The 57,313-nt window shown below is 57.8% G+C and carries 50 protein-coding genes and 6 pseudogenes (1 of these 56 cut by a window edge); 25 read left to right on the plus strand and 31 right to left on the minus strand.

Features of this window, described 5'->3' with window-relative positions:
- Positions 1-121: 121 nt before the first annotated feature.
- Positions 122-559, minus strand: a complete 438-nt coding sequence (locus GSF67_RS23345; RefSeq protein WP_006313506.1) for a type II 3-dehydroquinate dehydratase — start codon at positions 557-559, stop codon at positions 122-124.
- Between the two features lie 811 nt (positions 560-1,370).
- On the opposite strand from GSF67_RS23345, the gene GSF67_RS23350 reads away from it, so the two are divergent.
- Together GSF67_RS23350 and GSF67_RS23355 are read left to right on the plus strand one after the other, a co-directional pair.
- The gene (locus GSF67_RS23350) at positions 1,371-2,315 is read left to right on the plus strand and encodes an aminotransferase class IV (RefSeq protein ID WP_006313507.1); all 945 of its coding nucleotides are present in this window, start codon (positions 1,371-1,373) and stop codon (positions 2,313-2,315) included.
- Between the two features lie 253 nt (positions 2,316-2,568).
- Positions 2,569-3,591, plus strand: a complete 1,023-nt coding sequence (locus tag GSF67_RS23355) for an IS110 family transposase (protein WP_006313508.1) — start codon at positions 2,569-2,571, stop codon at positions 3,589-3,591.
- An 870-nt stretch (positions 3,592-4,461) separates the two neighbouring features.
- On the opposite strand, the gene GSF67_RS23360 is transcribed toward GSF67_RS23355, so the two are convergent.
- The 6 genes and pseudogenes from GSF67_RS23360 to GSF67_RS23375 all read right to left on the minus strand — a co-directional run bounded on the left by GSF67_RS23360 (position 4,462) and on the right by GSF67_RS23375 (position 10,410).
- Positions 4,462-5,559, minus strand: coding sequence for an RHE_PE00001 family protein (locus tag GSF67_RS23360; protein WP_006313509.1), 1,098 nt, complete (start codon positions 5,557-5,559; stop codon positions 4,462-4,464).
- Between the two features lie 479 nt (positions 5,560-6,038).
- The gene (locus GSF67_RS23365) at positions 6,039-7,025 is read right to left on the minus strand and encodes a transporter (protein WP_128822104.1); all 987 of its coding nucleotides are present in this window, start codon (positions 7,023-7,025) and stop codon (positions 6,039-6,041) included.
- Positions 7,026-7,213: 188 nt separating this feature from the next.
- Positions 7,214-7,705 (minus strand): DUF1214 domain-containing protein, encoded by a 492-nt coding sequence (locus GSF67_RS26250; RefSeq protein WP_348265893.1) that lies wholly within the window; start codon positions 7,703-7,705, stop codon positions 7,214-7,216.
- 51 nt (positions 7,706-7,756) lie between these two features.
- Positions 7,757-8,068, minus strand: a pseudogene (locus tag GSF67_RS26255) (DUF1254 domain-containing protein); the annotation flags it as partial.
- A gap of 132 nt (positions 8,069-8,200) precedes the next feature.
- Positions 8,201-9,616: pseudogene (locus tag GSF67_RS26115) on the minus strand (DUF1254 domain-containing protein); the annotation flags it as partial.
- A gap of 50 nt (positions 9,617-9,666) precedes the next feature.
- Complete coding sequence (locus GSF67_RS23375; protein WP_202797954.1) at positions 9,667-10,410, minus strand: phosphatase PAP2 family protein; 744 nt, start codon at positions 10,408-10,410, stop codon at positions 9,667-9,669.
- A gap of 441 nt (positions 10,411-10,851) precedes the next feature.
- Here GSF67_RS23375 and GSF67_RS23380 point away from each other — a divergent pair, with 441 nt between their 5' ends.
- The 4 genes from GSF67_RS23380 (at position 10,852) to GSF67_RS23395 (ending at position 15,524) form a co-directional block, all read left to right on the plus strand.
- Complete coding sequence (locus GSF67_RS23380; RefSeq protein WP_006313514.1) at positions 10,852-11,541, plus strand: Crp/Fnr family transcriptional regulator; 690 nt, start codon at positions 10,852-10,854, stop codon at positions 11,539-11,541.
- Between the two features lie 478 nt (positions 11,542-12,019).
- Positions 12,020-13,594 carry a Mu transposase C-terminal domain-containing protein gene (locus GSF67_RS23385; RefSeq protein WP_006313516.1) on the plus strand — a complete coding sequence of 525 codons (1,575 nt, stop codon included), beginning with the start codon at positions 12,020-12,022 and terminating at the stop codon, positions 13,592-13,594.
- 2 nt (positions 13,595-13,596) lie between these two features.
- Positions 13,597-14,475 carry a TniB family NTP-binding protein gene (locus tag GSF67_RS23390; RefSeq protein ID WP_006313517.1) on the plus strand — a complete coding sequence of 293 codons (879 nt, stop codon included), beginning with the start codon at positions 13,597-13,599 and terminating at the stop codon, positions 14,473-14,475.
- The gene (locus GSF67_RS23395; RefSeq protein ID WP_006313518.1) at positions 14,472-15,524 is read left to right on the plus strand and encodes a TniQ family protein; all 1,053 of its coding nucleotides are present in this window, start codon (positions 14,472-14,474) and stop codon (positions 15,522-15,524) included. The genes GSF67_RS23390 and GSF67_RS23395 overlap by 4 nt, the downstream gene beginning before the upstream one ends.
- A 10-nt stretch (positions 15,525-15,534) precedes the next feature.
- Here the strand turns inward: GSF67_RS23395 and GSF67_RS23400 are convergent, their stop codons facing one another.
- Positions 15,535-16,221, minus strand: coding sequence for an SMC-Scp complex subunit ScpB (locus tag GSF67_RS23400; protein ID WP_035215666.1), 687 nt, complete (start codon positions 16,219-16,221; stop codon positions 15,535-15,537).
- Between the two features lie 2 nt (positions 16,222-16,223).
- On the minus strand, positions 16,224-17,183 hold the full coding sequence (locus tag GSF67_RS23405) for a DUF1403 family protein (protein ID WP_035215669.1): 960 nt from the start codon (positions 17,181-17,183) through the stop codon (positions 16,224-16,226).
- Between the two features lie 127 nt (positions 17,184-17,310).
- Between GSF67_RS23405 and GSF67_RS23410 the strand changes: the two genes are divergently transcribed.
- The 3 genes from GSF67_RS23410 to GSF67_RS23420 all read left to right on the plus strand — a co-directional run bounded on the left by GSF67_RS23410 (position 17,311) and on the right by GSF67_RS23420 (position 20,206).
- On the plus strand, positions 17,311-18,447 hold the full coding sequence (locus GSF67_RS23410) for a site-specific integrase (protein ID WP_006313521.1): 1,137 nt from the start codon (positions 17,311-17,313) through the stop codon (positions 18,445-18,447).
- Positions 18,448-18,764: 317 nt separating this feature from the next.
- On the plus strand, positions 18,765-19,052 hold the full coding sequence (locus GSF67_RS23415) for a hypothetical protein (RefSeq protein ID WP_006313522.1): 288 nt from the start codon (positions 18,765-18,767) through the stop codon (positions 19,050-19,052).
- Positions 19,052-20,206, plus strand: a complete 1,155-nt coding sequence (locus tag GSF67_RS23420) for a site-specific integrase (RefSeq protein ID WP_035215634.1) — start codon at positions 19,052-19,054, stop codon at positions 20,204-20,206. The genes GSF67_RS23415 and GSF67_RS23420 overlap by 1 nt, the downstream gene beginning before the upstream one ends.
- 15 nt (positions 20,207-20,221) lie before the next feature.
- On the opposite strand, the gene GSF67_RS23425 is transcribed toward GSF67_RS23420, so the two are convergent.
- Both GSF67_RS23425 and GSF67_RS23430 read right to left on the minus strand, forming a co-directional pair.
- The gene (locus GSF67_RS23425; protein WP_006313524.1) at positions 20,222-20,635 is read right to left on the minus strand and encodes a type II toxin-antitoxin system VapC family toxin; all 414 of its coding nucleotides are present in this window, start codon (positions 20,633-20,635) and stop codon (positions 20,222-20,224) included.
- Positions 20,632-20,880 (minus strand): type II toxin-antitoxin system VapB family antitoxin, encoded by a 249-nt coding sequence (locus tag GSF67_RS23430; RefSeq protein WP_006313527.1) that lies wholly within the window; start codon positions 20,878-20,880, stop codon positions 20,632-20,634. The genes GSF67_RS23425 and GSF67_RS23430 overlap by 4 nt, the downstream gene beginning before the upstream one ends.
- Before the next feature lie 324 nt (positions 20,881-21,204).
- On the opposite strand from GSF67_RS23430, the pseudogene GSF67_RS23435 reads away from it, so the two are divergent.
- Positions 21,205-21,451, plus strand: a pseudogene (locus tag GSF67_RS23435) (recombinase family protein); the annotation flags it as partial.
- A 33-nt stretch (positions 21,452-21,484) separates the two neighbouring features.
- Here GSF67_RS23435 and GSF67_RS23440 read toward each other — a convergent pair.
- The 3 genes and pseudogenes from GSF67_RS23440 to GSF67_RS23450 all read right to left on the minus strand — a co-directional run.
- On the minus strand, positions 21,485-22,213 hold the full coding sequence (locus tag GSF67_RS23440) for a DsbA family oxidoreductase (RefSeq protein ID WP_006313529.1): 729 nt from the start codon (positions 22,211-22,213) through the stop codon (positions 21,485-21,487).
- A gap of 86 nt (positions 22,214-22,299) precedes the next feature.
- Complete coding sequence (locus tag GSF67_RS23445) at positions 22,300-22,482, minus strand: hypothetical protein (RefSeq protein WP_006313530.1); 183 nt, start codon at positions 22,480-22,482, stop codon at positions 22,300-22,302.
- 95 nt (positions 22,483-22,577) lie between these two features.
- Positions 22,578-22,758, minus strand: a pseudogene (locus GSF67_RS23450) (NAD(P)H-dependent oxidoreductase); the annotation flags it as partial.
- Between GSF67_RS23450 and GSF67_RS26120 the strand changes: the two are divergent.
- Together GSF67_RS26120 and GSF67_RS23455 are read left to right on the plus strand one after the other, a co-directional pair.
- Positions 22,757-23,059 (plus strand): annotated as a pseudogene (locus GSF67_RS26120) (hypothetical protein); the annotation flags it as partial. The pseudogenes GSF67_RS23450 and GSF67_RS26120 overlap by 2 nt on opposite strands.
- A gap of 1,152 nt (positions 23,060-24,211) precedes the next feature.
- The gene (locus GSF67_RS23455; RefSeq protein WP_083815906.1) at positions 24,212-24,997 is read left to right on the plus strand and encodes a DUF72 domain-containing protein; all 786 of its coding nucleotides are present in this window, start codon (positions 24,212-24,214) and stop codon (positions 24,995-24,997) included.
- A 55-nt stretch (positions 24,998-25,052) separates the two neighbouring features.
- On the opposite strand, the gene GSF67_RS23460 is transcribed toward GSF67_RS23455, so the two are convergent.
- The gene (locus tag GSF67_RS23460) at positions 25,053-25,358 is read right to left on the minus strand and encodes a hypothetical protein (protein ID WP_010974274.1); all 306 of its coding nucleotides are present in this window, start codon (positions 25,356-25,358) and stop codon (positions 25,053-25,055) included.
- 261 nt (positions 25,359-25,619) lie between these two features.
- Positions 25,620-26,684 carry a LacI family DNA-binding transcriptional regulator gene (locus GSF67_RS23465; protein WP_006313537.1) on the minus strand — a complete coding sequence of 355 codons (1,065 nt, stop codon included), beginning with the start codon at positions 26,682-26,684 and terminating at the stop codon, positions 25,620-25,622.
- A gap of 225 nt (positions 26,685-26,909) precedes the next feature.
- Here GSF67_RS23465 and GSF67_RS23470 point away from each other — a divergent pair, with 225 nt between their 5' ends.
- From GSF67_RS23470 to GSF67_RS23485, 4 genes are read left to right on the plus strand one after another with little or no spacing between them, the layout of a single operon-like run.
- Positions 26,910-27,743, plus strand: a complete 834-nt coding sequence (locus GSF67_RS23470) for an ABC transporter substrate-binding protein (RefSeq protein ID WP_006313538.1) — start codon at positions 26,910-26,912, stop codon at positions 27,741-27,743.
- A 60-nt stretch (positions 27,744-27,803) separates the two neighbouring features.
- Positions 27,804-29,312, plus strand: coding sequence for an amino acid ABC transporter permease/ATP-binding protein (locus tag GSF67_RS26275; RefSeq protein ID WP_006313540.1), 1,509 nt, complete (start codon positions 27,804-27,806; stop codon positions 29,310-29,312).
- Between the two features lie 19 nt (positions 29,313-29,331).
- Positions 29,332-30,339, plus strand: a complete 1,008-nt coding sequence (locus GSF67_RS23480; protein ID WP_006313542.1) for a Gfo/Idh/MocA family protein — start codon at positions 29,332-29,334, stop codon at positions 30,337-30,339.
- A 44-nt stretch (positions 30,340-30,383) separates the two neighbouring features.
- Positions 30,384-31,511: an FAD-binding oxidoreductase gene (locus tag GSF67_RS23485; RefSeq protein WP_006313544.1), complete on the plus strand. Its 1,128-nt coding sequence runs from the start codon at positions 30,384-30,386 to the stop codon at positions 31,509-31,511.
- A gap of 332 nt (positions 31,512-31,843) precedes the next feature.
- Here the strand turns inward: GSF67_RS23485 and repC are convergent, their stop codons facing one another.
- The 5 genes from repC to GSF67_RS23510 all read right to left on the minus strand — a co-directional run bounded on the left by repC (position 31,844) and on the right by GSF67_RS23510 (position 37,881).
- Positions 31,844-33,058, minus strand: a complete 1,215-nt coding sequence (gene repC, locus GSF67_RS23490; protein WP_006313545.1) for a plasmid replication protein RepC — start codon at positions 33,056-33,058, stop codon at positions 31,844-31,846.
- 200 nt (positions 33,059-33,258) lie between these two features.
- Positions 33,259-34,290, minus strand: a complete 1,032-nt coding sequence (gene repB / locus GSF67_RS23495; RefSeq protein WP_006313547.1) for a plasmid partitioning protein RepB — start codon at positions 34,288-34,290, stop codon at positions 33,259-33,261.
- Positions 34,287-35,570, minus strand: coding sequence for a plasmid partitioning protein RepA (gene repA, locus GSF67_RS23500; RefSeq protein WP_035215636.1), 1,284 nt, complete (start codon positions 35,568-35,570; stop codon positions 34,287-34,289). The genes repB and repA overlap by 4 nt, the downstream gene beginning before the upstream one ends.
- A 735-nt stretch (positions 35,571-36,305) precedes the next feature.
- Positions 36,306-36,875: a pyridoxamine 5'-phosphate oxidase family protein gene (locus tag GSF67_RS23505; RefSeq protein WP_006313549.1), complete on the minus strand. Its 570-nt coding sequence runs from the start codon at positions 36,873-36,875 to the stop codon at positions 36,306-36,308.
- Between the two features lie 34 nt (positions 36,876-36,909).
- Entirely contained in the window at positions 36,910-37,881 is a 972-nt protein-coding gene (locus GSF67_RS23510) for an MBL fold metallo-hydrolase (protein ID WP_006313550.1), read from the minus strand.
- A gap of 128 nt (positions 37,882-38,009) precedes the next feature.
- On the opposite strand from GSF67_RS23510, the gene GSF67_RS23515 reads away from it, so the two are divergent.
- The gene (locus GSF67_RS23515; protein ID WP_006313551.1) at positions 38,010-38,906 is read left to right on the plus strand and encodes a LysR family transcriptional regulator; all 897 of its coding nucleotides are present in this window, start codon (positions 38,010-38,012) and stop codon (positions 38,904-38,906) included.
- A 677-nt stretch (positions 38,907-39,583) separates the two neighbouring features.
- On the opposite strand, the gene GSF67_RS23520 is transcribed toward GSF67_RS23515, so the two are convergent.
- Together GSF67_RS23520 and GSF67_RS23525 are read right to left on the minus strand one after the other, a co-directional pair.
- Entirely contained in the window at positions 39,584-39,958 is a 375-nt protein-coding gene (locus GSF67_RS23520) for a VOC family protein (RefSeq protein WP_006313553.1), read from the minus strand.
- A 40-nt stretch (positions 39,959-39,998) separates the two neighbouring features.
- Positions 39,999-40,805, minus strand: a complete 807-nt coding sequence (locus tag GSF67_RS23525; RefSeq protein WP_006313556.1) for a helix-turn-helix domain-containing protein — start codon at positions 40,803-40,805, stop codon at positions 39,999-40,001.
- Between the two features lie 71 nt (positions 40,806-40,876).
- Here GSF67_RS23525 and GSF67_RS23530 point away from each other — a divergent pair, with 71 nt between their 5' ends.
- The 7 genes and pseudogenes from GSF67_RS23530 to GSF67_RS23560 all read left to right on the plus strand — a co-directional run.
- Positions 40,877-41,248 (plus strand): hypothetical protein, encoded by a 372-nt coding sequence (locus tag GSF67_RS23530; protein WP_006313557.1) that lies wholly within the window; start codon positions 40,877-40,879, stop codon positions 41,246-41,248.
- A complete protein-coding gene (locus GSF67_RS23535; protein ID WP_035215642.1) occupies positions 41,245-43,260 on the plus strand; it encodes an FUSC family protein in 2,016 nt (671 codons plus the stop codon). The genes GSF67_RS23530 and GSF67_RS23535 overlap by 4 nt, the downstream gene beginning before the upstream one ends.
- On the plus strand, positions 43,257-43,466 hold the full coding sequence (locus tag GSF67_RS23540; RefSeq protein WP_010974758.1) for a DUF1656 domain-containing protein: 210 nt from the start codon (positions 43,257-43,259) through the stop codon (positions 43,464-43,466). The genes GSF67_RS23535 and GSF67_RS23540 overlap by 4 nt, the downstream gene beginning before the upstream one ends.
- Positions 43,463-44,338 (plus strand): HlyD family secretion protein, encoded by an 876-nt coding sequence (locus GSF67_RS23545; protein WP_035215649.1) that lies wholly within the window; start codon positions 43,463-43,465, stop codon positions 44,336-44,338. The genes GSF67_RS23540 and GSF67_RS23545 overlap by 4 nt, the downstream gene beginning before the upstream one ends.
- A gap of 224 nt (positions 44,339-44,562) precedes the next feature.
- Positions 44,563-45,024 (plus strand): hypothetical protein, encoded by a 462-nt coding sequence (locus tag GSF67_RS23550; RefSeq protein WP_006313560.1) that lies wholly within the window; start codon positions 44,563-44,565, stop codon positions 45,022-45,024.
- On the plus strand, positions 45,021-46,382 hold the full coding sequence (locus GSF67_RS23555) for an FAD-containing oxidoreductase (protein WP_006313561.1): 1,362 nt from the start codon (positions 45,021-45,023) through the stop codon (positions 46,380-46,382). The genes GSF67_RS23550 and GSF67_RS23555 overlap by 4 nt, the downstream gene beginning before the upstream one ends.
- Positions 46,373-46,543, plus strand: a pseudogene (locus GSF67_RS23560) (3-oxoacyl-ACP reductase); the annotation flags it as partial. The gene GSF67_RS23555 and the pseudogene GSF67_RS23560, both read left to right, overlap by 10 nt.
- 339 nt (positions 46,544-46,882) lie before the next feature.
- Here the strand turns inward: GSF67_RS23560 and GSF67_RS23565 are convergent.
- From GSF67_RS23565 to GSF67_RS23600, 8 genes are all read right to left on the minus strand, one after another.
- Positions 46,883-48,634, minus strand: coding sequence for a nitrilase-related carbon-nitrogen hydrolase (locus GSF67_RS23565; RefSeq protein WP_006313564.1), 1,752 nt, complete (start codon positions 48,632-48,634; stop codon positions 46,883-46,885).
- A gap of 25 nt (positions 48,635-48,659) precedes the next feature.
- Positions 48,660-49,355, minus strand: a complete 696-nt coding sequence (gene urtE, locus GSF67_RS23570) for an urea ABC transporter ATP-binding subunit UrtE (protein ID WP_006313565.1) — start codon at positions 49,353-49,355, stop codon at positions 48,660-48,662.
- Positions 49,355-50,104 carry an urea ABC transporter ATP-binding protein UrtD gene (urtD, locus tag GSF67_RS23575; protein WP_006313566.1) on the minus strand — a complete coding sequence of 250 codons (750 nt, stop codon included), beginning with the start codon at positions 50,102-50,104 and terminating at the stop codon, positions 49,355-49,357. Before urtD ends, urtE begins: the two co-directional genes overlap by 1 nt.
- Before the next feature lies 1 nt (position 50,105).
- Positions 50,106-51,245 (minus strand): urea ABC transporter permease subunit UrtC, encoded by a 1,140-nt coding sequence (gene urtC, locus GSF67_RS23580; RefSeq protein ID WP_006313567.1) that lies wholly within the window; start codon positions 51,243-51,245, stop codon positions 50,106-50,108.
- 1 nt (position 51,246) lies between these two features.
- Positions 51,247-52,140, minus strand: coding sequence for an urea ABC transporter permease subunit UrtB (gene urtB, locus GSF67_RS23585; protein ID WP_035215689.1), 894 nt, complete (start codon positions 52,138-52,140; stop codon positions 51,247-51,249).
- 154 nt (positions 52,141-52,294) lie between these two features.
- Positions 52,295-53,545, minus strand: coding sequence for a transporter substrate-binding domain-containing protein (locus GSF67_RS23590; protein ID WP_006313569.1), 1,251 nt, complete (start codon positions 53,543-53,545; stop codon positions 52,295-52,297).
- A 247-nt stretch (positions 53,546-53,792) separates the two neighbouring features.
- Positions 53,793-54,401, minus strand: a complete 609-nt coding sequence (locus GSF67_RS23595; RefSeq protein WP_006313570.1) for an ANTAR domain-containing response regulator — start codon at positions 54,399-54,401, stop codon at positions 53,793-53,795.
- A gap of 12 nt (positions 54,402-54,413) precedes the next feature.
- Positions 54,414-55,565: a transporter substrate-binding domain-containing protein gene (locus GSF67_RS23600; protein WP_010974748.1), complete on the minus strand. Its 1,152-nt coding sequence runs from the start codon at positions 55,563-55,565 to the stop codon at positions 54,414-54,416.
- A 518-nt stretch (positions 55,566-56,083) separates the two neighbouring features.
- Between GSF67_RS23600 and GSF67_RS23605 the strand changes: the two genes are divergently transcribed.
- Positions 56,084-57,313: the 5' portion of a PAS domain-containing sensor histidine kinase gene (locus GSF67_RS23605; RefSeq protein WP_006313572.1), read on the plus strand. 612 nt of this gene lie beyond the right edge of the window; only the first 1,230 of its 1,842 coding nucleotides appear in the window; it begins with the start codon at positions 56,084-56,086; its stop codon lies beyond the right edge, outside the window.

Genomic DNA, 57,313 nt, shown 5'->3' on the forward strand with positions numbered 1-57,313 from the left:
CAGCACTAATGCTGGTTCGAATGCCAGAACATCGCCTGATTTGCCCGATCAGCAAAAACAGCTCACCGGACGCTTACGACGATCCTGGTGATGACGCAAAAATTCTATGCCATTTCCGAAGTTAGCTCTTTTCCGCCAGCAGTCTTACCATCTCTCCAACGGCAACTTCATATCCGCGAGCGCCCAATCCGCCGATCACAGCGGTGGCGACCTTGGAAACCAGCGAATGGTTATAAATCGGCTCGCGTTTATGGATGTTCGAAATATGAACCTCAATGATAGGATAAGGAAACATCTTCATTGCTTCGCAAAGAGATATCGCCTGGAAGCTAAGCCCAGCGGGGTTGATGACAATACCTCCACCTTCGTCAATTGCCTCATGCACCCAGTTTATTAACGGCTCTTCCCCGTTGGCTTGGAAGAAGCGTATCGGCCATTCTCCGGCTATGTCTCGGCAAGCTTGCTCAATTTGAGCTAGAGTAGTAGTGCCGTATATCTCGGGCTCACGCTTGCCTAGACGGTTGAGATTGGGGCCATTCAACACATAGATCGGCTTCATTCGATTTAATTTCTCCTGTCTTACGATGAATTAGTCTCGGGCGAAATTTTCCATCTTCCGAGAAAAAAGAGCTGCAAAGATTGGTAGCCAACCAACTACTTGCCCGAGTTGGACCTTACACCTTAGGAAATGGGGCCGTTCTCTTAAGAATGCCCGACCCCGTTGCCGAGGGACACACCACTCTCATGCGTCACCTCGTGGGTGTGCGTTTCATTCACGCGCCTCGACCAGGAAATGCCGTGGTTGTGTGCACGAGGAGCTCCTCGGAATGAGGGCAATCCGCGCGAAGTCGCCAAAGGGCTGTGCTAGCGGCGCTGGAACTAATCAGATCAATTATCTCGTCTCCTCACACGGTCGGTGCACAGAGAATATCGCGGCGAAGCAATCTGAATGAAGGTCCAAAGTGGGATAAAACGAAGAGACCAGTTTGGTCCTTGTTGAATTCGCATGCTTAGGTTGCGCTACCAAATGGCCTCCGGCTGGACCGTATCACGGCATGCTACTGGACCACTCATTTTGACGCCAATTGGACCTTTTACAAATCCACTGAGTAGATATTTTCAAAGAAGCCAATCGCTGTTCGACAAACAATCACATGCCGTTTGAGATGATGCAAAATATATTAGAACTTTCTAACGCGTAATTGCAGCAATCGTACGAATATTTTCTATTGTATACATAATATCATGGTGTTTTTCATGTTTTATATTCTAATTATATCTAATTATAGACTGAATTTCAATGATTTTTGACTGAAGCCATAGAAGAAACTCGGACTTTCTTAAAAGTCATGCCACTTGGAGCAGAAGCAATGAGTACGAAAGTGCAGAAAGAAATGTATCAACCAAGGAACGCACAGGAATGGTCCTCGGGGGCAGGATACGTCGATGGGCAGTTCATGCCGATCGCCGAAGCAAAGGTCCCACTAACTGATTGGGGATATCGCCGGTCAGACGCGGTCTACGACGTAGTTAGCGTTTGGGACGGACAATTCTTTCGCCTCGCCGAGCACATCGCTCGTTTCAGAAGATCGATGGAACGGTACAAATTCAACATCAAGGAGAGCGATGACCAGATCCGCTCGATCTTGCACAAACTCGTGGCGCTATCGGGACTGCGAAGCGCATATGTGGCGATGGACTGCCTACGCGGTAACGCAGCTCCCGGTGTGCGCAGCCCAGTGACGGCACGAAACTATCTCGCATGCTATGCGTCGCCATTCACGAGCCTTGTTCCGCAGGACAAGATCGATCGCGGCCTTCATATGGTCGTGTCTTCGATCCCGCGTATACCTCACGCATCGGTAGACGCGACAGCAAAGAACTTCCACTGGGGTGACATGAACCTCGCCATGTTCGAAGCGGATGAAAAAGGGGCGGATTTTCCGGTACTTCTGGATTTGAATGGTAATTTGACTGAGGGGCCTGGCTTTAACGTCTTCACCGTGACAAACGGCGTGGTCGCAACGCCCGATTTCAACATGCTTGAGGGGGTGAGCCGCGCTTCAGCAATGGAAATATGCGCTGAACTCGCTATTCCGTTCGAGGTACGAAAGATCCCGGCCGCCGAATTGGGCGATGTCGACGAAATGTTTGTTACTTCAACTGCGGGCGGCATCGTTGGCGTGAGCCGTATCGATGGTCGGATGCTCAACAACGATCGTCCCGGCCCGATCAGCGCAAAAATCCGCGAGACCTACTGGCAGAAGCGCATTGCCGGCTGGAATGGCGAGCCTGTGAATTACGACTTGAAGTAGTCGCTACGAATGGCCTTCGAACTTGGATCCGCAGGTGACCAAGGCTGACCGGACTTCAGCAAGTTGAGGCTCGGCTGCGAGAGGCTCGAACTGGGGAAGCGGCGGCATTTGCACGCCGCTTCCCCAGTTCCACTTCGCCCAGACTCAAATCGAGAATGAGAATCTGCACTGATGGGTTGGATGCCCCTCCCACCGGCATCGCAGTGTGCCAAGATGGTGATGCGTTAAGTCACCAACAGAGGAGGAGGCATCCATGGAGGAAGTTAGCATTGTAGGCGTCGATCTTGCAAAGCAGGTTTTCCAGGTTCACGGCGCAGCAGCGGATGGCCGGGTTTTGTTTCGTAAAAAGCTCTCGCGGCTTCAGTTTCCAAAATTCATGGCGGCACTGCCCCCTTGTGTAGTCGCGATGGAGGCTTGCGGGACAGCTCATTACTGGGGGCGCGAGTTGGCAGGGTTCGGCCATGACATTCGGCTGATCCCACCGGTCTATGTAAAGGCTTTCGTTAAGCGCCAGAAGAACGATGCTGCCGATGCCGAGGCTATTGCAGAAGCTGCGATGCGGCCGACCATGCGGACGGTCGCTGTGAAGACGTCCAACCAGCAAGCTCGCGCAATGGTATTCCGAACTGGCGATCTTCTTGTCGGCCAGCGAACGCAGATGGTGAACGCTCTGCGCGGACATCTTGCGGAACATGGTGTCATTGTGGGCAAAGGGCTGGGCAATGTGGAGCGCCTTTCAACCCTAGTCACATCGAACAATCTGCCCGAGCTGGTGGAGAGCATGAGCCGACTTTACCTAAGGCAGATCGCCCAATTGCACGAAGAAATTGATCAGATCGATCGTTGCATCGCCGCAGAAGCAAGGCAAAGCGATGTAGTTCAGCGGCTCCAGAAGGTGCCGGGCATCGGGCCAATCTGCGCTATGGCAATCACGGCCTTCGCGCCGTCGATGGAGGAATTCCGGAGCGGTCGCGATTTTGCTGCCTGGCTTGGCCTTGTTCCCCGACAGCACTCGACTGGAGGCAAACAGAAGCTTGGCCGCACCTCGAAGATGGGCCAACGAGATATCAGAAGGCTTCTGATCATCGGTGCAATGTCGGTCGTACATTGGAAGGGACGCGGCGGCGGAAAGCCGGGCTCTTGGCTCTCGAACATGCTCGCCCGAAAGCCGCGTATGCTGGTGGCGATCGCGATGGCAAACAAGATGGCACGGGTGATTTGGGCCATGCTAGCACGCAATGAAGACTACAGAGATCCGACTGAAGCGGTCTGCTGACGGCGACTGCTTCATTTGGAGCGCCGGCGATGTGAGGAGGACATGATCCGTATGGGCAAATGATCGAACAGATCGGGGTTGGATAAACCAGTAGCTCTCAGGGAGCCCTCAGCTCGTTGCACTGATATGGAATCTGATCCGCGTATCACCATACCGGCCCGCGGCATGTCATGGCCGCAATATGAGGTCTGAAACATGTACGCACCCGATCACTCGCTCAGCGGTAAAAAAGTCCTTGCATCGAAAGGGGCATCCAAACATGAGAGTTCGGATCCCATATTTTTGTAGCTTGACAGTCATGTCAACTCGACACCATGAACACCCAGCGTGATCGGCGGCGACACCATGGATCGCTGCGGCCGACGACCATGGGCGCACCGATCGCATTTAACAACAATGGAGAGGTCAGCGCGCCCGCGCCTTCAACAGATGAGCATATCGGAGAACCGAGCATAGCGGTGGCGACGCCACGGTTCGGGAATTCGCGCATGCGGCTTCGGTCCCCGGGGTAGCCGCAGGAGATTCAGCATAGCGACGCCGGCACGGCTCCACAAGCTCCTTGTTGAAAGTGTTGATTCCCCCTTTGGACCCGCCCCAATCGGAGCTTACCACGTAAATGCGATGGCCCATTCAAGTCTTACCTTCTCGCCTCTAAAGTCAAAATTCTTTGTGATGCACAGAAGTGCCTCATTACCGCTGCGTCTTTGAACCAAGCAATGATTTTTGGTCGCATCGTCACAAATATTAGCCACAGTATCCTTCGAAGACCAAGCCAACAGATATGAAAGAAGTGGTTTTTGGATTCGCCCTGCATTCGCTCGACTGTCCGCCCCAAGCGCACGTAAAATGGGGCATTTAAGCGTAATCTATTCATAGTATGCCCCACGCCCGAAACCTCCCCCTCCCGGTCATCTCTCTGAGGCCGAGCTCCAAAACGATCCGCCGCGCCGCCTGCGGCGTGACCTCGAGCGTTTTGGCCACCATCCCCGCCGACACCAATGGCTTTGCCATAACGAGCTCCACGAGTTCCGGCAGTTTTGAAGACGTCCGCCGCCCCTCCAGCTTCCGCTCGAACAGGGTTCGCGCGAGCGTCAGCCGGTCATTTTCTTTCATGCCGATCTCGGCGGCTGCCAAAAATCCGTGGGCTATGGCCAGCAGCCGGGTTTCGCGATCGCGATGACGGCGCCGATCGACAGGGATGGTTTTGAGGCCGAGATTGATGGCGGTGAGATGGGGACCGGTGGTGATACCGGCCTCGCGCAGGATCGAGGCGGCAAACAGCCGGCCGAGCCACGGGGCATGCTGCAGGACCGAAAGTTCGTTCCAGGCATCGACGGCGACGATGGCTCGCAGCACCGCCGGCAGTTCTTGTGCTTGTCGCAGCACGCCGCGCCATTCATCGAGCCGTGCGTCCTCGTCCCAGTCGAGATCATAGACGAGAGGATCTCGTTCGCGGGTATCAGCCGGAGCCCGACCGGGCCTCTTGGCGTCCTCAATCGCCGCCGACGAGCGCGCCAGAGTCGCATCGATGGCGGCGTAGTCGACGCCGGGTAAATTTTCCGCGTCATCACCATCGTCGCCCTCCCCCTCCGGATCGATGGCGACCACTGGCCGAATGACGCTGACCGACTCGACCGCCTCAGCGCCGACCGAATTGATGTCCGACGTCTGTCGCAAAGTTCGGATACCCTCTGCAGACAAGGCCCAAGCCGGGACCTGAGCTGCAATGCGCCGGCGGGTCCTCAAAACGTCGCGGGCGATGGTGAGCTCGTGGGTCGGGGTACGGATATCCCGCAACCCGTCGTGGAGGACGAGGTCTTCGAGATGGACGAGTTCGCCATCGATCCACAACGAGGCGCAGGCGTCGGCAAAATTCTGGCGCTCGAGAAAGCCGGGGCCGACGGGCGAACGGGCGATGCGCTCGTCGAGACGAGTCAGTACGAGACCGGCGTCGAAAGCCGGCCGCATCAGGTGTGGTTTTTACTTTGTCATTTCAAAATACAAAATGCCATAAACCCGATGGGCTTAGGCGCCGAATGTAGGTCGATTTTTCACTAACGATTTCAGTAAAGGAACGTAGACGCTGGCTGCATGGGAAGACGTGGGGCATATGTCAGCTCATGAGTTAGTGTTCGAACAGGCAAGCGCGCCTTAAAGCTCTCAGGTGACTCGTTACCTGCTGGACTCGCCTCGTGGTGGACGCAGGCGGCGTCTGGACCATCTGGCCAAAGTTGCAGGCTTCTAGCGTTTCCATATGGATCCTGGCGGTAGTTGCAAAAATCGGACTTCTGCGACGTCGCAGAAGTCAAACCGCAAAGCTGGAAATAAGCTTGGGACTTTTGCGAAAGACACAGGTGAAATGCGTGAGTAGAGAAATCGCAATTAGAGACGCAAACCCAGACGAGCAAGAAGCTATCTCGGCTCATGTTGCTTAAAGCCTCTCGCCTTTATTGCGCCGCGACCGATACCGGCGCTGCGACAGACAGTGGCATTGATATTGTCAGGAACACGGCATCGCCTCTGGCCCGGTTTTCGACACCAAACTCATGAAAATACTTAAGACGCGCGGCGATGGGTGTTTCGCCTGCCTTGAAATTCCATCCGATCGTGGCACCGATGGCCGCAGCCCGACCCTGGAAATCGCCTCTGGCCCCGTCGCCGCTGTCGCCGGTCACTTGGTTGTAATAGTAGCCGACAAGACCCGCGTCGAACTGCTCGTTGAAATGCTGAACGGCAGCCCATTCGAAGTGGAACTCATTACCGGTTCTGTAGTCGGTCGCAGGGTTTTCCGCGTTGAACGTCATGCCCACCACGCCGGACAAGTCGAACCCCGTGGACGGATCGAGCCAGGTTGCGGCAGCAAAGACGTCCGCGCCCCAATGATGAAACGCGATATTGGATATTTCGCCTTTCTGATAGTCGCCGATGGGTACGTTGATCATCGTGCCGATCTGCCAGTGGAGATTACCCTTTTCCCAACCGACGAAGGCGCTGACCAGCGGGTCGCCGGCTGTGAACACGACGTCGGTGGTGCCACCGGACAAAACCCCTCCCAGCGGCCCCGTGATGGTCGCGTCGGCCGAAGTTTCCTTCCATCCAATGGGTAGCGTCGCGCTCAGGCCCAGCTTGCCGCCCATTACGTCCTCCGGCAGAATCCAGATGACGGTCGGTATATTGAGAGCTGCCTTGCCTTCCACGCCAACGGCAAACTTGCCACCGCTCGGAAACTCTGCTCCTCCTCCGAGGTCCCCGGAGTAGAAATACATGTCGTTCTGGAAATAGACGCCTGCCGGGGGCATGACCGCTGCGGCCGGGCCTTTGGAGCCGAGGAGGTAGAACCCGGCGGCACCCTCTGCTGCGTAAGCGCCGCTGGCGGTTGCGATTGCTACTGCGCTCAGGAGCAGCGGGATGCAGCGCTTCATTGTGGATCGCATATGATATCTCCTGCCCATGTTCGACATCGAAATTTCTACTGTCCACGACGGTGTGTCGTGGGTGGTAATCAAGCTGTCATGCATCGACCACCATCTTGAGCCACGGCACTCCAATTGGGACCGCAGAGGGTTCCAATGGCGGACGACGTGTCGGTCTTTGCCAAAGACCCGACCGACACGTCGTCCCCTTAGTTTACAGGCTCTGCTTCGGGGAAGGTCCATTTCCCTGAAAGGATTTCCGCCTTGGGACGATAGAGCCTGACCATGTAGTTCCATCCGTCCATGGTCGGAAGGCAGTTTTCCACTTTCCCATCGCAGCCACCGAATTGAATGGTAGTAGAACCATCTTTGCCCTTCTTGGCGGTGATGTTGTTCAGAGTGTAAGCATTCTGCTCGTTCGCCTGATAATAGCCCTCTGCGTTGTAGACGCTCACCGACCAAAAGCTGTTTACCGGCACGTCTTTCGCCATCAATTTGTAGACGGTCTTCCCATCGTTCTGTTTGGGGAAGATGTTGAGGTAGATGGCGTCCTTGTCCGGGTTGCCTCCCCATCCTGACGCCGCTCCAAGAAGAAACCGAACGGGATCGACCTCACCCTTCTTACCGAACATCTGATTTTTGTCGGGAAGGGTATCGGCAAGGGTGTTGAGCGCATTTCTGATTTTGGCTTGCGAGACCATATCCCAATTCGGAACGTCAAAGGTGCCGACTGCCTTCTGTTTGATCTTTATCGCATCCTGCAGTTTGTGGACCTCGGCAATGTCCTTATCGCTGTTCGGATCGATCAAGGTGCGAACGGCAGCCACGAAATACCGTGTCCCCATGTCCTTGCGGGTGAAGGTGTAGGTGCCAGCCTTGTAGAAGACACCATAGGTGTAGTGGTCCTCATTGATGATTTGCAGTGACATGAATCTTTTGCCCGCATCGGGAAGCGTAATGCTGATAGGACCCGCATCAAGATCGAAAACCGCTGACGAGTATACCGTGTCGCGGTTCAGGCGGATAACCGTCTGCTTGTCCAGTGGAGCGACTTCCCGCGTATGGTCGAATTTTCCGAATCCACCGTTTTTGACGACACCCGCGAAATAGAGATCGCTCTCAGCACGCGCGAAGTTTTCGACGGTAACGGGAACCTTTGGTTCAGTGTCTTCGCCGGAGTTGGCGGAAACGTGCTGGAGCGGCGGTTGCTTCCAGGTGCCGTCAAGGGCCTCAGACTTTGGCCAGTACAGTCGCAGGGTCGTCCAGAATGGACCTTCGGGCGCAGGCAGCCAGTTCGCCTCCTTGTCCTTGGATGGACGCTCGTGCTGGAGGTACAGCGTAATGCCGCCATCAGGATCGCGCTTCAGGTCTGGCAACATAGACGAGTTGATGAGATATCGATTTATCGCGTTCGGAACCAGCAGGCTGGCCGGCAGCTCATACATGGTCAGTGACCAGAAAGAATTCACAGGGGGAAGCTCGTCCGGACCAAAACGGAGGGTGTACTTTCCGTTCTTGCCGTCAAGCGCCTTGCCATCAGAATCGACGAAATACGCCGGGTACATCGCCTCTTCCTTGGAGTTCCCATAGATTCCGTAGGCGGCCGATGCCATCCGCGCCATGTAGTCGTTTTTGAGAAACTCGCGCGTTCCGAAACCATCTGCCGAGGTGCGGATACCGGTATCTACGACCTTGGCCTTGAAGTCGGCGAGGTCCAGCCAAGCCTGAGATTGGCCTTCGGCAATGGCCGACTGCAAGTCAGGTGAGAGCTTGCCCGCATCGAACGCCCGTCCCGGGACAACGCCGATTTGTTCGAATTTCTTGCGCAGTTCGACTTCGCTGGCATGTGTCGGCGCGAACTGGAGAATGAAATTCAGTTCGTCGAAGAAGCGCATCGAAGCGCGTTGTTCCGCAGGGCCAAGTGGTTTGAAGAAATCGATCGCTGCTGCGGCCGGAGGTGCTGGTTTTCCGAGAAAGGCAGACAAAGGCTGGACCTTGAAGCCGGCCTGGACTTTCTTGACCTCTTCTATGTCGTCTGGCCCCTTCAGCTGGGTGCGGTATAAAACGAAGGCAAGCTCCGTTTCCGAATGTATGACCTGTTTGATGCCTGGCGGTGTTTCACCCTTCCAACCAGGGCCGGCCAGCAGGAAATTTCCAGCCTCGTTGCCCGTCGCACGGCTGCCGACATAGGCAAAATTGAAGGTGTACAGGTCGATAAACTGAAGCGAATAGTACCGATCTTTTTCCACCGCTGGAACTGTCAGAACGAGTGGTTCAGCTCTCAAATCCGCGCCGAGCTGCGAATATGGTGTGTCAGAGTTAGGCGTCTGTATGGTTTTGTCGTCTGGGGTGAAAACCCTGTCGACATTGTTGATCTGGTTCCAGGGCGCCTTGAATTCGGAGCCCTTCTGATCAACGAAATAGGAATAAAGCACCCGATAGTTGTCCACGAGTGGGAAGCCATAAACGACGGCCTCCGTAGCAATTTTCCTGGCATCCTCCGGCGTAACGGACTGAGCGTGTGCTACAGATCCAATGGGGCTCATGACGCCCGCTAACGCCAAACATGCGGCAAAAACGGATTTCCACCCTTTCAACTTCATAAAATTCATGGAGTCTCTCCCTCTATATTGATTTGCAGTGCTTTCCAAAGCGCATTTGCTCAGAGAGCCCCAGGTAACGTGAGGCTCAACGCGCGGTCCTCGGCGGCACAGTCCGGCGATGGCTTCGCGGCTCCTTCCTTGGCTTTGAGAACCTCCTGCCGGGCTATATTCACATCTTCCCGGAACTCCGATACTGAGTGCAGCTTCGCGACGGTGGCTGCGGCCATGAAGCGGCCTGCGAGAATGTCACTTTGCCAGTGGACATTGCAAATCATCCGGCTCTCCCCAAACGATCGGCCTCGAGAAATGATAATTTCGGCCCGCTCGGGTATTACTTCAGCCAGCACAAGAGCAGCGCCCCACCCGAGAGCGGTGTGGCCTGATGGGTAGGAACCATCCGCTCGCAGTTCCGCATCCTCGTCAGGGGTGCACATGGTTTCACCATTGACGACGAAGGGCCGCAATGCCTGATATCGACGCTTCGCGCCATCGGTCGATGTGCCCGTATCGACCATGACACGCTGGATCAGTTGGTAGAGCCGGGGCGTTTCGGTTCGTGAAATATCGATACCGGCGGCGCACTCGAACGCTCCGATCGCATCCTCAGAAGCAAGGCTTGCATCCCTGATGGCCAAATCCCATCGCGCCGTTCCACGGAGTGCAGCTGCACGATCATGCATTTGCTGGTCGAACTCCGCGGAAGCGGAGCCGGACCCCGGAGGAGCCGGAAGCAACGCGACACTGTCGAGTTTCTGATCGTCCGTGAGATATCCCGTAGGCACCCCGGGCATGAGTTCGGCCACGCCCTGTCTCATTTGGGCGTTCGCAGGCAAGGTGCCAATGAACATGGCCAGGCTGACAATCGCGGCCCAAGATATTGCATTTCGGCTCATGCCTGCACCTAGACACCGTAGAGTTTTATGACGCGAAAATAGTCCTCGATTTTCGAATACATTTGCCTCTCCCCAAGCTTTTTACCGTATTCTATTCGGACGTCAGCACAAACAGATCGCATGACTAATAGATGATGCAAAAGTTTCATCACCATGTAACATTCCCGAGCACGTTGCATATTCGCCGCCGCGAGATTGTCCGGATCAGGACAATGTGCGAAAGAATTTTGGCGAGTGGGACGGCTTCTTTTTATCTTACGTGTCGCTTCGACAGAATGCCCGCTTGCTGAACTGCGCTTGACGCAAACTGTATTCAATGAAGTGGGCACCTTTGGTGCGGATGGAGAAGCAATGTTGGATTTGACGCGAGAGCAGGCAGAACGTGTCATGACCGAGGGGGCGTGGCTTGCGAGCATGACGGAGCGATTCAGGAGGGATCTTCTGAACCAAGCGCATTTGCAGAAGTACGATCCCAACCAGATCATCTACCGGCATGGCGATCCGATCGGCGGGATGTATGGGCTCGTTGCCGGCTCCCTCACCATCAATTCCGCGCCATCTGACGCCGCTCCCCGTTTGATCCACCTTGGTATGCCAGGAACATGGACAGGCGAAGGCCCTTTCTTGACCGGTCAGCCACGAAGGGTTGAAATGAGGGCCTTGGGCGGGGCCCTGATGATGCATGTGCCGCTCGACGCGCTGGAGCAGATGGCGGCCCGTGATCCCGGAGTATCGCGCGCGATCGGAATGAACACCGTATTCACGGTGGATGTTCTTGTTCGGATCGTTCACGATTTGCAGAAGCGGGACGTCAAACGCAGAATTGCATCCGTGGTTCAACGCGCCGGATGGCTCGGCGATATACCTATCCCCCTGTCTCAAACCGACCTCGGCGTCATGGCGAATGCTTCGCGGCAACAGGTCAACATGGCAATGCAGCGTTTCGTTGCGGCTGGGTGGGTGGACTACACTTACCGATCCATCACTGTCATCAATCCGCAGGCACTGCGACAGTTTTCTGAGTGTGATGGATTGGAATAATCATGGGAAAACGGCGAGGAAGTCTTGGGCGGCGGAATTCAAACATTCAGGCGGCCTCGATCTTTGACCCCTTTGGCTACATCTGGGCACTGGCGGAACGCAGAGCCGAGGACATGTGACTGGCGGCGTGATTATTGTCGCAAATGTCTGTCGCCAAACGCTGACTTTTGCGAGCGAGTTTTGCAACAGAAATTGGTCCAATTTTTCAGCGCCTACAAATTTGTCGCAAAAGTTCGCATCTACACTAAACCGGCATCCTCACGAAGATCGATCTTCTGGACCAGCAACGCTGTCGCTGGGGCTTTAACTTTCTCATTTCAAACCGGGAAATGTCATGCGCCAGTTAGGTATAGGCGCTAAATTCGGGACGATTTTCCGCTAATGATTTCAGCGAGGCCCTTTGCCAAAGCGATTTCACGATCGAAGCTCGTCGGCGTCGCGCCCGGTCTTGGACGAGCACTGGTCGATGGCGCGTCGAATGGCCCGCGAGCTGGACGACATCCTGGATGGCGGCAATCCAAGGCAGGCTGCCATCAAACGCGCCGCGGCTGAACTGCAGATCACAACTCGGCAAATCTACAATCTTCTGGCCCGTTACCGGGTCGATCGCACTGTGACCAGCTTGCTTCCTCGCACCGCCGTCAATCGGCGTAAGCGGCTGCCGGAACAGGTGGAGGAGATCATCGCGGCCACACTTCGCGAGAAATGGCTGACGCTCGAGCCGACCGCACTTGCTCCCGTGGTCGATGAGATCCGCGCGCGGTGCGAGGAAGCCGGTCTTGTCGTGCCGTCCTATGTGACGGTCGCTCGGCGCATCCCGGTGTTGTTTTCGCCGGAAGAGATCGCGAAAAACCGTTCGGCCAATCCGAAGCACCTTTTGCGGCTGAAGCCGCGGCCTGGCTATATCCACGCGCCGCACCCGCTCGCCGTGTGCCAAATCGACCATACGCCGACCGATATCAATTTCGTGGAGGTTGTCGACGGGGCTGGTGTGTTCGTCGGCCGCCCTTACCTGACTGTCATCACCGACGTGGCGACACGGTCCATTCTCGGCGTCTGCCTCACCTTGGAGAAGCCGTCGGTGCTGTCCGTCGCGCTATGCCTCGCCCAGGCCATGTGTCCGAAAGACACGTGGCTTGCCGCGCGCAATCTCAATCACGCCTGGCCGATGTTCGGTCGACCGCGGCTGCTGGTCACGGACTCGGCGATGGAGTTCAAGGGGCACGCCTTCCGGCGCGGCTGTGACGACTACGGGATCCGGATCCGCTATCGCGATCGCGGCCGCGTCCATCAAGGCGGGGTCGTTGAACGACTGTTGGGCAAACTCAACGCGGTTCTCGTCGCCTATCCCGGCTCGTCGGGACGCTCGGTGGCCCACCGCGACGAATATCCATCCGAGCGCCGCGCCTGCCTGAGCTTCGCCGACCTGGAGCGCTGTATTGCGCTGGCCGTGATCGATCACAATCTGCAGGAAAATTCCAAGACCCTGAAGGTGCCGATGACCGAATGGCAGCGCAACGCCACGGGTCTGCCTCGTTTCGACGATGACCCGCAGCGCGTGCTGTTGTCGTTCTTACCGGGGACCGAAAGGCAATTGTCGCCGCAAGGGATCAGCATGTTCGCCTTGCACTATTATTCGACGTGGCTGGGCATCTTCGTTCCCGAACGTGACCGGCTCGGAAAGCTCGAGGTGCGTTATGACCCCCGTGACATCAGCCATGTTTACATCCGCGACCCGGAAACGAGACAGTTTCGGCCGGTCGAGCGACGTGACGGCCACCTGACCTCCCTGACGCTGTGGGAACACGAGGCAGAGCGTGCCCGCCGGCGCACGATGAATCAGCGGCCAAACGTCGAGAAGGTAGCGTTTCGCCGTGAGATCGGAGCCATCGTTGTAGCTGCCAAACCTTCCAAGCGCCAGTTGCGCGACGCTGTCCGCAGCGCACATGCGGCTGCGGCGGAAAAGCCCTATGCGGTCATGCAGCCGCCGGCGCCGCCTCCCGCAGAACATCCCCCGCGCCAGAAGAGCCGGCTGCCGGTGGAGGATTGGTAGCCATGACAGATCATTTGCTCGAGCATGTCCGGCCGTATCTCGACCGTGAGCAGGAGGAAAGGATCGCCTATATCCGCGCGTCCCGGTGGATCGGGCATCATGTTGCCCAGGATAGCCATCGGCGTCTGGCCGAACTCTTGGAGCGACCTCCGTCCTTGCGAACTCAGGGGCTGATGTTGGTCGGACCCTACGCCAATGGCAAGACGATGATCGCCGAGCGGTTCGCCGTCGAGCACCTGAGAACCTCGCCCGAGCAAAAGGTATGGATAGCCCAGACGCGCGAAGGCGCCGGCCTTGGCCATTTCTATGCCAGCATTCTGCAGGCTTTGCGCGCTCCTGGCGGCGACATATGGGACCTTCGCCGCAAGGCAGAGCAACTCGACCACTTGCTGTCCTGTCTCAAACCGAGGGTGCTGATTTTCGACGAGTTTCACAATGCGCTGCGGGGCCGGGCGTGCGACGTCGAGGCCGTCTTTGCCTTCCTACGGCGGATCGGCCGCCAGTACGACATCTCGCCGGTGCTGATCGGCGAGGTGGCGGTCTGCGATTTCATCAACGCCACCAGCGAGATGGCGAGCCGCTTCGACCTCGTTGCGGTTCCGCGTTGGCAATATGACGAGAACTATCTCATGCTGCTCGACAGTCTCGAAGCCGCTTTGCCGCTCGCAAAAAGCTCGGATTTGTCGAACGAACCGTTGGCACGGCGGATATTCAGCCTGTCGGAAGGCTTGATCGGCGAGATCATCGCCATCGTCACCAAGGCGGCGGTCACAGCGATCAGATCCGGGACCGAACAAATCAGCAAAACCAGCATCGACGAGTTGCGCTATGTGCCGATCTCGCAGCGACGCAACTCGGCGCTGCGCGACAGTCTTCTATGACGGCGGTCAACATCGTCGCCCCGGAAATCAGCATTCGCGAACGATATCGTGACGTGGTTTCCGACCGGTGGCCAGGTGCCATCGCGCCACAGCCGGACGAGTTGCTGTCGAGCTGGCTGCACCGGCTCGCCTACGCCAACGGCGTAGCCCCGAGGGCCTTCGCGCGCGTGCTCGGACTTAATCCGGGAATGTGGTCGGCAGCCCTCGATCTGAGGCTGCCGGCCGACATCGCAAAGCTGCTGTATGCCAAAACCGGCGTCGCGCCCGATCAGCTCGCCGCGATGACGTTGTCGCATGGGTTGCCGAAGGAACTGCTGCTGCCGTTGCGCGACAGCGGACATCGCGACAGTTCTGCATGGCTGCAGTTCTGCTGCCGCTGTCTTGCTGACGATGCACAACCATATTTTCGCCGTCGATGGCGACTGGCGACCCGGGTTTCATGCACAAAGCATGGCTGTCGATTGCGTGACCGATGTCCGTCCTGCCTCGGCCGCATTGCGGTCTTCGGCCAAGCCGCACTCGTGCCGCAACATTATTGTGTCGCGTGCGGCTATGACTTACGGCGCGCATCCATTCCCTACCTCAGTCCCGCGACGAGAACGCTTGATCGATGCATCGACGATATTTGCAGCCTCGAAGCCATGACCCAATCCCCGTCCGGCCCCGTGCTTATTCGCCGGCTCTTGAGCATGCCGAGTGTCGGCGGTTACTACTCGACAATGATCCTGACCAGCCTGTCGACCGCGGCCCGAACGTACTGTGCTCAACGTCTCAATCTCCCAAGTGAGTGGCCGGTGGAAGGTGCTAAGGATGATGAGGAGGAACGAGAAGCACGCCGCCTGCGGCGTCTGATTCCTCCGACGAGTGATCACCGCGCTTGGATCGAGTTGCTTGCGAACGCTCTTGGGCGAAGCAGAGGACGGCCGGCTGCCTCGAAGGGCAACGAAAAGGGCGTAAAGCTTCCAGATCTGCTCGGCGCCTATGCCAAAATGAGCCCAGCTTCCGGTCGCCCTGCGCAGGAGCGGATCGGGACAGAGAGACGGCCATAACGACGAAAACTCAGTCCTCCGAAACGTCGCCAACCTCAGCGGTCGCGCCGTCCTCAAGCGCCTGCCGGCTGAGCATTCCGGCATCCTCGAGCCGCTCCAGATCGGGCAGGTCGCGCAACGTCTCGAGGCCGAACGCCGACAGGAAATGCTTCGTTGTCACATAGGTGTAGGGCGCGCCGAGCGTCGGGCTACGCGGGCCGGAGCCGAGGAACCCGCCGTCGCGCAAACTGGCGATTGTGTCGCGGCTCACCTCCTTGCCGAACATGTTGGACAACTCGCCGCGGGTCACCGGCTGCAAGTAGGCGATCGCTGCCAGCACCGCAGCTTCGTGTTCCGACAACGACACCGCAAACGACCGCGTCGGCGCCTGCGAGGCGCGGATTGCGGACGCATAAGCCGAACGGCTTCGATGCTGCCAGCCGCCGGCGACCGCGACGATATCATAAGGTCTGTCGCGCAATTCCTCCCTGAGGTCGTCGATGATGAGATCGATGCTGCAGTCTTTTCCGACCACCCGCGTCAGCGTTTCGCGGCTCATCGGTTCCGCGGCAGCAAAAATCACCGCTTCTACCCTGAGCATCCATTCCCGCCAGCGCAGCTCCGGCGGCAGATCCTCAAGCTCGCGATCCAGGAGACCTTCGTCTCCCAAACTTGGTTGCGCTCTTCGTCTGGATTTCGCCGAGCTCGTCCACGCCATCATCACAATCCAAAAATCCGGAATGAGGTCCGGCCGGAGAGTTCACGCACCGCGCCAAAACTTTCGAGCCGCTCGAACAACCGCGTCGCCGCCCAGCGAGAAAGATTACTGCCGGGCGCGGGGGCCGCCACGGCATCCTCGTCGAGCAGCTTTTGGATGACGACGCTGGCGCCCTTCGTCCGCACCTTATGCGCCGCCGCCAGCAATGTCTCAGCGCGCCGGCCGATGTCATTGGCTTGTCGCAGGGCCTCAGTCGTCCCCGACACGAGCGCCAGGCACACGGCCCGCGCAAACCCGGCTTCGCCGGGCCGCACCCTGCCCCGGCCGCCGATCGTCTTGAACGCCGCGCCGTAGCGTTCGCCCATCAGCAGCGGCACGCCACATGCCCAGCCGAGCTTTTCCGCCAGCAGGTGGTCGGCCAGCCACCAGGCCAAAATTTCGGCGTCGGGCCGCACTGCACAGACGTTGCCAACCAGCTCGGCGATCGCGAAGGGTGCCGCGCGGCCGGACTGCAGCGCGGCGTCGAACAGGTCGGTGAGTTCGCTCAGGCCCTCACGGCGCAAGCCGATCAGTGCCACCAATTCCTCCAGAACCTTCGTGCCGATCGGTCGCTTCTTCGCCGCCAGCTTGTTGAAGGCCACAAGCAGCGCGCCGGCCGGGCCGGGATCGTCGCCGAGCGCGGTCAGCAACACTGCGTCGCGCAAGGCTGTTTCGCCCTCGTTGCGGCCGAACAGTTGCACGGCGGATTGTGCGCTCCGGAGCGCCAGCCGCTGGCGCCAGCAGCCGGCCCATGGCTGAGCGGTGTGCACCAGATCGTCTAAGGATTTCAGCGCGATACCGGCGGCAAAGGCGGCATCCACCTCGCTTCCATCGCTGGCGCGCAACGTCGCCCAAGCTGGCAGGAGCGGCACGGCCGCCGGCGCGATCGGTGTGGCAATCGGAGAGCGGAGGCGCAAATCCATGCCGCTGAGCATAATCAAGGCGCGCGGTTTATGCCACTATTTTCTAGCAAAACCGCACAACCCGTCATTGCTATTTTATGTCCAATAACCTTCCATTACCGGACATATAGTGATAGGCTCCCCAACCATGGAAAATCCCCCGGCAAACCCGCCCAAAAACGACGATTCTGGCCCTGGCGATCTTCCCGACGTCGTGGATATCGGCAGCGAAATGGCCGACTCGGTTCCCGCCCCGCAGCCGGCAGCCCGTGTCCCGGCGCGGCTGGAAGCCCTGGTCGAGACCGCGACAGCCTATGCCAACGCCGCCAGTTCCGAAAACACCCGCGGCGCCTACGCCAAGGACTGGCGACATTTCACTGCCTGGTGCCGACGCGAAGGCTTTGAACCCCTACCCCCCTCAAGCCAGGTCATCGGCCTCTACATCGGCGCCTGTGCCTCGGGCAGTGTCGTTGACACCGCTGCCGGCAAGACGAAACGCAGTGCCCCTCCCCTCTCGGTCGCAACGATCGAGCGGCGTCTTTCCGGCCTCGCCTGGTATTTTACCCAGCGCGGCGTGCCGATGGACCGCTCCGACCGGCATATTGCCACGGTACTCGCCGGCATCCGCCGCAAGCACGCAAAACCGCCGAAGCAGAAGGAGGCGGTGCTTGGCGACGACATCAAGATGATGGTCAACACCCTCGGCCATGATCTCAGGGGCCTGCGCGACCGGGCCATCCTGCTCCTGGGTTTTGCGGGCGGCCTGCGCCGTTCCGAGATCGTCGGTCTCGATATCGTCCGCGACGACAAGAGCGACGGCCACGGGTGGATCGAGATTTTTCCTGACCAGGGCGTCCTGGTGACGCTGCGCGGCAAAACCGGATGGCGCGAGGTCGAGGTCGGCCGCGGCGCCTCCAGCGAGACCTGCCCCGTGGCTGCCCTCGAGAGTTGGATCCGCTTCGGCCGGATCGCGCGCGGCCCCCTCTTCCGCCGCATCTTCAAGGATAACAAGACGGTCGACGTGGAGCGGCTTTCCGACAAGCATGTCGCCCGTCTGGTCAAGCAAACCGCACTCGCCGCCGGCGTCCGTTCCGATCTACCGGAAGGGGAACGTGCGTTGCTTTTCTCAGGCCACTCGCTACGCGCCGGCCTTGCCTCCTCGGCCGATATCGAGGAGCGTTACGTTCAGAAACAGCTGGGTCACTCCTCGGCGGAGATGACGCGTAAATATCAGCGACGACGCGACCGCTTCCGCACCAATCTGACAAAGGCGTCAGGGCTTTAAGAGGCCCCTTCCCTCGCCCGGCAGGAAATCGTTAGGTCAAAACTGCGTACCGGATTTTTAGCTTAGCGCTTCAATTGAAATCGCGAAGTAAGAGCCACATCAGGGCACTCATGCTGATTTTCGCGATATCGTAAGCCATTGAAATCATGATAAATGATTTGTTAAAGGAACTCTAGTTGAATATTGTGGTTCCCCATATGGTATGACTGACAGTTGAGCCTATAACCATCGATAATTATCTCTTATCGATGGTAGATCGACAAAGCCAGCAAAGCCAGCTAATCTGGGCCAAATCACGCTCAGCAAAGGCTCTCAACATGGAAGATCGCGTCCGCTTCGCCCTCGAAAAACTGCTCAACGTCGCCAACAGCGACACAGGCCAAAGCGCTCGTGTCGCCAACTTTTTGCTCGCCTGGTGGAACGCCGAGGTTTTGGGCGGTTTCGACCTCACCGATCTGGCCAATGTCGATCGCGACATCGCCGAGGACATGGTAACCATATTCACATGGCTGGCGCATGAAGAAGAGCTGTTTTATCCAACCGATTATCGCGGCGAGATCGAACAGATTCTTGCGCGCTGGCGGCCGCAGGCCGAGACAGCTTGATGGGGACCCCAAAGAAACCAGCCTCTCTGTCAGAAGTGGAACGACGTGGCGTCGAGCTCGATACGATCGCCTCGGTGCTGCCCATCGATCGCCGCGACGAACTGGCCGAACTGTTGACCGACCAGGATGTCGAAACGCTTCGCCATCTGGTTAATGAGGGCATGGGCGCTAATACGCTGCGGGCGCTGACCTCCGATCTGGCCTATCTCGAAGCATGGGCGCTCGCCGCCACAAAACGGTCCCTCCCCTGGCCGGCGCCCGAGGCGCTGCTGCTAAAATTCGTCGCGCAGCATTTGTGGGATCCCCAAAAACGAGCTACGGATCGAGATCACGGAATGCCCGCTGACGTCGATCAGTTGTTGCGAGACCAGGGATTTCTCAAATCGACAGGCCCCCACGCGCCAGACACGGTGCGCCGCAGACTGGCGAGCTGGTCAACGTTGACCAAATGGCGTGGTTTTTCCGGTGCTTTTACCTCCCCTGCCCTCAAACAGGCAATCCGCCTCGCAGTGCGCGCCACGTCGCGACCGAGAAAACGCAAAAGCGCCAAGGCTGTGACCGGTGATGTTTTGTCAAAACTGCTGGCGACCTGCGCAACGGAGAGCTTGCGCGATCTGCGTGACCGGGCGATCCTGATGGTCGCCTTTGCCTCCGGCGGCCGCCGGCGCAGCGAGATCGCAGGCCTTCGCCTGGAACAGTTGACTGTGGAAGCACCAATTGAGGTGACTGACGGCCCTCCCCTCCCCTCTCTCGCCATTCATCTCGGTCGGACCAAAACCACGTCCGGTGAACAGGACGATGTCGTTTATCTGACCGGCCGACCCGTCGAAGCGCTGAATGCCTGGATGGCGGCCGCGAAAATCGACAAGGGCAGCGTGTTTCGCGGGATCGGACGCTGGGGCACGGTGTCGAAACGAGCGCTTGATCCACAGTCGGTCAATGCCATTCTCAAGCAACGGGCAGAGATGGCTGGGTTGGACAGTGGGGAGTTTTCGGCGCACGGGCTGCGGTCAGGATATTTGACCGAGGCCGCCAACCGCGGCATCCCCCTGCCAGAGGCGATGGAACAGTCCCGACATCGTTCGGTGCAGCAAGCATCCAGCTATTATAACAGTACTACACGGAGAAGCGGGCGAGCGGCCCGATTGTTGTAGGATCGGACCTCACTGTTAGAATTGCCAGGGCGAGATCAATTCGAGCCCTGTCGTCTCGAAATCTTTGAGGTTTCGGGTCGCCAACCGGCCACCATTGATCCGCGCTATCGCCGCGATCATGCCGTCCGGAGCCGACATCCCCCTCCCCTGCCGCGCAGCGTCTCCCATGATATCCCCATAGGCCAATGCCGCTTCTTCCGTGAAGGCAAACATCTTGTCGGAGAACCGGCGACGCCAGCTCACAAGTCCCTCTTCCAGGCGATCTGCGCGCTGATCCGGCCTGATCTTTTGAATACCAAAAGCGATCTCAGCAACTGCAACCGTCGGCAATGCCAATTCGGCGTCGTGACGAACCAGCCATGCTATGACCGCAGAATCGGGAGCTTTCTTCAAAGTCTCCGACATCACATTCGTGTCGAGAAAAATCAAAGCTCGACGCCTTTGTGAGCGCGTCTGTTTTCATCGATGATACTGTCGAAATCGATATCCGTACCCGACTGCGATGAAAGACGGCTATAGAATTTCGCAGCGGGTTCACGTCCTGCCTCACGAGCCTCATAGGTTTCGAGCGCGCGCTCGACGATATCGGCAATCGTGCGATTTTCTCGGCGGGCGAGCTTATGGGCAAGGTCGCGAGCTTTGGAACTGCGGACAGAGAGTTGCGGTGTTACCATTGAATGCTCCTTTCTCTGGATCCACAGTAACTTAAATTGAAATAGCCATCAAGATGGCGTCTGCCATCTTGATGGCTATCTAATATTTCTGATTTGGCGCCCCGTGGTTTGGTCATCGTGCATGTTCGTTCCGCGTGAGGCCAACACATCCCTCCCCGAACACCATACTTTAAGCAATTTCCGCCGTAGACGGCCATCAGAGCGCGTTTCGAGCCGGTCGTGGCCGGAGTCGTTCGACGCCCTGTTTCGCGTCTGACAGGGCTGCATTCAGGTCATAAAACACGCTTGCAACTGGCCATTCTCTCACGCATTCCTATCTGTACAATGCGCCGCGCGGTGCATCGGATGGTCCGCGAGAAGCTTGCCGACCCCGAGCTTTTGGCGCGCTCGCCCCGTCGTGCCCCCAAAGGATCACCTGATGAAGCTCGTTGCAGCGATTGCCAGTGCTGATCCGAATCTTTCGCTGCGCGATATTGCCGCCCAGCTGGACCAGATGGGTGAGCGACCGGCGGGCGGCGGGCGCAAATGGCAGCCCTCCTCTATTCGGCACCTGCTGGATGAGGCACATTGATTCGGCCTTCATTCGTCATCGCGGACGCGAGCATCAACTTGTCGATTGCCCAGATTCACGCGCGCGCTTTCCGCCAGCAGAGATTTCCAGCTTCGCTGTCGACGTGGCGGACCGCCTTTCTCGGGCAGACGCCGCGACGCCAATCGCTTCCCGGATGGCCGACGCAATCTCGTCTTCGCTGCGTCCTCCGTTGATGGCGATGCCCCCGCCGAAGACGAAATGAGGAACTGACCTGACCCCGGCTGCCATCGACCGGGCCGCCTCCTGCTCAACGCGTCTGTGCTGCTCGGGATCAAGCGCGATTGCACGGGCCTCTTCGCGTTCGAACCCGTAGGCCACGGCGATATCCGCGAGCACATCGGCGTCCGAGATGTTCTTGGCTTCCAGAAAGTAAGCATCGGTGATCGCGACCGCGAGCTGATGCTGCGTACCTCGTGCTCGCGCTGCAAAGATCAACCCATGCGCTGCCTGCGTCCTGTAAGTCCAGGGTTGGCGACTGAGGTCGAGATCAAGGCCGGACGCCCGTGCTTCCGCCTCGGGTCTGGCGAAGAGCGCCTTCGGATCCGTCACGCCGTAGCGCCAGAGGAGAAGATCGGGAATGTAGAGGCCCTCCGCTGGCGCGTCGGGAAGCAGAAGGTCTGGATGCTGACGTATATCCGCGTCCAACTCAGGGAAGCGCCCCGCCAGGACCTTGTCGAGACGGCGATGCCCGATGATGCACCAGGGGCAGGTGATCTCGGTGTAAAGATCGATTTTCAGCATTATGTGATCCTTCTGATCGTTGAGCCGAAAAGTCTTGGATTGATCTGAACCGCTTGGCGGCGACCGCGGCACCCTCCATCCGTAAGTCACGACGGGCGATTGACGGGAAGCAAGCGAGGGTCGATCCCGGTCATCTGGATGGACATGTCCCATAGTCGTTCGGCTAACTGCGGATTCAGCGCCTCATCAGGGGCAACACCTTCGCCCGACGGACCCAGCAGCCAGGAAAATCCCGCTGGTCCCGCCCCTCCAAAGAGAGTGATCTTCATTTCATCTTCCTTTTTGTCCTATCGCTTGGAGCGCCTGCTCTAACTGCTGAAATGCAGACTCGTGCTCACAGCTTGAGCAGCCGGCCGGCTCGCCTTCAGGCGGCCTTTTCCAGGACCGCGCGAACCTGGGCTTCTGCCGCCGCGATGGCGGCCGTGGCCGTCTCAGGTCCGAAGACCGTGCCTTCCACGCGAGCGATTTCAACGTCGATCAACCCGATGAAGCCCCAGGAGGTGGCGCAGATAGCCGGTCTGGAAATCGAAGGCGGCCCATTCGCCTCCCCTCCCCTCGTTTTCCTTCCATCTCGGCCGCAGCAAAACGGCCCACAGGCGAACAGGGCGAAATTGTCTATCTCACTGGTTGGCCGATGGAGGCGCTGAATACCTTGCTATTAGCTGCCAGGATCGACGGAGGCAGCTGATCGCTGCATTCCCCTTCCGAAAGCGATGAACAATTCCACCATCGCTCGGTTCAGCAAGCGTCGAGCTATTACAACAATGCCGCTCGGCGAAGGGAAGGGCGGTACAGCTATTAACATGGCAAGAGTGTATCCTAAAGCTCTTGAACAAAGATCCATAGACGCACGGTTCCTTAGACGAAGGAATTGAAGCCAAGCTCCTCAAGCTCGTCGATGACAGCCCGGCAGTCGAGCCTTAGCCTCGTCCACAGCCTTCCCCTCTCGAACGCTGAAATGAAACGACGGGTGTTTAGCCCGTGACCTGTCGTCACGCGAGATTTGTTGGATGATGCTGTACTGAATTTTCTCTCCTAGTCGCCGGGGACTCCACAACGCTAGGGCGATTGAGGTCCTTCTCCTTGCCCAATACCACAGTTACCGACATCAACTTGATCTAATGAATGGGAGCATGATGTTCTTTGTATCGGGAGCGCTTTTGAAAGTTTTGAACTCAATTGCCTTGCTGGCAAACGCCGCAGTTCGCCGAGCCGTTCTGCGACGCCCGACTATTCCTGTCGGTCAGCCTATTGGTTGTGTAGGGAGGAGGCGTCATTTTGGTTGCTTACTTGTAACCCATTGCTTGAAAACCTTGTCAGCTGACAAGGTTTTCAAAACCCTAGGCCAGCACCCTTGAAGCCTCATATGCAGATACAGCCTTACTGGACACATCAAGACCCAGAGAGCAAGTTCGGGGCCAAGACCTTGTCAGCTGACAAGGTTTGGAAAACCATTGCGTGGAAACAGCGCTTATAAGCAGGCGACGTCACGCGGACCGATACGTTGATACAGACACCGCGTGTCTTCCACCAATCACATCGGAAAGAAAAGCTATCTATCTGAAGAGGGAGGGGAGGGCCAACTGAACAAGACGATAACATATACCCATTCGAGCGACGTCATACCTGTCAGCCAAATTTAAAATGCAGAAGGAATGGGGCTCATTTTCGCTCGTCCACCAACGGCAAACTTCGGCAATCGAGCGCCACGCAACGCTACGACCGCGCAAATAGTGCATACCGCCTACTTGCGAGAAGGTGTGTTACGCTCATTGGCCGTGCACCAGCATCTACATAGCGGCAACGATCTTCCAGAGCCCGATCCAAAGACAGCACAAACGTAAGAACGCTTCGAAAGCGCGACAGACCCATGGCTAAAGTCCAGCCATGAGGTTGAAATCGTTCGATGTCCGACCGGTGCCATGTCTACTAAAGGTAAATGACAAGCAGATCGGGAACTTTCGGGGCGCCAGCTCTTTACACACTTGCAAATCCAAAATGGAGGAAAGCGATTTGCCCATCATTGCCACCGCAGCGTGGTCGATACCAAAAAAAGTTGCCAGCCGTTTTCCGGAAGAGGGCAGTGGCCTGCAACGGTATGCCTCCGTCTTTGACGGCGTCGAGATCAATTCCACCTTTTACCGTCGGCACAAAACGTCCACATTCGCGAGGTGGGCCGGCTTTGTGCCAGACGGCTTTCGGTTTTCTGTAAAAATGCCCAAAGAGATCTCACATACGCGTGCGATGATCGATGTCGCCGAGCCGTTTTGCAGTTTCATTGAAGATATCGCCCCACTTGGCGAAAAACGTGGACCGCTTCTGTGCCAGTTGCCGCCATCATTGGCTTTTGAGAGCCGAACCTTCGATATTGCATTCAAAACGATGCGCAATACCGACATGGGACCGATTGTCATCGAGGCCCGGCACAAAAGTTGGGCCTCGCTCGAAGCTAGAGATCTGTTGAAGACATACGAGATCGATAGGGTTCTCGCTGATCCTGCCCTCGTGTGGCCTGTCGAAGTTTTCGACACACCTCCTCGATACATTCGTTTACATGGAAAGCCAAAAATCTACTATTCTGTCTACAGTGATGAGGAGATCGAGTTCTTTTCAAAAATCGTGGCGCCTGACGGATGGTGCGTCTTCGATAACACCGCCTCTGGAGCTGCAATTGAGAACGCTCTGTCTATGCTTGGGTCGAGCCGTGCCCCTCGCAAAACACTCAGGAAAGGCAAGAGAGATCCGGTGGCTGAAGACGCCGCGGCCAAGTCAGCAAAGGGATGAGACGTGTTTGATCAACGAGAGCTAAGGGCGGGCGGAATGTTCGCACTCCATCCCATCATATCCCTGACCCGTACAGCTCCCGGTCATCATCACCTTGCCAAGGGGAGGGGGTCGAGAGGCCGTCGACATTTGCCGACGGTATTGGCATCCAACACTTCAATTCCGGTTCAGCGTATTCGATGATTCGGCCCGGCGAAGAGTCTGAAGCGCGCCAGCCTTCCGAGCCGAGTCGATCGCCGTTAGACCAATAAACGAGATCTACCTGCGCTGGGCCTTGCTCTGAAGAGCGGATCGTCACGAGAATCCGATTACCGTCTTTCGGCGCGCTTGCCATATGACGCCATAGGTTTGGTTGATCCATTCTATTCCTCCCTTGCCATTACGACAAGTTTCGCCTCGCCGCTGAGAATGGTCAACTCAAACCTTGCGAAACGCGCTTTATGGCCTGTGTCGCTTCCAATCGCGGCTGCGATACACGTCAGCACCTCGTCTAGAAGGCAAACCGTGTTGCAGGCCGGCCGCCTGGCGACATTTTTTTACTCGATACCAAAAGTGCTACGTCGCACCGAAGCGGCGAGGGCACTGTTCAGTGCACGCCACGAGCCAAGGGCAGATGTTAGTGTCAAATGGCTCGTGTGGAGGCGCGTTCAACAACTTCGTTTTTTAGAACCACCTTGCGGGCGGCCCAATCCTCGCCATTTAGTCGCTCAACTAGCAGTTTGGCTGCCGTCGCTCCCAGTTCGTAGACGGGTTGGCGCACGACGGTGACCGGGGGGGTGGTTACAGATGTCCAGTCAGCGTCGTGGAATGACACCAGAGATAGATCCCCCGGAATATTTAATCCCAACTCACGATGCGCCTTGAACACCTCAAGGCCGATTATACTGTCCGATGCAATGATCGCCGTCGGACGGTGTCCCGATTGGAGCATCTCGATAACGATCCGGTGTGTGCGTTCAGGTGTAACGGCCCCAACCTTTACCCAATCCTCCATACCGATAAGGCCAGCCTCACGGCAGACAGCAAGATATCCTTCGATGCGGCGCCGCACCGAACCGGTGCTAATGTCCTGCGGCGTACGGAAGCGATGATCCGGCGTGTCGCAGGCGGTGAGGTAAGCGATGCGGCGGTGGCCGAGCGCAATCAACCGGCTCGTGACATTCTCGGCGGTATAACGGTCGTCGGCTAGAACCGTGTCGACTTCAAGTGTGTCGCTTCCGCGGTCGAGCAAAGCAAGCGGCAGCCCCGAGCGGATAACCTCATGGAGGTGCTCAACGTCATTTTCCTTGGCAGGGGAAACAATCAGGCCATCGACGCGTTTGGCAAGCAATGTGCGGATCGCCGCCTTCTCCGCCGCCGCGTCCTCGCCCGAATTGATGAGAATGACGGTGAAGCCGGCCTGCCGGGCGATATCCGTGATGCCGCGTACCGCGAGGCTGAAGAAGGGGTTCTCAATATCCCCCACTACGACGCCGATCGTACCGGAGCGGCCGGTCGTCATGCTGCGGGCAAGTTCATTAGGACGATAATCAAGGGAACTTGCCGCAGCTGTGACAGCCTCGCGCACCCTGTCGCTGACAGTTCCGTAGCCGCCCAGCACGCGTGCAGCCGTTGCCTTTGAGACACCGGCCCTGCGTGCGACGTCAGCCACGGTGACGGAAGGAGATTTAGATAGGCTCTTGTCCATAAACGGTAGCCTTACAAGAGAACTTGACGGGTGGCAAATGCGAAGATAACAATTACCAATAATCAAAGAGACCGGTCTCATTCTCATTGAGACCGGTCTCAACAGCAAAAAAGACTCCGACATGCGAACTGCATGGGCCGGGCAGGTGACGTCATGTCGCCGTCCGGATGGGACCCGTGCGCCTTGAATACATCGCAGACAACGACACCAGAGGAGACGAAACCAATGCGATTTACCGAAGCCTTCACTTCCCCCTTTGCCAAAATCCGCGCCACTGCCATCGCGGTCACGCTTGGTGTCCTTGCAGGCGCAGCGACCCCGGCGCTTGCAGACAATCCGCTTGGCCTCATTGATCCCACCACCATCAGTGTCGGCACGATGGGTGACGCCAAGCCCTATGCCTTTACCACTGCCGACGGCAACTTTACCGGTTTCGACATCGAGCTTTTCCTCAACGTCGCAGGGCGTCTTGGCTTCAAGAAGGAGCAGGTGGTCTTCACCGGTCAGGAGTTCTCGGCGTTGATGCCCTCGGTCGCTAACGGCCGCTTCGATGTTGCGGCTGCCGCAATTGGCACGACGGCCAAGCGCAAGGAGACCGTTGATTTCTCCGATGGTTATCTTGCAGGTTTCCTCAGCGTGCTGACTTCAGAGGCTGGCATCACCGATGCGGCAGGCCTCAAGGGCAAGCGTCTCGGCGTCGTGCAGGGCACGCTGCAGGAAATCTATGCCGAGAAGAACTTTACCGGCACCGATCTCGTCAAATTCCCGGACAACAACTCAGCCGTTTCTGCGCTCAACAACGGCACGGTCGACGCCCATTTCCTCGATTTCGAGGCGGCAAAAGACTACTCCGTCCGCTATCCGGCGCTGAAGATTGCAGTCAACATTCCAAGCTTCGATGCGCCTGCCGGCTTCGTCATCCGCAAGGGGAACGATGCATTGCGCAACGCACTGGACAAGGGCCTGAAAGAGGCCATGCAGGACGGCACCTGGAAGAAGCTTCATGAAAAATGGTTCCCCGGCACACCGATGCCGGCGGCATATCTTCCCAAGCAGTGATGCCGCCTTCCGGTCCGGCCTCCACCGGTCGGGCCGGCCTTTCTTTCAAGGGATATACTGATGAACTGGCTTGAAAACCTGCGCCGCAGCTTCCTCGACTGGAATGCCATGGCCGAAGTGCTGCCGACCATGATCACGGTCGGACTGAAGAATACGCTGATTCTGGCTGCGACCTCGACGGTGCTTGGCGTCGCCATCGGCATGATGCTCGCCATCATGGGTATTTCCCGCTCGCCATGGCTGCGCATTCCCGCGCGCCTTTATACCGATATTTTCCGCGGCCTGCCGGCCATCGTCACAATCCTCCTGATCGGCCAGGGTTTTGCCCGCATCGGCCGCGAGCTCTTCGGTCCGTCGCCTTATCCGCTCGGCATTCTGGCGCTCAGCCTGATCGCTGGCGCCTATATCGGCGAGATTTTCCGCTCCGGTATTCAGAGCGTTGACCGCGGCCAGATGGAGGCCTGCCGGGCGCTCTCGATGAGCTACGGTCAGGGCATGCGCCTTATCGTCGTGCCGCAGGGTGTGCGCCGTGTGCTGCCGGCTCTCGTCAACCAGTTCATCGGCAACGTGAAGGATTCGAGCCTTGTCTATTTCCTCGGGCTTCTGGCCTCCGAGCGCGAGATTTTCCGCGTGGGGCAGGACCAGGCGGTGGTGACGGGCAATCTTTCGCCCTTGTTGCTGGCGGGCGTATTTTATCTCATCGTCACCGTACCGCTCACCCATGTCGTCAATGCGATCGACAATCGCTTGCGGATCGGCAAGCAGCGTCCATCCGTCATCACCAGTGGGCTGGAGGAAGTCAGTGAACTCGACGGTGCAGCCCGCGCGTCCGGTGTCGCCTTCAAGGGTGGCAGCCTCGATGTGCGCCGTCTCGGCATGGCGTATGGCGATCTCGATGTGCTGAAGGGTGTCGACCTTTCGGTAAAGCCGGGCAGCGTCACCTGCATCATCGGCCCGTCCGGTTCAGGCAAATCCACCCTGCTGCGCGGACTTAACCGTCTGGTCGAGCCGAAGAGCGGCGATATTCTCATCGATGGTGAAAGCATTCTGGCCATGAAACCGGAAACGCTGCGCCGCCGGGTCGGTATGGTCTTCCAGCATTTCAATCTCTTTCCCGATCACACGGCGCTGGAAAACGTCATGCTGTCGCTGAAGAAGATCAAGGGCCTGCCTGCAGCCGAGGCCGAGCGCATTGCCAAGGCAAGGCTTGCCGACGTTGGTCTTGCGAGCCGTCAGCATCACCGTCCGGGCGGTCTTTCCGGTGGGCAGCAACAGCGCGTCGCCATAGCCCGTGCGCTTGCCATGGAGCCGGAAGTTATCCTCTTCGATGAGGTGACGAGTGCGCTCGATCCGGAATTGGTCAAGGGCGTGCTCAACCTGATGGCCGAACTCGGCACGCGTGGCATGACCATGGTCGTCGTGACGCATGAAATGGGATTTGCCCGCCGGGTCGCCGATCAGGTCGTCTTCATGGATGAGGGGCGCGTGGTGGAAGCCGGCACGCCAGAGGCGATATTCGATAACCCGCAAAGCCCGCGCCTCCAGCGCTTCCTTGCGGAAGTGCTCTGAGCGTCGGGAGGAGAAAAAGATGACACGAACGATACGATGGGGCGTCCTCGGTTGCGCAGGAATCGCTGCCAAAGCGGTCATTCCCGCCATCCAGTCCAGCCGCCTGGGGCGCGTTGTGGCAATTGCCTCGCGTGATGCCGCCAAGGCAAAGGAGATGACGGCCCGCTTCGGCATCGCCAGGTCCTATGGGAGCTACGAGGATTTGCTTGCCGATCCGGAAATAGATGCAATCTACAACCCTTTGCCCAATCATCTGCATGTGCCCATGACGATCAAGGCCCTGGAGCAGGGCAAACCCGTGCTCTGCGAGAAACCGATCGCGCTTGATGCCGCACAGGCGAGGGAACTTGCGACCGCACAAAAGGCGGCGAGCCTGCCGGTCGCCGAAGCCTTCATGGTTCGCCACCATCCGCAATGGAAGAAAGCACATGCATTGATCACCGAGGAGCGCCTTGGTGAGGTCAGGGCCATCCAGACAATCTTTTCCTATTATCTCGACGACCCCGGGAATGTGCGCAACCAGGCTGATATTGGCGGCGGCGGTCTGTTCGATGTCGGTTGTTATGCCATCAACACGGCGCGTTTCCTGTTCGATGCGGAACCGCTGCGGGCAATCGCGCTCATGGAGCGTGATCCCGTTTTCGGCACGGACCGGCTGACGAGCGGGCTGCTAGCGTTTCCGGAGGGAAAGCAGCTTGCCTTCACCTGTTCCACGCAACTGTCCCTCACGCAGAAGGTGACGGTGCTGGGAACGCGTGGGCGTCTGGAAATTCCCATTCCTTTCAATGCACCCGCCGATGAGCCGACTGTCCTCATCTTCGACGATGGCCGTGATCTGGCCGGCGGTGGACGCGAGGAGATCATGATCGGGCCGGTCGACCAGTATCGCGAACAGGCCGATGCATTTGCCGAGGCTGTTCTCTCCGGAAAGCCACTCGAGACGGACCTTGGCGACGCGATCGCAAACACGAAGGCGATCGATGCCCTTTTCCGCTCCGCCGCCAGCGGCCGCTGGGAAGAGCCCTGACCGCTTCACCCCATCCGTATGACAATTGATTGAAAGCCAACCCCATGACCGACAACACCATCTCTTCGGCCGTCATCATCGGTGCCGGTATCTTCGGCGTTTCTACCGGCGTGCAGCTTGCGCGGCGCGGCATCCAGGTCACTATCCTCAATGACGGCCCGCCCGCCAACGGTGCCTCCGGCCGCTCGCTTTCCTGGTTAAACTCGGCGCGCATGCGCTCGGAACCCTATCATCAGTTGCGGATGGCTGGCATCGACCGGTATCGTACGCTCGCGGCGGAGAACCCCGACGTGGAATGGCTTCGCTTCGATGGTGGGCTGACCTGGGATTCGGATGACGAGCGCAACGAGATCGACGCAGCCTATCGCCACGAGGTTTCGCTTGCCTATGACGCGCAGCGGCTTTCCGCAGGCGACGTCGCCCGCGTCACACCGGGCATAGACGCAGGCGCAATCACCCCGCAGGGTGCCATCTTCAATCCCGGCGAAGGCTGGGTCGATCTGCCAACATTGATCAGGGTGCTTCTGGAAGAGTTTTTCGCGCTCGGGGGCGTTCTGGTGACGGACCAAGGTGCCGCGCGGGTCATGCTCGAGGGTGGTCGTGCTGTTGGTGCGGAAACCGCAGAAGGTTATCTCCATCGGGCCGATGCTGTTGTGCTCGCGACAGGCCCGGCCGTGCCGAAGATGGCTGGGGAAAGCGGACAAATCATCGGTGACGGGACACCGATCGCTCTTCTCGTGCAAACCAAACCGCTCGCCCATCCCCTGCGCGCTGTCCTCAACACACCGCGTGTCGCTGTTCGCCCCGCGCCAGGTGGCTCCTTCTCGCTGGATGCCGACTGGGCGGCCGACGAGGGTGTGACAGTGCGTGCGGACGGCACCTATGAGATCGATGACACGATTGTTGCCGAGCTTCTTGTGGAGGCTGCCAAGGTGATGGAAGGCAATCCGCAACTCGAAGTCGCTTCGATCGGTGTTGGTGGGAAGCCGATCCCGGGCGACGGAGAGCCGGTGATTGGAGCCATCAAGGCCATTCCCGGCTATTACGTGGCCTTCAGCCATAGCGGCGCAACGCTTGGCCTGATCGTGGGCGAATTGCTCGCTTTCGAGATTGTCACCGGGACCGAGCATCAGATGCTCGCAACCTTCCGACCGGAGCGTTTCTCAAGCTAAGACACTCATTCGAAGATCTCCGGAACACGAGCCTGCTGACCTAACGGCAGGCTTGTTTTACCGCACGCCGATGCTGAACCGTCGTTTCAGTTTCCCAGGCGGGCGCGATCACGGTACTCACCAGTTATCGTCCGGACGTGGATTGTTCTTGTCCCATTCACCAGCTCGGCGAGGTGAGTGGGAAGGGTCAATGAAGGGCAGGGCGGGTGGTGATAATTGGCATGCCCGGTTTCCTGACGTGATCAATCAAACCCCTCACCACCTTAACTACGGTTCCGACGTCGCAGGCCGCCGCCCTCATAACGATACCACCTCTCCCAGCCAACCATCATTTATCCCGTGGCTTTCACCTGGTGACCGCCAGCTCGCAACAGCGCCATAAGCACCGGACCAAGTGAAAACTCACCGCGCTTCGCCTTGCTTGTCAAATCCCTGAGATACCCGCCCGGCGAATTGATGTGGCCACCGCGCTCCAGAATGCAGGCGATGGTTACCGCAGCATTCTCTGGACCCATTATCTCACAGGCCTCCTGATATGCGGAGGGACTAACCCCAAGCATTGACCTGACAACCACGGCGGCGGTCATGAGCTCGCGCCAACTCCCGATTTGACCCTCAGGCCCATAGTTCGAAATCTCCGGGCAGGCTCGCAACACAAGGCCAATAGGAAAAGCCTTGATCGGCACATGTCCGGCCTGCTTGTTCTGGCTCGGCTTCGCTCCCTGCTCGTTTCCAGAGCTAGGTTCAAGTTCATTAAGGTGATTGGTATTTGAATTCTGTATGTGACGCTCAATTTGAGCATCATTGGTGGTCATTTCTGAAGAAAAATCATCGGAATTCAGGAGTTTGAGGATATCCTCTCGCAAGCTGGCCATCTTGGCACCCAGATCGCTGAGTTCATTCAAGGTTGGATTGCGCGGAATTTGTCCGACGAGCGCAAGATAGCGCTCTTCAAGCCCGCTCCAATCGCCTGAAGCTCCCTCTTCAACGCCAGCCGTGATCAGCTTTCGGATATCGCGCCGGCAGATCGTCAGGCTTTCCTTTGCTCTTCTGAAGGCAATTCGATCAGCGGCAACCTGCTGGGCCAGGCATGCGAGTTCCTCAGCCCGCATAAGGAGCGGGGATATGTCGAATCCAAAAGCGTGTTCGATTGATCCCTCGTCATCTTTTCGAGCGTAGCGCTTGCCGTTCGCACTATCCTTGCGGATGATTAAGCCGGCCTCAACGAGAAGGGCAAGATGCCGACGCAAAGTGGCACCTGCGATACCATGCGCGCGAATTGACAGCTGGATGTTCGACGGGAAGACGACGAGCTGGGCGTCCTGGCGCAGTTCGTTCTCGGGATAAAAGCTCAGGAGAGCGTCGAGCACCGCCAGGCTACGATCCTGCAGACCGAGCACTTCTCTTGCCTCTGATGCATCGCGAAAGACCCTCCATTTGTCTGCCGACTTGCCTTCCTCGATCTTGGTCGTGGCAATCTGCCGCTTCACAAGCGCAAGGGTCACAGGCCGCCGCCCAAAGGGCGTCGTCACTTGTCCACCTTCCATGTCCTCGCCTTTCAAAAAGGCAAAAGATTCACGCTCACCAAAACGATGCCAAAGACTCTTGACTAAGATTCATGGAAATGCGATTCTCAAGTTCTCACACAACGAGAAGGGCTTCCATGACGGCAACGTTTCGGGGGCCTTTTTCTTTTGCGCACTTTCCTTCCGTAAAATCACTTCGAAGCTTGCTACTCAGCTTCGGTTTAAGTCTTTGATCCCTTGCGGGCGAACCGCTCCACCAGCGTGGGTAGTTCGGCTTCGATAAAATCGAGGAATTCTGCTCCGGCCGGCGTCTCCACCGAAATGCGAATGTCCTTGGTCGTACGCAGGAAACTGCCAAGCTGTTCGCCCGCGGCGCCGGCAATCTTCTTCCCGCCGGCCTTCTGTGACGGTGCTGCGGGTTTCAGGGCATTGAGGGCTGCCAAAAACTTCTGATCCGACCCCAGCTGCTTTTCTGAAGCGAGCGACAGCGCCTTGCGCAATTCATCATGCAGATCAGCATGCTCAGAGAATGCCTTTGCGAATTCTGCCCATCTCGGACGGCCGACCTTGGTCGCCCGACCGATCGCCTCAATGATATCGAACGGAACGGAGCGATAAACCGCCCGCATTCGGGCAAGCTCTGGATCGTCGATCGACAACGCCGCCTTGATATCACGAGGCTTCACGTCGGCATCGTCCATGCGGCGGGCAAACAGGGCGCGCTCGATCCAGGTCAGATCCTGACGATCGGCATTTTCGATACCCTGCGCGATGACAAGCTCGACATCGGAAATCTCGACTTCGATCGCCTTCACCGGAATTCCGAGATCCTTGGCTGCCCGCAGTCGGCGATGGCCGTAGATTACCTGATAGCGTTCAGGTGAGGAAGGCGACTTGCGGACCTGAATAGGAACTTTCTGACCTTCGGACCGAATGGAGTTCCTGAAAGTCTCGAAATCCGATGCGTTGTCATCTGGAAGACGATCAGGAAAAGGAGAGGAATCGATCTTTGACGGATCGAGTTCCCGGATCGCACCGCCACCCGATTCGACAAGCGCCTTCAGGCGGTCGCGTTCGGATTTGATGTCGTCGATTGCGCGGTGCGCCGCACCGATGACGCCGGCGCCAACACGTGCAGGTGCTGCCGATTGTTGCGGGGTGGCAGAATTGTCCGTCAACAGCCGGTTTTCAAGCTCCGCCGACAGCAGTCCGAAATTTGCAACGATGGATTTACGCGATGACTTGCTGGTCATGTGCGTCCCCAACTGGTGTTGATGAGTTTCAATATCGCTTCGTTGACGGCATCCACCGCCTCACGGGCGCGCTTGTGCGTATCACGGCCGATCTGGCCCATCTCAAGTTCGTAAATGGATCGTTTGGCAAGTCCCGCTGCCTCGACCGCCGTGCTTTCAATCAGCGTGGGTAGAAGCACATCCGATCCGAACAGATGGCGCATCATCGCAACAACCTGCGACTGCGGTGCGTCGTTCGGATCGTGGCGGGTGACAAGATAGCGGATGAAATCCTGATCGAGTTGTGCTCCGCTCTCGTTCAGCACGCTGATCAAATCGCCCATCATCAACAGGAACTGGCTCATCGACGCCACATCAAGCATGGCCGGATGTACCGTGATAATCATGCTGGTCGCGGCATAAATTGCGCTGAGCGTCAGAAACCCGAGCGACGGAGGCGTATCGAGAATGACGATGTCATAGTCCTGCTCGACCTCGGAAAGGGCAAGTTTGAGACGCTCGAAGAAGATCGCGCCCGAGCCCGATTTCTGCGCCAGGACGCGCGGCGTTTCGTGCTCGTATTCCATGACTTCGAGGTTGCCCGGAATAAGGTCGATACCATCGAAATACGTTTTGCGAATAATATCGCGGATCGGGCGACGCTCGGCATCGTCATAACGAAGGGCCGCATAAATCGTCTCGTTGGCACCGACATCGAATTCGGGCTGCGCACCGAAGAGAGCGGAAAGCGATGCCTGCGGATCAAGGTCAAGTGCAAGGACGCGATAACCCTGTAAAGCGAGGTAATGTGCAAGATGAACGCAGGTCGTAGTCTTTGCACTACCGCCCTTGAAGTTGGCGATCGCGACAACCTGAAGATGCTCGCCCTCGCGTCTGCGCGGCAAAAATCTCAACGCCTCTGAAGGCTTCTGGCTGGCAAAGAATTCGCGCAACTCGTTTATCTGGGCAAGCGTATAGACGCGATGATTGTTTTCCAGGCGTCCAGGAACCGGCCCGCGCCCTTCACTCGACATGAGTTTCAGCGTGGAATCAGGTATCGATGTGAGCTTGGAGACTTCGTTGGTCAGGAAGGGCCGCAGGCTTTTCTCCGACTTCGGCGGGTACATGCGTGTGCGGAGTTCCTGCAATTGCTGCGACAAAAGGCTTGCATGGCGGGCGATCTTGCCACCTGCATCTTCCTTTTGACCGATCGTTGCTTCAATCTGCTTCGCTATCGCCATATCGCCCCCTTGGCGGGCAAGGTTCGGTTTGCCGCCCAAAGCCCGCCAAAGATACAACATGATTCTCGCTTTACGTCCAGACATTAAGGGTTAACGAATCCTTAATGAACCACTATCCGCGCTTGGCCTCGCCATAACTACGGTTAATATTTTCCTTGGCTTAGTGAACGTCGCCGCCCGTTTTGGAGGCGATCTTGGAGCGCCGCTAGGCTTTTGAAGGTGCCGGCACCGCAAAACCAGGATCTGTAGAGTTCACCGACGGGCACCCGATTCTCGAGTGTGCTGATTTTCCGTGCCAAAAATACGGGGAACTTAGTGCACATCATGGTTTTCGCTGCACGTCACAACGAGGGTGAGAAGAAATTGCTGGGAGAGCATCACAAACTTCAGGCTTGGCGGTAATCCTGTCGGCGTTTTCGAGCGTGCCGAGAACGTGGTGTGTGCTGGCCGAACTTTCCAAGGCGCAGACACGTTCTTTTGCCAGGCCCCATTCAAGAGGAACACTGACGATCTTTGCACCCAGATTCCAAGGCGTGGTGACTGGGGAAGTCCAACATTCCTGGCCAATGTACGCACCCATGAGCGCTGGCTTTGGAGGCCAACGCTGCGACCTCGATTGCCGGCCGCCCCGACAATGCGATTTTCGGGTTGTCATATTGGATAAGGCCAGTAGCACTATTTGGTGACGCCGGGGGCTTGCTCTTCCGCTTGTTGACAACTCCGACCGGCGCACAACGCCTTGATAGTGATCACGATGGGCCGGAGGGTATCAGGAAGAAAGCCGCGCGTTCCACGTCACTCCAATCTCCAGCGCTCCAACTCCGCCAACGTAAAGCGAGGTGTAATGTGCTGAGGACAGTTCCAGTCGTATGCCTCCACTGCAATCAGTACCAGTCTTTCCACCCGTGCAGGATAATCCGGCATCGTCAGGCGCGCTGCCAGCTCCGGGTCATCGTTTGCGTCAATGACGCGCACATGTCCGAAGATTTTCAGTCGGCGGCGGTGAGCATAATCCATGAGAAACAGAGAGACGCGGTCGTTGACGCTGACATTTCCCGTAGTGATGTATTGTCGGTTTCCACGAAAATCCGCAAAGCCCAATAGCGTGGGCCCAAGCGGGTGCAGAAAGCCGGCCGGGCCTCCGCGATATTGGACGTATGGCCAGCAGCTTTCAGAGACGCTGGCAAGATAAAAACCGTCGCGCTCCCGTATGAAAGCCGCTTCGGCCGGGCCGAGGTGCTGGCTCTGGGCAGTTTCATCTGCGCTACCGCGTGCGGCAACCCGTGCCCACTGATCGGCGCTGCCATAGTGCTGCTGCGCGACGGCGACAGACGGTGTCGTGGCAATATCCAGATATCTGCTCATGGTATACACCTCTTCCCGGCGGACGAATCCGTCCTCAATCCTGAAACGCCCAATCCGCGACTTCCCACCGCATCTCACCACGGTCTGAAACGACCCGGCCGAGCCCCGGAAACGGCATATGTGTAGCAGCAATGAGCGCACCTTCTGAGGACGCGCGTGGAAAAAAGCGGTCGCGCATTGCCTTGGCTGCTATCCTGTCCTGCTCGAACAGGAAGAATACATCCGTCGCTGCTGGATGTACCACCGGAAAAATCATGTCCGAAACCATGATCAGGCTTTTGCCGTCATCTTCTATTCGCACGCCGATGTGCCCGGGCGTGTGGCCCGTCAAATCGACGATCGAGACACCGGGGATGATATCACGCTCTCCATCAATGGCCTGTAGCCGCGGGTACAGGCGCACAACCTCTTCCGCCATACTAAAGCTGGTTTGCAGATACTCGGGTGCACCGCTGCGCTTTGCCGGGTCAGTCCAATGCTTGACGTCGCGACGATCGATATAAAGCTCCGCACCGGGGTAGTTGTTTTTGCCGCCGGCGATCAGGCCTCCCATATGGTCCTGGTGCATATGCGTTACGATCACCGCATCTATCTGGTCGCGCTGCAGACCAAGAGCGGCGAGTGCCTGGGGCAATTTGCCTGTCTGGCCGATTGAGCCCGCTGCACCAGCATCGATTAGAATACGGCGTTGGCCGTCATCGATGAGATACTGGTTAAAGAGAAAGCGTACCCCGCTTTTCCGGGCTGTGAACTCAACCGCGGCCGCCTTTTCGACTTCACCCGGCTCGCGCCCGGGGAAAAAGTTGTACGGCATGTCTGCATAGCCGTCCGCCAGTGCCGTCACAGTAAAGCGACCAATGCTGATCTGCGCCAGCGGCGTTACGGTGGCTAGAGTGACAGCACGATCCGGTGTTGCGGAAATGGCCTTTCCGACGCCGATTAGTCCTCCCGCAAGCAAACCAAGGGGAAGAGCGCTGGCAAAGGCGCGACGTGAGAGTGGGGGCATGAACTTTCTCCTGACCTTGGGAGGGCGGCTGGCGGCGTTCCCTCGACATCATGAAAGCTAGGATATCCAAAATGGATAGGGTATCGTGGGATTTCAGGAATGTTCCTCTCAAATTATGGAAGGATAAGATGGATCGATTTGATGCGATGTCGGTGCTGCTTGCCGTGGTCGATGCCGGCAGCCTATCGGCGGGAGCCCGGCGCTTGCATGCGCCGCTCGCCACGGTCAGTCGCAAGGTCGCCGACCTTGAAAAGCATCTCGGTGCCCGTCTGGTGCTTCGTACGCGCCGTGGCCTGACCTTGACGGATGAAGGACGAAACTATGTCGCTGCGTCAAGGCGTATCCTGGAAGCACTGGACGTAGCGGAAGAAGAGGTCAGCGGTGCCCATGGCGCGCTGCGTGGAGGGCTGCATATGACCGCACCGATTGCCTTCGGGGAACGCCATGTTCTGCCGATTGCCCTGGAATTCCTGAGGGAACATCAGGAAATCGACCTGCGGCTGACATTGGCTGATCGGCAGATAAGTCTGGCAGATGAGCACGTCGATGTCGCCCTGCGCATCGGCCATCTAGCCGATAGCGCGCTGATCGCCACACGCGTCGGCGCCGTACGCCGGGTGGTTTGCGCCAGCCCCGATTATCTCGCTTGCCGAGGCGTTCCGCTTCAACCCGACGATCTCGCTCGACACGACGGAATAAGTTTCCAAGGCTTTGCGACTGCACCAGAAGTGCGCTACCGCCGCGACGTGACTGCCTTCAACGTCGAACCAAGGGCAAGGTTCGCGGTCAACACGACGGAGGCGGCAATTCGGGCGGCAGTATCAGGTATCGGCATCATCCGCGTGCTCTCCTACCAGGTGGCCGATCAGATAAAGTCCGGCGCCTTGCAGGAGGTCCTCAGCGAATTCGCGCCTGAACCGCTGCCCGTTAATGTCGTCCATGGGCCAGTCGATCCTTTGCCAATGAAAGTGCGACGCTTCCTGAACTGGATCACGCCGCGTCTGCGCGCGCAAATCGCCTATTAGCGTGCCAACCCGGCCCCTCCGGCAAGCTTTGTCGGGCGCTCATCAAATTTGGTCGTCAGCGAGCGAGGCCGGTCAGGCTGACTGGAGGTTGCAGTTCCTCCGACCGTCAAGGAGCTCGCACATTTCAGCGCACTCGACGGCAGAGATATGGACGAGTGTATCCTTGTTGCCATTTTCAGGCTGAGAGAATCCGGCGGCCATGATGCACGCTTTTACAGGACCGGTTGCGCCGCAACGCTCATAGCCCTGTGGCGGCAACGGCGATCGACGCCGGTTCGCCTTTGAGACTAAGGACGTCCGAAAGCGAATAGGGGCTCAGGGCCCAACGGAAGATCGGCATCGGCCGGGCATATTACACCAGACAAGAACCGGTGCAGCACAGCATGCGATTGCCTCGATAGTGGGCCGGAGAGCGGTTTCATCCTCGAAGTGACATATTCAGCTTTGTGCAGCATCTGATTGAGAATGAGATTGATGGCGGGATTGAAGCCGATTGTGTGGACGCGGGAAGACATTGTGTCCTCCTTTCAAATTGCGGGCACGGACATTCAAGCCCACAACGGCAGCGCCCGTTTTTAATGCTACCGAAGGCGCCATAGTGGAGCTTGGCGCCTGCGCAACCTTTCAATTAAGGTCATTCGGCGGCGAGACATCACGCAGGCAATAGGCAGCCCGTATCATTTTGTCGGTGGTGTTCGCGCCGTCAGTTTATTGCCGTCAGGGTCGCGAAGATATGCGACAAATGCCCCGTTAGGACGCTCCAGAGGCAGACTCTCGACTGCCGTGCCGCCGTGCGAGACGCCAGCGGCATGCCACGCCAGGACATGGTCAGGACTTGCCGCCGCGATCCCGATCGTCCCACCGTTGGCTGCGGTCGCCGGCTTACCGTCGATCGGTTTCGTGATCATCAGCCGCCCCCCTTCGTGAACATAGATAAGTCGGCCTCTCGCATCGATTTCTCCGGGCTTACCGCCGAGCGCGACGAAGGTCGCATCGTAGAAATCTCTTGCACGCTCAAGATTGTTGCTGCCGATCATGACGTGGGTGAACATGCTTGATCTCCTCTGAGGTAATTGCCCGTATCCGTGACGTTTAGCGGTTGAAATTTCTTAAATATCTTGATGGTGAAGTACCGAGCGCTTTCTTGAACATGGTAATAAACGCAGACACCGATTCATATCCGAGGTCGCCTGAAACCTGCTGTACCGTTGCCCCCGATGCAAGGCTTCGGATTGCGATGATCAATTGCAACTGCTGACGCCAACGGCCGAAGGTCAGGCCGGTCTGGTGCTGAACGAGACGTGCGAGCGAATTCTCACTCATTGCTACCCGTCTTGCCCACTGCGCCATCGTGCTGCGATCGGAAGGATCGTCAGCCAACTCCGATGCGATGCGCGCGAGCCGGGGTTCATCCGTCAGTGGAAGATGAAGATGCTCCACCGGCATCCGCGACAAGGCCGATAGAAGGAGTGTTGTCATGAGTTCCGAGTCAGCGGTCGCAACTTCTGACTGATCGGCCAACTCGATGATAAGCTCCCTGACGAGCGGGGACAGGGAGAGCGTGCAGCACCGGTTCGGCAGATCGGCAGCCCCTGGCTCGATGAACAGAAAGAACAGTCGCGCATTGGCGGTGGCAACATTGCTGTGAAGCATGCCTCCCGGAACCCAGACACCGCAATGAGGTGGAACCATCCACATGCCGCTTGGAACCCTGCATGTCACGCCTCCCCGCAGGGGCATGACGAGTTGCCCCTTGCGATGTTGGTGTTCGGGAGCCTCGCGTTCATTCTGCGACACGTCGATCCTCACGGAGCGCACAGCCGCACTAGAGTTTTCGAGGTCATGGTCAGCGAGGGCTCCAGAAAGCGATATCCGCGCCTTGTTGGATTTAGTGATCATTTGAGAGGATATCTAAATTCATTCACGTCCTTTGTCGATAGGGTTTCCGGGTAACAGTTCGGAGAATGATCATGGCAAGTCAAAACCACGACGATCGATGGTGGGCTGATATAGTCCAGACTGAAATTCGCCTGCCGCAGAAAGGGCTTTACCGAATCTGCGTTTTTCCTCCGTCCGGAAAGGAGCGCATCGCTGCCCGCAGTGCTGTTTTGAAAAAAATTGCAAACGCACTCTATTCGAAAATCCGTGCACTGTTTGCCAGTCAGCAGGCGGTCGCGTCGCATGTTTCAGATGCTGACTTGGCGGAACTCTATGTGCACGCCTGCCTCGCCTCGCCGCTCTTTTGTTATGTTCCACCCGGGATCTATGGCTTGGCGGACAGCGATGCGAGTGATAAGCAATGCACCACCCGGAACAGGGCCCGACCGGGAGATCACATTTGAGCGTCCGACCGGTTGTCACAAGCGGGAACGTGATCTTTTCGTTGAAGACATTCCTTGCCGCCATGCTGGCGTATCTTATCGCCATCAGTTTCGATCTGGACCGGCCGTACTGGGCGGTTGCGACTGTTTACATCGTTGCTCATCCGCTCTCCGGCGCGATCTCTTCAAAGTCGGTCTTTCGGCTAATCGGTACACTTGTCGGCAGTTTTGCAACGCTGATCATGGTCCCGAATCTTGTAAACGAGCCGATACTTCTTTCCGGCGCGATCGTCCTGTGGGTCGCTGCATGCACCTTTATCAGTCTTCTTGATCGCACACCTCGCAGTTACGTTTCACTGCTTGCGGGGTACACGGTGCTTCTCGCGGGGTTGCCACTGGTCAGCGCTCCAGCGAACACGTTTGATACTGTTGTGTCCCGCGTCGAGGAGATCGGGCTTGCAATCATATGTGCCTCGGTCGTGAGCCACATTGTTTTCCCGGTTCATGTGGGAGCCGTCCTTATTAATCGGATTGATGGATGGATGGACAGGGCGCGAACACTCCTCGAAGCGTCAGCAGCCGGCAAACTGTCAGAAACCCAAAGCAGGGTCGAACGCCACGCCCTCGCTGCAGAGGCAGCCGACCTACGGTCTTTCAACCTTCATCTTCAGTATGACGGATCCAGATATCGATGGGCGGTATCGCTGGTAAGATCAATGCAACACCGGATGGCTGCCTTTCTACCGTTGCTGAGCGAAATGGAGGATTTGCGACGATCACTGGGCAAGCTCAACACCTCCGGCGCGACGCAGGCATTGGCAATAATCACAGATGCGGCTTCACACACCCGAGGCTCCGCGGAGATCCTCGACAGCAGAATCGATGCGCTTACCTCCGCCACCACGCGTCATACATGGGAAAAACTTCTCCTTGCCAACGTCGCCCGAACCGTGCAGAATATTCTTCGACTTGCTGATGAGTGCCGCGCTCTCCGAAAATCGATGGAAGGGGAAAATAACGCAGGAGTAGTGCGTGTTCCCCACAGGCGCCGCGCGCAGCATCGTGATATCGGAATGGCATTGCTATCATCGCTGACGGTCGCGGTCTGCCTTGCGACGTCGATCTTCTTCTGGATCGAAAGCGGCTGGGCGGACGGAATGACGTTCACGCAGATATCGGGCGTGCTTTGCTGCCTCCTTGCCACGATGGACGACCCGGTTCCTGCCATGCGCAAATTTGTCGGTGTGACAATGTGTTCAGTCATGGCGGCATTCGTCTACAATTTCACGATTTTTCCGGTAGTTGACGGTTTTGTGCCCCTCATCGCAGCTCTCGGGCTGTTCTTGGTTCCAGCTGGCCTATGTCTCGCGGTGCCTTCGCTTGCGATCGTTGGCATGGGGCTTTGCATAAACTTTCCCCTTCTTCTCACGCTCCAGGCATATCCGCGTGCCGACTTCGTTACATTCTCGAATGCCGCGGTTGCGACCATCCTCGCAATGGTCTGGACGATCACAGTCTGCGGCATCTTTCGATCTGTACGTGCAGAGACGAACGCACGAAGATTTTTTTCGGTTACCCGGAAACATGTGGCAAACATAGCCGCCGGAAAACATTCGAACACTCACGTCACCTATGACCGCATGATCGATATTGCCGGCCTTTTTGCCTCCAGAGCTGCAAAAATTCCAACGACTTCAGACATCTGGGATGGTGACCTTCTTAGGGATCTCCGGGCAGGGCTTCACTTGACAGCAATGCTAGAGCGCATTGAAACGGTGTCGGGCGGTCTCCAGGTCCTTGCGAAACCGATCTTTCCGACGATCAGGACCCTATACCAACAGCCGCGCGCTGGACGCGGTGAACGCCTGAAAAACGCTGTCAGGGCGTTAGACGATCTGATCCTTTCCGCCGAGGCAAGGACGGCGGTGGATATTGAGCTTCTGTCGCACGCCGTTGCCCTTCGTGTTTGCATTGCTCCGGACGCTGATGCGCCGACGCTTAAAACACCGTCTCCAAATAGGAGAGCTGCTTGATCGGACAACTCGATCTCTATGGCATTTTCCTGCCTTCGTTCGCAGCGCTCGCCCTATTTGCGTATGGCGCTTTCCGCGTTCTCGCATCACTCCTCGGCAAGGTCGGGTTTTACAGAGCGGTTTGGCATCGCTCGCTATTCAATTTCGCACTGTACATCGCCCTTGTCGGTGGCGTCTCAGCGATTATCAACTGGCTTCAAATATGAAAAACCTCGTGTTTATCTCGGGTCGAGTTCTTTTGACCTTATCCATGTCAAGCTGCGCAGCAGTTATGGGCTGGCATTTATGGTCTTTCCATATAGGCACACCCTGGACACGTGATGCTCATGTGCGCGCAAACATCGTCCGACTTGCACCTGATATATCCGGGCCTGTCACTGAAGTTCTCGTTTCAGACAACGCGCTAGTGGAGAAAGACGCGCCCCTGTTTCGTATCGAAAAAGACCGTTTCGAACTTGCTCTTCGCGAGGCAGAAGCGCAGGTAACAGGGGCCAAGGCCGGGACGGATGCGGCGAAAGTTGATTTTGAACGATATCAACTCCTCGCATCGAAAGAGGCTGCCAGCGTGAGAGAACGGCAGCACGCGGAAACCCAGATGTATCAGGCAGAAGCAGCATACCAGTCTGCGCTGGTTGCCCGCGATCTTGCTAAACTGAACCTTGAACGCACAACTGTGCGAGCACCGGCATCCGGAGCGATCACGAACTTCTCCCTACGCAAGGGGAACTATGTCTTGGCCGGGAATGCCGTCGGCGTACTGGTGGAAAAAGAATCCGTCTTCGTCGCGGGGTATTTTGAAGAGACAAAACTCCCACGGATTCATATCGGTGATCGGGTGAAGATCGACATCATGGGCGAGCCGGAATCGGCCATCGGACATGTTGCCGGTGTCGCCGCCGGGATCGAGGATCGGGAGAGAAGCGATACTGCTGGCTCACTGGCAAGCGTGGCACCGACGTTCTCATGGGTACGCCTGGCCCAGAGAATTCCGGTTCGGATCGAAATCGATCACGTCCCGAACAATGTCCGACTGATTGCGGGCAGGACCGCAACGATCGCAATCGAGCAAAGTAAATGAACACCTTTGCCTCAAGAACATCAAGCGGAATGGCTGGCACTTCTCATCGGTCGACCAAACCGCCCGGGAATGATACCCTTATGGGCGATCAATCCGGACCAAGTCAGTGGTGACTCCAGCCTTCGGAGCGCACGCCTCCGGAGGTGTCGCGGGAACCACGGCCATCTGTCCGCCGGCCAAGAACCGCGGCACGTTCTTGATTTGCGTAACTTCAGGGGACTTGAATGCTCATTCTTCTCTCAATTCTCATAGGGACTGTCGCTGGTCTGCGCGCTATGACCGCTCCCGCCGCGATTGCCTGGGGTGCCTATCTCGGATGGTTAGACATCTCGCAGACCGGTCTCTCATTCATGGGGTCGCTCTGGTCCGCGATGATTTTCACGTTGCTTGCCGTTGCGGAACTCATCACCGACCAGCTTCCCAGCACGCCTTCACGGAAAGTGCCTATGCAGTTCGGAGCACATATCTCGATGGGGGCCCTCAGCGGGGCTGCGATCGGCGCGACCGGGAACACAGTGGTTATTGGCCTCATTACGGGTGTCATTGGCGCTGTAATTGGAACTTTGGGCGGTGCGTCGGTTCGCGCCTATCTCGCCAACCGGTTCGGCCGTGATCTTCCTGCCGCCCTGCTCGAAGATGCGTTCGCCGTCGCCCTTGCGATACTCGTTGTGGTGTCCGTGCCATGAAAGAGTACGACGCGATCTTCATCGGAGCGGGACAGGCCGGACCGTTCCTCGCAGCACGCATGGCGGCGATGGGCCGCAAGGTCGTCCTGATCGAGCGGAAATTTCTCGGCGGAACCTGCGTGAACGCCGGGTGCATGCCGACAAAGACCCTGGTCGCCAGCGCCAAGACCGCGCAGGTCGCACGGCGTGCATCGGAATTCGGCGTCAGGATTGATGGTGAGCCCGTTGTAGACATGAAAGCCGTGGCAGCTCGTGCGAGGAAGGTGACGCTTGACGCAAGAAGCGGCCTGGCATCATGGTTTGATAGTCTGGAGACGATGGATGTCGTCTATGGCCATGCCAGATTCGTGGGCGCGAAGGTCGTGTCGGTGGGCGGTTCGCTATACACTGCACCACAGATCTTCATTAATGTCGGCGCGCGACCACACATCCCCGATGTCCCCGGATTGGCAAATGTGCCTTATCTTACCAGCACATCGGTGATCGCGCTCGAAGAGTTGCCGAAGCACCTGGTGGTGCTCGGCGGCAGCTACATCGGACTGGAGTTCGCGCAGATGTATCGGCGCTTCGACGCACAGGTTACGGTCATCGAGCGCGGGCAGTATCTGGCGTCCCGGGAGGATGAGGATATTTCGCAAGCCATCGCGGATATTCTGACCAGGGATGGCATTAAGGTCCTTTTGAGCCATAAGATCGTGTCCGTGACCACGGATGGTGCCGAGATTACCGTGCGGACTGATCAGGGCGACGTCCGCAGCAGCCATGTCCTGGTCGCCGTCGGACGCCAGCCGAATACCGACGATCTTGGCCTCGACCAAGCTGGCGTCGAGACTGATCGGCGTGGTTACATCACAGTGGATGAACGACTTCAGACAAATGTCGAAGGCATCTGGGCTCTCGGCGACTGCAATGGGCGAGGGGCCTTCACCCACACATCTTACAATGATTTCGAGATCGCCGCCGCGAACCTCCTCGATGGCAGCGACCGCAAAGTGTCAGACCGCATCCTCGGCTATGGCCTTTACATCGATCCGCCGCTCGGGCGTGTTGGCATGACAGAGCGCCAGGCAAAGGAGGCAGGTCACCGGATCAAGGTCGCGACCCGGCCTATGAACCGCGTCGGTCGAGCCGTCGAGAAGGGTGAGACGCTCGGCCTCATGAAGCTCGTCACCGAGGCTGATACCGATCGAGTGCTCGGAGCCGCCTTTCTCGGCGTCGGGGGTGACGAGGCGGTTTACGGCGTTCTCGACGCCATGAACCTCGGGGCAACCACTGAAAAACTCAGATGGGCAGTGCCGATCCACCCGACCGTCGGAGAACTGGTGCCGACACTGATCAGCGACCTCAAGGAGACTTGACAAAAAACGTTCCTCCTCCAGCCAACGCACTCGCCCGTTTCGGCTCGCCCGAAGATGACATCGCCCCGGTGGCGCTGTTCCTTGCGAGCAGGGATTCTCAATTCATGACTGGCTACAGCCTCACGCCGGACGGTGGCGCAATTATCGACAGTGCGCGGTGAAATATGAAAATCACACTGTTCGGCGGCCACGGTGCGCTGGGTGGTCTTGTCTATTGTCGAGCTAGACCTGGCAGCAGGGTGGCCGATCGCCCGGGCCGCAGCCGGTAAATGATGGATTCCGGTGGATCGGCGACAACGCCGGCGAAGATCGTCGCTCCAGCGCCAGCGTTTGCAAGGTTGGCCAAGCCGGGCTGAACAAGCCCCGCCTTGACCGCCCCATCGTCCGAAATCACAAGGGAAGGCGAGCCGGGCCGCGTCTTCGGCTCTGAAGCCCGTGTGATGCAGCCCGGTCCCGCAATGATCTGCGGGACCGTCGCGAATATGGAGATGCCGCCGCCTTTACTGATGCCATTTGACGAGCGGCTGATAGTGATGCGGCTGACGCATGACGACAAGGTCCTTTCGCCGGACGATGTTCGTTGGGTAAGGCGTATCGAGATTGGTGGTATCGACGGCTGCAGCGGCAATCCCCTCCTCATCCAGAATTGCCGATTCCTGACGCGGAAAAGCAAAGGAATCCGGGCCGAACACGGCACTTTTCCCCTGGTAACCCCGTGCGGCATCCAGCACGTTGGCGAAGGCGAAATAGACGTTGTTTTCGCCGCCGCGTACGCGCAGGGCGTGCCAGTGGAATGGATCGGCACCCTTTGGAATAGGATAGTTGTGCGGGATCTTCGTACCTGCGTGGCTGCCGGTGAAATTGCCGGCGATTGCTGAAGGGCACGCGACAAGATCACACCCCATCAGCGAAAGCGAACGGATGGCTTCCGGATAAAGCGCGTCGTGGCCAATCGCCAGACCCACCCGGCCGATGGCAAGATCGTATATTTTCCAGTCGTCCCCAGCCGTCGCCCAGCTGTCGGCGACGCCGAGATGTGTCTTGCGATAATTGCCCACAAGGCCTTCGGGCCCGGCAAGGACCGCGCTGTTGTAAATCCTGTCTCCGTCCGCCTCGGCGAAACCCGCAACGAGATAGAGGCCGAGCTTCATGGCCAGACGAACGAAGACCGACACAGCCGGTCCCGAGAGCGGCTCTGCTCGCGTGTGTGGATCGTCAAGCCCCGTGAGCGACAGTTCCGGGAAAACCAGAATGTCCGGTGCCGTTGTCGCCTTTGCCTCGGTTGCCAGCCGTGTGATGTGGGCAATATTGTCCGCAATGACCGAGGTTGGTGCGAACTGGGCAACGGCCGCACGCGACGTGCGTCCGCGCGGGATTGGCTGATAGCCGTAGAGGCGGAAATAATCGCCGGGATTCCAGGTGAAACTGTTGGTCATCATGTTCATGTAAAGCTCAGGTCGTCGGGACTTGAAGACCGGTTCGCTCAAGACTTCGCGGCGGCGGGCGCGGGCGAGATCGACCTTGCCATAGGCAATTCCGTCGCCGGTATCGATTGATGCGACAACCGTTCCGTCGGGCTCGATCAGGCAGCTTCCGCCCGAAAACTGCACGGTTCTTTCCAGCCCCCAACGGTTGCTTTCGATGACATAACATGCGTTTTCGAAGGCGCGGTTGATCCAGTAGGGAGCGGGCGTGCGCTCCTGCAGCCAGTTGGAGATGTGGCAGATGATGTCGGCCCCGGCCAGAGCTTCGAGCCGCGCCGTCTCGAAGAAGTGCAGATCCATGCAGACCAGCATTGAAATCCGGCCGATCTCCGTTTCGAAGACCTCGTGCACGATATCGCCGTTGGCGGCCCACTTCGGCTCGGCGATATAGGGGTGTGATTTGCGATGCCGGCCGATGACGCCATCGGGACCGATGAGTACGGCCGTGTTGTAATAGAGATCGCTCTCTGGATCGACCTCCGGCATGCCGACAACAATATAGCAGCGGTGTTGACGGGCAATGGCATGGAAAACATCGGTGGTCGGTCCGGGAATGGTCTCGACGAATGGTTTGACCTCCGCCCTGTCGAACCAGCAATAGCCTGTCGTTCCCATTTCGGGCGTAACGATCAGGCGCGCGCCTGCCTGTGCCGCTTCCTCGCAAAGGGCTGTCAGCCGGCTGATATTACGCGCCTTTTCAAACATGGTCGGTTCGAACTGGATAGCGGCGGCGGTATAGCTCTGTGTCGGTGTCATGATTGTTCCCATTGTCTTTAATAAATGATCCGTCTTCTCAGACGGCCATATGTCGATGGACAAGCGTGTCGGAGAGCGCGTCTATGGCACCGGCGGCGACCACGCCTCCCTTCTCCAGCATGGCGAAGTGGTGAGAGGCATGCCGCGCAAACGCTAGGTTTTGCTCAACGAGGACGATCGTCATGCCGATCTCGCGATTGAGCCGGATGATGATCTTTTCAATCTCCTCGACGATTGAGGGCTGGATGCCTTCGTTGGGTTCGTCGAGCAGCAGTACTTTCGGGTCCGCAGCCAGGGCGCGGGCGATGGCGAGCTGTTGTTGCTGGCCGCCGGAAAGCACACCGCCCGGTCGGTCGAGGTTGGCCATCAGATATGGGAAAAGTTCCGGTACGAGTGCTGGAATTTCACGTTTGCGGTCGGCACGCGCAAAAGCACCCATCAGGATGTTTTCGCGGATGCTGAAATCCGGGATGATCTCCCTGCCCTGGGGGACATAGGCGATACCCGCCCGCGCTCTCATATGCGTCGGCGACGATGAGATATCTTGTCCCTGCAAATGCATTTCGCCTGTCATGCCGTCGGTCAGCGCCATCAGGGTCTTCAACAGGGTCGTCTTGCCGGTGCCGTTGCGGCCCAGAATGCTCGTCACCTTGCCGGTCGGAACGTCAAGCGTGACACCGTGCAAAATATGGCTGCGGCCGTAATAGCTGTGTACGTTTTTCAAGGTCAGCATCAGGAAATTCCTTTCGAACCGAGATAGGCTTCCCGAACCTTCGGATTGTGCTCGATATCCCCGACGCTTCCTTCGGCCAGAACCTCTCCCAGATGGAGAACAGTGATGTACTCGGCGATTTCACGAACGAACCCCATGTCGTGCTCGACGACGAGAATGGTGTGGCGACCTTTGAGGTTTTTGATGATCTGGGCTGTCTTGCGGGTTTCGGCCTGGGTCATGCCGGCCGTCGGCTCGTCCAGCAGGATCACCTTGGGATCCTGAACGATGAGCATGCCCAGTTCCAGCCATTGCGTCTGGCCATGGCTGAGATAGGCCGCCGTCACATCCTTCTCCGCTTCGAGCCCCGTGAGGGCAAGCACCTCATCGACGCGGTTCGCTTCCGCAGGGGAAAATCCAAACCGGAGATTGGCGAACACCGATGGATTGCGGCAATTGGCCACTTCCAGGTTTTGCCGCACGGTCAGATCGCGAAAAATGCTGGGGATCTGGAATTTACGGCCAATCCCGGCACGCGCGATGTTGTGCTCCGGCCAGTTGGTGATGTCGGTGTCGTAGACAAAGACCTTGCCCTGCGTGCTGCGCGTCTTGCCGCTGATCAGATCCATCAGGGTTGTCTTGCCGGCGCCATTTGCGCCGAGCAACACCCGCAATTCGCCGTCGCGGACGGTGATGCTGACATTGCTGACGGCTTTGAAGCCGCCGAATTCGACGCTGAGACCGTCGATGGTCAATGCGATTGCACTCATATCACAACGCCTCGCTTTGTTGCTGCAACGCTGAAGGCGCCACGGCTGGCTTGACCCGTCTAGTGAACGTCCGCAGCACATCATGCGCAACGCCGCCAAGGCCACGCGGCATGAACAGGACGACGAGAACGAAGATGAGGCCGATGATCGCTTTCCATGCCTCGACCAGCGCTTCGGTTTCACTGACCTCTGCCTCGATCATGTTGATCAGGATCGCGCCGATGCAGGCGCCGAGCAGCGAGGAGCGACCGCCCACGGCAGCCCAGACGACCATCGTCACCGAGAAAGACAGGTCCATGAAGGTCGGAGAGGCGAACTCCGCGACGACCACATAAAGCATGCCGGCAACACCGGCGATCCCGGCCGAAATGACGAAGAAGAACACCTGGTAGAGCGACACGTCGAAACCGAGATAACGGGCGCGAACCTGATCGTCGCGGATGGCCTGCAGGATCATGCCTGCTCGGGTTTCCACGACAAGACGTGCGCCGATGAGTGTCAGCGACAGGCAGGCGGCGCACAGATAGTAGGTTGCTCGACTATAGGGGTCGAATTCGATACCGCCGACGGTCAACCAGCCAAGGTCCGTCAGTCCGTTGAAGCCGTTCGTTACCGGTTGCGCGTCAACCACGACAAGACGCACGAGCAGAACAAGTGCCAGCGTGATGATAGACACGAACACGCCGGAAATGCGCTTGCGGAAAACCAGCATGCCGAGCGCGCCAGCGATCAGCACGGGAAGCAGGACACCAAGCACGAGCCCCACCGACTGGCTTTGAAAGGGAAGCCAGAGGAAGGAGCCCTTGTTGATACAGCAGAGTTCCGTCGGTGCGCCGGGCTCGGCATTCCAGAGCATGAAATCCGGAACCGGCTTGTCCGACCCCTGTTGCAGACTGGTCAGGCTCGACAGCTTCAGCGACATGGCAAGCATGTAGGCGCCAAGACCAAAAAACAGTCCCTGACCGAGATTGAGAATGCCTGCATATCCCCAGGTCAGCGCAATGGCGACGCCGAGCATCCCGTAGACCAGATATTTCGAAATGCGGTTCAGCCAGAATTCGTCGCCGAAAACGGGGGCCGCGAAAATGATCGCGATGAAAAGCACATAGGCGGCGATCTGAAATTTCCGTTCGTTGCTCATGTCAGCGCCCCTTGAAGGAGAACAGCCCGCTGGGCTTTACGAGAATGACGAGGATGACGACCCCGAAAACGACGGCGCGCGCCAGAATGTCGTTCGTGCCGATGGCCACCAGCGCGTTGATTTCGCCGAGAAGCCCGGAAGACAGGGCCGTACCGAAGAGACTGCCGACGCCGCCCGTTACCACGACCATGAAACCGTCCACGACCATCGTTGTGCCCATATCCGGGAACACGGTCTTGAAGCCGGACATCATGACCCCCGCAACACCGGCGAGACCGGAACCGAAGGCGAAAGTGAGCGCGTTAATGCGTTTTACATCGATGCCGCAGGCCGCAGCCATCTTCGGGTTGCGAATGATGGCGCGCACCTGCATGCCGGCTGTCGTCCGGTAGAGGATGAACCATGTCGCCAGCGTCAGCGCGGCGGTCACCGCGATGATGAAGGTGCGATACGCGTTGATGTCGGCGCCGGCGAACCTGAAAGTGCCCTGCAGATATGAAGGCACGGCCACATTTTGCAGTCCAGCTCCCAGCCCTTCTATATGAATGCCTAAAAAGGTGAGGCCCAGTTCGAGCCTTACGGCTTGCTGCAGAAGGATGGCAATGCCCCAGGTGGCGAGAAGCGTGTCCAGCAGGCGGCCGTAGAGTCGCCGCACAACCACCCGCTCGATTATCAGGCCGAGCAACGCCGTCACGACAAAAGCCAGGGGTATTGCAAGCAGAAGGCTAGTTTTCAGCCAGATACCTGAGAGGACGGCGACATAAGCGCCGATCATGACCATTTCGCCATGGGCCATATTGATGACGCCCATGGCGCCGTAGGTGATGGCGAGACCGAGTGCCACCAGAAGAAGGATCGAGCCGAGACTGAGACCGATAAAGAGAATGTCGAGCATAACGCCACCGTTCGTGAGAAGGGCGGACCAGACTTTGTTCTGCTTCTTACCATTGCCGAAATCGGGTTGGTGCCGAGCAGACAAAAAACGCAGATCCGCCTTGCCGAGACTTTGTCCCGCCAAACATGGTTCGGCGGGACCACGCGGGGAGGGGTCAGCCTTTGAGCTTTGCTGCGTCGAGACCGTTGGTGGTGCAGAACAGATTGCTTTCCGTCTCCCCATAGGCCGAATAGGGCAGCGGTTTGATCGGCGCCGGATAGGCATTGACGACCTTGCTCTGACCGTCCGGCTGCCATTGCCCGATGCGTGGGGTTAGCCAGCAATGCAGGTTGTCGGGGTCGGTCGTCACCTTGCCGCCCGGCGCATCGTAGGTCTGGCCACGAATGCCGGCTCGGATCGCGTCGGCGGACAGGTCGCCGGATTTCTCCACCGCCTGCTTCCACAGGAATACCTGAAAATAGGCCGCCTCGAGAGAATGGTATGTCACGGCTTTCGGATCGTTGACGAAGGTTCTGAAGCGTTCGATGAAGCTCTTGTTTTCAGGCGTTTCGATCGACATGAAATAGGGGAAAGAGGTGTAACTGCCCGCCGCATATTCCGCACCCATGGCCGCTATCTCGATCTCGGATGTCACCGTCGCGCAGATCGGAATAACCTCCTGCGACAGGCCCTGGTTCTTGAACTCGCGGTAGAAGGCGATGATCGAGTCTCCGACGACGTTGGAAAGAACGACATCCGCCCCTGATTCCTTGATCTTGCTGACCATCACGGCCCATTCGGAGTGGCCGAGTTCCAGATATTCGTCCGCCACCCATTCGGCGCCCGCCGCTTCGATCAGCTTCTTGGAAACCTTGGCCATCTCGCGCGGATAGACATAATTCGAGCCGACGATGAAGAACTTTTTCTTGCCGAGCTTCTCGACGATCCAGGGAATGTAGTTGGAGAGCTGCTGGTTTGGAACGGCGCCGGAATAGACGACGTTGCGCGAGCATTCAAAGCCTTCATAATGCGTCTGGTAGAACAGCATTGCGCCGCGCCGTTCGAAGATCGGCAGCACCGCCTTGCGGCTGGCAGAGGCGTGGCAGCCGAATACGGTGGAAATCTTGTCCTTGAGGATCAGCTTGGAAGCCTTCTCGCTGAAGGTTTTCGGATCGGAAGCCCCATCTTCTACCACGACTTCGACCTGGCGGCCGAGAACGCCGCCGGCCGCGTTGATTTCGGCCACGGCCATCATGACACCATTGGCCAGAAGTTTCTCGGCCACGGAAAGACCACCCGTCTGCGAATAAAGCGCTCCGACCTTGATGGCGTCGGCTGCAAAGGCGCGGCCGCCCAGCGCCGGCAGGGCAAGTGCGGCGGAAGCGGTGGCTGCGGTTTTCAGAAATTCACGTCTGTTGAACACCATCTTGGTTCCCCTTTTTTGATTGGCGCACGCAGTGGCACTGCCCGGCTCTATGGCGAGGCTTTCATGCCGAAAATATTGGAGGGCTGACGTCACTGTCAGCAGATAACAAAAAACCCGCGAGGCTTGTCACAGCCTGCGGGCACCCTTGCCATCACCGCATCACGGCTTTTGCCGCGTGCAACAGCGACACATGGCTTCGCAAAACGAAGGGATGTGTCGGAGGTGTTCATTTGGAACACATGAAAAACTAATCATGTTTTTGGGGAGGGCGCAAGAGCTGTTCAGCACTGATAATCGAATTGGCGATCTCATCGATCGGCACGCGCCGGGCCATCGCCTGTTCGCGCATTTCACGATAGGCTTCATTCTCGCTGGTACCTCGATTGGCCATCAGAATGGCTTTTGCCCGGGCGAGCTTCTGGTCGCCCAGTACCTTGCGCTTGTATTTGCGCGCCTCCTTGACCAGCTTTTGGCGCTCCAGCCAGAGGCTGCGGGCGATGGCGAGATTGGTCAGCAGGCCGAAAGGTTTGATCGGTCTCTCGACAATGGCGAGCGCGCCGCTCTCCAGAACGATCTGCAACGTCGAGGGGTTTTCGTAACCGACGATGGCGAGCATGGTCGGAGCGGGATTGGGGAGACACTTCAGCAAGCGTTCGATTTCCGGCCGCGCCTCATCTTCCATGGCAAGAAAGACGACATCCGTGCCGTGCGGCAGCTCGGCAGGCACTGGCCAGAGGCAACTGACGGTGCAACCGATACGGCGCAGGTGATCGACAAGGAACTCTCCTTCGGATGTCCGGGGGTGGATGACCAGAACCTTGAGATCCCGCAGATCTCTGAGAAGGGCGAAAGACATCGTCGCTCCCTCTCAGACCTGAACACGATGGTGGAAATTCTGCGTCAAGTCCGGACGATATTCCCGCATGAACGGGTCCGGTGCCACCCGCAGCGACGGATCATAGACAATGTCATAGCCGCCATGCGCATTCACTCTTGCCACTCTTGGCCACAGATGGGTGTGGTTGGTCAGACGGTCTATCTTCACGGCGCCCTGCGGTGCATCGTACTCCACCTCATAGAGAGCCGGCAGAAGCTGCTCCAGCCCATCGTTGCCGGCGCGCTGCAAAGCTGCTGCGTAAAGATAGACCTGGAAATAGGCCGCCTCGGCCGGAGCGGTCGGCAGCATCTGCTTGCCATATCGCTTCTGGTAAGCCGAGACGAAAGCGTGAGCGCGGGGTGTATCCAGCGAGGCGAAAAAGGGTGCAGCGGTAATATGACCTTCGGCCACCTCCGGCCGCATGCGGATCACATCGGCCTCGCTTGTCGACTGACTGGCGATGGGCATCGTCGCCGCATCAAACCCCGCCTCCTTGAACGCCGTGTAGAACGGAATGATACCGTCGCCGACGATCGTCGAATAGATGACGTCCGGTTGTGCAGCTCCAATGTGACGGATGATCTTGGCGATGTCTTCGGTTTTGAGGTTCAACGGGACGTACATTTCGTCCAGAACCTGTCCGCCCACCTGAAGAAAGAGGTCACTGATCGTCCGGTTCGATTCATAAGGATAGACGTAGTTCGACCCCACTAGAAAAACGCGCTTTCCGTAATGTGTGGTCAGGAAATCGACCAATTGAACAGAATTTTGATTAGGTGCTGCACCCGTGTAGATGCAGTGTCTGGAATATTCGAAGCCTTCGTAAAGGGTCGGATAGAACAGCAATGCATCACGAGCCTCGATGACAGGCAAAGCGGCTTTTCGGGTACTGGACATATGGCAACCGAATACGACCCGGACCCGATCCTCATCGCAAAGCTTCATCGCAAGCTCTTTATAGAGATTGGGTGTCGATTGGGGATCGTAGGCGACTGGCTCTATTGCTCGGCCAAGCACGCCGCCGGCTGCATTGATTTCTTCTATTGCCAGCAAGGTCGCGAACCTCTGGGTTTTTTCCACGGCTCCGGTCACGCCTGTTTCGGAGAAAAGCACACCGACCCGCCAGCTTTCTGAATTCATCATCGCCACCTAAAAATAAAAAAGCTCCCGCCCGTTTCCGGTCGAGAGCTACCCTGCTCGTGGATTATCAGCGACCCATTAGAGCCCGCGAAAGGATGATGTCAGTTTCCGTGTGATCTGACAATAGCCGAACCTGTCGTAGGTATTGGCGTAGACGGCGCGATCATCATTCGATGAGCGCGTCTCTTAGGCGCCGTTCAGCGTCTCCTTGGCGAGGGGTTGGCAGCCGCCGTCCGTCGGCATGATCCCAAAGCCGTGTGGTGCACTGCCTCCAGTCTGATCACCATCGACTGTCGTAGACTATGACGGACGACTATACCGTCTTTGACGAGAACATGCATGCGGTCCCGATAATGATTGGTACCCCATATTGCGGTGCGGCTTTATAAAGCTTCGATCTGCAAGTCCTGACGATTGAGGCATGACCCTCCGCGCTGGCTACTTCTCATGCCAGCGCTCGGACATATGAAACACGCTGCAATCGTGGCGAACTTCTTGCTCGCTCCGGAAAGTTCTATAAGTTGCAGCCTGTCACTCCTGAAGTGGAGATTCTCATCCTGAATAACGTTAATGAGCCCGCAAATGCAGTCCCCGTAGCCAGTCTTCTCGATGTGACAGACTGGGCATCAGGACCGCTTGGCCCGAGATCAGAGTGGCCCGCCTGTCTGCACGCCGCTATCGGCATCATGCTTCCGTCGCAAGCGCAGATTGTGATGTTCTGGGGACAAGAGTTCGTTGCCTTATATAACGACATCTACGCGCCAACTATCGGCAACAAGCATCCACATGCCTTCGGCAGGCCGGCGCGTGAATACTGGAACGAACTCTGGGATGACCTCGAGCCGCTGCTGAAACGCGTTCTCGATAAGGGAGAGACGATCGCCGCGAAAGACAGGCCTTTTTATATCGAAAGACACGGTTACCCCGAGACGGTGTACTTCGATATTTCGTATTCTCCGGTCACGGATCAGGACGGCATCGTTAGGGGTGTGTTCTGCATCGTCAATGAAACGACCGAGCGGGTGAAGGCGGATGCCGCTCTGCGAGAGAGCGAAGAACGTCTAAGGGCCATCTTTGCGCAGTCAGCCGTAGGAATAGCTCTTGGCGACCTGACCGGAAAACTGATCAGCGTGAACGACCACTTCTGCCAGATTGTCGGGCGGCGGAGGGACGAGCTAATCGGCATCCAGATGCAAGACATCACGTTTGCCGAAGACCTGCCTGAAAACCAGCGCCTGTTCAAGCATATGGTCGAAACCGGAGAGAGCTTCGAGATCGAAAAGCGTTACGTCCGTGGTGATGGCAGTTTGGTGTGGGTTTTGAACTCGGTCTCTGCAATCCGGGATGATCAGGGAAACATGTCGCAAGCTGTTGCCATATCCGCTGATATCGGCGAGCGACGGCACGCCCAAGAGGTCGAAAGGCACCTCGCATCTATGATCGCTTCCTCCAATGACGCGATCTTGGGTATCGATCTCGACATGACCATTACAAGCTGGAATGCAGCTGCGGAAAAGCTTTATGGTTATTCGGAGGATGAGGTCGTTGGCCGGACTGTACTGATGCTGGTGCCGGATGATAGGCAAGAAGAGGAGCCGACAATCCTGAGACAGATCAAGGCGGGTCGTATCGTTGAGCCGTACGAAACGCAGCGTCTTCGCAAGGACGGCCGGCTTGTCGAAGTGCTTCTCAGTGTCTCCCCGATCCGTGATGTCAACGGAAGGGTTATCGGCGCTTCCAAGACGGCGCAC

This window comes from Agrobacterium sp. CGMCC 11546 (assembly GCF_013365515.1).
Lineage (GTDB): Bacteria > Pseudomonadota > Alphaproteobacteria > Rhizobiales > Rhizobiaceae > Agrobacterium > Agrobacterium fabrum.

Coding starts and splice junctions, on each gene's coding strand:
- GSF67_RS23345 (WP_006313506.1), bottom strand. CDS start 559: ATGAAGCCGATCTATGTGTTGAATGGCCCCAATCTCAACCGTCTAGGC.
- GSF67_RS23350 (WP_006313507.1), top strand. CDS start 1,371: ATGAGTACGAAAGTGCAGAAAGAAATGTATCAACCAAGGAACGCACAG.
- GSF67_RS23355 (WP_006313508.1), top strand. CDS start 2,569: ATGGAGGAAGTTAGCATTGTAGGCGTCGATCTTGCAAAGCAGGTTTTC.
- GSF67_RS23360 (WP_006313509.1), bottom strand. CDS start 5,559: ATGCGGCCGGCTTTCGACGCCGGTCTCGTACTGACTCGTCTCGACGAG.
- GSF67_RS23365 (WP_128822104.1), bottom strand. CDS start 7,025: ATGCGATCCACAATGAAGCGCTGCATCCCGCTGCTCCTGAGCGCAGTA.
- GSF67_RS26250 (WP_348265893.1), bottom strand. CDS start 7,705: ATGGTCTCGCAAGCCAAAATCAGAAATGCGCTCAACACCCTTGCCGAT.
- GSF67_RS23380 (WP_006313514.1), top strand. CDS start 10,852: ATGTTGGATTTGACGCGAGAGCAGGCAGAACGTGTCATGACCGAGGGG.
- GSF67_RS23385 (WP_006313516.1), top strand. CDS start 12,020: ATGGCCCGCGAGCTGGACGACATCCTGGATGGCGGCAATCCAAGGCAG.
- GSF67_RS23390 (WP_006313517.1), top strand. CDS start 13,597: ATGACAGATCATTTGCTCGAGCATGTCCGGCCGTATCTCGACCGTGAG.
- GSF67_RS23395 (WP_006313518.1), top strand. CDS start 14,472: ATGACGGCGGTCAACATCGTCGCCCCGGAAATCAGCATTCGCGAACGA.
- GSF67_RS23400 (WP_035215666.1), bottom strand. CDS start 16,221: ATGGCGTGGACGAGCTCGGCGAAATCCAGACGAAGAGCGCAACCAAGT.
- GSF67_RS23405 (WP_035215669.1), bottom strand. CDS start 17,183: ATGGATTTGCGCCTCCGCTCTCCGATTGCCACACCGATCGCGCCGGCG.
- GSF67_RS23410 (WP_006313521.1), top strand. CDS start 17,311: ATGGAAAATCCCCCGGCAAACCCGCCCAAAAACGACGATTCTGGCCCT.
- GSF67_RS23415 (WP_006313522.1), top strand. CDS start 18,765: ATGGAAGATCGCGTCCGCTTCGCCCTCGAAAAACTGCTCAACGTCGCC.
- GSF67_RS23420 (WP_035215634.1), top strand. CDS start 19,052: ATGGGGACCCCAAAGAAACCAGCCTCTCTGTCAGAAGTGGAACGACGT.
- GSF67_RS23430 (WP_006313527.1), bottom strand. CDS start 20,880: ATGGTAACACCGCAACTCTCTGTCCGCAGTTCCAAAGCTCGCGACCTT.
- GSF67_RS23440 (WP_006313529.1), bottom strand. CDS start 22,213: ATGCTGAAAATCGATCTTTACACCGAGATCACCTGCCCCTGGTGCATC.
- GSF67_RS23445 (WP_006313530.1), bottom strand. CDS start 22,482: ATGAAGATCACTCTCTTTGGAGGGGCGGGACCAGCGGGATTTTCCTGG.
- GSF67_RS23455 (WP_083815906.1), top strand. CDS start 24,212: ATGGAGGAAAGCGATTTGCCCATCATTGCCACCGCAGCGTGGTCGATA.
- GSF67_RS23460 (WP_010974274.1), bottom strand. CDS start 25,358: ATGGATCAACCAAACCTATGGCGTCATATGGCAAGCGCGCCGAAAGAC.
- GSF67_RS23465 (WP_006313537.1), bottom strand. CDS start 26,684: ATGGACAAGAGCCTATCTAAATCTCCTTCCGTCACCGTGGCTGACGTC.
- GSF67_RS23470 (WP_006313538.1), top strand. CDS start 26,910: ATGCGATTTACCGAAGCCTTCACTTCCCCCTTTGCCAAAATCCGCGCC.
- GSF67_RS26275 (WP_006313540.1), top strand. CDS start 27,804: ATGAACTGGCTTGAAAACCTGCGCCGCAGCTTCCTCGACTGGAATGCC.
- GSF67_RS23480 (WP_006313542.1), top strand. CDS start 29,332: ATGACACGAACGATACGATGGGGCGTCCTCGGTTGCGCAGGAATCGCT.
- GSF67_RS23485 (WP_006313544.1), top strand. CDS start 30,384: ATGACCGACAACACCATCTCTTCGGCCGTCATCATCGGTGCCGGTATC.
- repC (WP_006313545.1), bottom strand. CDS start 33,058: ATGGAAGGTGGACAAGTGACGACGCCCTTTGGGCGGCGGCCTGTGACC.
- repB (WP_006313547.1), bottom strand. CDS start 34,290: ATGACCAGCAAGTCATCGCGTAAATCCATCGTTGCAAATTTCGGACTG.
- repA (WP_035215636.1), bottom strand. CDS start 35,570: ATGTTGTATCTTTGGCGGGCTTTGGGCGGCAAACCGAACCTTGCCCGC.
- GSF67_RS23505 (WP_006313549.1), bottom strand. CDS start 36,875: ATGAGCAGATATCTGGATATTGCCACGACACCGTCTGTCGCCGTCGCG.
- GSF67_RS23510 (WP_006313550.1), bottom strand. CDS start 37,881: ATGCCCCCACTCTCACGTCGCGCCTTTGCCAGCGCTCTTCCCCTTGGT.
- GSF67_RS23515 (WP_006313551.1), top strand. CDS start 38,010: ATGGATCGATTTGATGCGATGTCGGTGCTGCTTGCCGTGGTCGATGCC.
- GSF67_RS23520 (WP_006313553.1), bottom strand. CDS start 39,958: ATGTTCACCCACGTCATGATCGGCAGCAACAATCTTGAGCGTGCAAGA.
- GSF67_RS23525 (WP_006313556.1), bottom strand. CDS start 40,805: ATGATCACTAAATCCAACAAGGCGCGGATATCGCTTTCTGGAGCCCTC.
- GSF67_RS23530 (WP_006313557.1), top strand. CDS start 40,877: ATGGCAAGTCAAAACCACGACGATCGATGGTGGGCTGATATAGTCCAG.
- GSF67_RS23545 (WP_035215649.1), top strand. CDS start 43,463: ATGAAAAACCTCGTGTTTATCTCGGGTCGAGTTCTTTTGACCTTATCC.
- GSF67_RS23550 (WP_006313560.1), top strand. CDS start 44,563: ATGCTCATTCTTCTCTCAATTCTCATAGGGACTGTCGCTGGTCTGCGC.
- GSF67_RS23555 (WP_006313561.1), top strand. CDS start 45,021: ATGAAAGAGTACGACGCGATCTTCATCGGAGCGGGACAGGCCGGACCG.
- GSF67_RS23565 (WP_006313564.1), bottom strand. CDS start 48,634: ATGGGAACAATCATGACACCGACACAGAGCTATACCGCCGCCGCTATC.
- urtE (WP_006313565.1), bottom strand. CDS start 49,355: ATGCTGACCTTGAAAAACGTACACAGCTATTACGGCCGCAGCCATATT.
- urtD (WP_006313566.1), bottom strand. CDS start 50,104: ATGAGTGCAATCGCATTGACCATCGACGGTCTCAGCGTCGAATTCGGC.
- urtC (WP_006313567.1), bottom strand. CDS start 51,245: ATGAGCAACGAACGGAAATTTCAGATCGCCGCCTATGTGCTTTTCATC.
- urtB (WP_035215689.1), bottom strand. CDS start 52,140: ATGCTCGACATTCTCTTTATCGGTCTCAGTCTCGGCTCGATCCTTCTT.
- GSF67_RS23590 (WP_006313569.1), bottom strand. CDS start 53,545: ATGGTGTTCAACAGACGTGAATTTCTGAAAACCGCAGCCACCGCTTCC.
- GSF67_RS23595 (WP_006313570.1), bottom strand. CDS start 54,401: ATGTCTTTCGCCCTTCTCAGAGATCTGCGGGATCTCAAGGTTCTGGTC.
- GSF67_RS23600 (WP_010974748.1), bottom strand. CDS start 55,565: ATGATGAATTCAGAAAGCTGGCGGGTCGGTGTGCTTTTCTCCGAAACA.